This window comes from Ekhidna sp. ABH4_415 (assembly GCF_056161305.1).
Map to the genome: position 1 here is coordinate 1 of NZ_JBSWYW010000002.1, position 54,523 is coordinate 54,523.

Annotated in this window: 64 protein-coding genes and 2 pseudogenes (1 of these 66 cut by a window edge); 29 read left to right on the forward strand and 37 right to left on the reverse strand. The window is 41.1% G+C overall.

The window, feature by feature from the left end; genetic code table 11:
• Window positions 1-159: pseudogene (eno, locus tag ACXAH9_RS02875) on the forward strand (phosphopyruvate hydratase); the annotation flags it as partial.
• A gap of 55 nt (window positions 160-214) precedes the next feature.
• Here eno and ACXAH9_RS02880 read toward each other — a convergent pair.
• The 4 genes from ACXAH9_RS02880 to ACXAH9_RS02895 form a co-directional block, all read right to left on the reverse strand.
• Window positions 215-1,531 (reverse strand): NAD(P)/FAD-dependent oxidoreductase, encoded by a 1,317-nt coding sequence (locus ACXAH9_RS02880; protein WP_474893358.1) that lies wholly within the window; start codon window positions 1,529-1,531, stop codon window positions 215-217.
• 102 nt (window positions 1,532-1,633) lie between these two features.
• The gene (locus tag ACXAH9_RS02885; RefSeq protein ID WP_474893359.1) at window positions 1,634-2,230 is read right to left on the reverse strand and encodes a hypothetical protein; all 597 of its coding nucleotides are present in this window, start codon (window positions 2,228-2,230) and stop codon (window positions 1,634-1,636) included.
• Entirely contained in the window at window positions 2,223-2,714 is a 492-nt protein-coding gene (locus ACXAH9_RS02890) for an RNA polymerase sigma factor (protein ID WP_474893360.1), read from the reverse strand. Before ACXAH9_RS02890 ends, ACXAH9_RS02885 begins: the two co-directional genes overlap by 8 nt.
• Window positions 2,711-3,544, reverse strand: coding sequence for an alpha/beta fold hydrolase (locus tag ACXAH9_RS02895; RefSeq protein WP_474893361.1), 834 nt, complete (start codon window positions 3,542-3,544; stop codon window positions 2,711-2,713). Before ACXAH9_RS02895 ends, ACXAH9_RS02890 begins: the two co-directional genes overlap by 4 nt.
• Before the next feature lie 116 nt (window positions 3,545-3,660).
• Here ACXAH9_RS02895 and ACXAH9_RS02900 point away from each other — a divergent pair, with 116 nt between their 5' ends.
• Both ACXAH9_RS02900 and ACXAH9_RS02905 read left to right on the forward strand, forming a co-directional pair.
• A complete protein-coding gene (locus tag ACXAH9_RS02900) occupies window positions 3,661-4,035 on the forward strand; it encodes a BlaI/MecI/CopY family transcriptional regulator (protein ID WP_474893362.1) in 375 nt (124 codons plus the stop codon).
• Window positions 4,032-5,867 carry a peptidoglycan DD-metalloendopeptidase family protein gene (locus tag ACXAH9_RS02905; protein WP_474893363.1) on the forward strand — a complete coding sequence of 612 codons (1,836 nt, stop codon included), beginning with the start codon at window positions 4,032-4,034 and terminating at the stop codon, window positions 5,865-5,867. The genes ACXAH9_RS02900 and ACXAH9_RS02905 overlap by 4 nt, the downstream gene beginning before the upstream one ends.
• Here ACXAH9_RS02905 and ACXAH9_RS02910 read toward each other — a convergent pair whose 3' ends face one another.
• The 4 genes from ACXAH9_RS02910 to ACXAH9_RS02925 form a co-directional block, all read right to left on the reverse strand.
• Window positions 5,868-6,533, reverse strand: a complete 666-nt coding sequence (locus tag ACXAH9_RS02910; RefSeq protein ID WP_474893364.1) for a LytR/AlgR family response regulator transcription factor — start codon at window positions 6,531-6,533, stop codon at window positions 5,868-5,870.
• Window positions 6,508-7,548, reverse strand: coding sequence for a sensor histidine kinase (locus tag ACXAH9_RS02915; protein WP_474893365.1), 1,041 nt, complete (start codon window positions 7,546-7,548; stop codon window positions 6,508-6,510). The genes ACXAH9_RS02910 and ACXAH9_RS02915 overlap by 26 nt, the downstream gene beginning before the upstream one ends.
• On the reverse strand, window positions 7,545-8,375 hold the full coding sequence (locus ACXAH9_RS02920; protein WP_474893366.1) for a hypothetical protein: 831 nt from the start codon (window positions 8,373-8,375) through the stop codon (window positions 7,545-7,547). Before ACXAH9_RS02920 ends, ACXAH9_RS02915 begins: the two co-directional genes overlap by 4 nt.
• A gap of 144 nt (window positions 8,376-8,519) precedes the next feature.
• On the reverse strand, window positions 8,520-9,620 hold the full coding sequence (locus ACXAH9_RS02925; protein WP_474893367.1) for an MFS transporter: 1,101 nt from the start codon (window positions 9,618-9,620) through the stop codon (window positions 8,520-8,522).
• A 232-nt stretch (window positions 9,621-9,852) separates the two neighbouring features.
• Here ACXAH9_RS02925 and ACXAH9_RS02930 point away from each other — a divergent pair, with 232 nt between their 5' ends.
• Window positions 9,853-11,130, forward strand: a complete 1,278-nt coding sequence (locus ACXAH9_RS02930) for an acetyl-CoA hydrolase/transferase family protein (protein WP_474893368.1) — start codon at window positions 9,853-9,855, stop codon at window positions 11,128-11,130.
• Between the two features lie 8 nt (window positions 11,131-11,138).
• On the opposite strand, the gene ACXAH9_RS02935 is transcribed toward ACXAH9_RS02930, so the two are convergent.
• Window positions 11,139-12,872, reverse strand: a complete 1,734-nt coding sequence (locus tag ACXAH9_RS02935; RefSeq protein ID WP_474893369.1) for an ATP-binding protein — start codon at window positions 12,870-12,872, stop codon at window positions 11,139-11,141.
• A 176-nt stretch (window positions 12,873-13,048) separates the two neighbouring features.
• Between ACXAH9_RS02935 and ACXAH9_RS02940 the strand changes: the two genes are divergently transcribed.
• The gene (locus tag ACXAH9_RS02940) at window positions 13,049-13,636 is read left to right on the forward strand and encodes a hypothetical protein (protein WP_474893370.1); all 588 of its coding nucleotides are present in this window, start codon (window positions 13,049-13,051) and stop codon (window positions 13,634-13,636) included.
• A 1-nt stretch (window position 13,637) separates the two neighbouring features.
• Here the strand turns inward: ACXAH9_RS02940 and ACXAH9_RS02945 are convergent, their stop codons facing one another.
• Both ACXAH9_RS02945 and ACXAH9_RS02950 read right to left on the reverse strand, forming a co-directional pair.
• Complete coding sequence (locus tag ACXAH9_RS02945; protein WP_474893371.1) at window positions 13,638-14,306, reverse strand: DUF2490 domain-containing protein; 669 nt, start codon at window positions 14,304-14,306, stop codon at window positions 13,638-13,640.
• Window positions 14,306-14,881, reverse strand: a complete 576-nt coding sequence (locus tag ACXAH9_RS02950; protein WP_474893372.1) for a hypothetical protein — start codon at window positions 14,879-14,881, stop codon at window positions 14,306-14,308. Before ACXAH9_RS02950 ends, ACXAH9_RS02945 begins: the two co-directional genes overlap by 1 nt.
• A gap of 122 nt (window positions 14,882-15,003) precedes the next feature.
• Here ACXAH9_RS02950 and ACXAH9_RS02955 point away from each other — a divergent pair, with 122 nt between their 5' ends.
• A complete protein-coding gene (locus ACXAH9_RS02955) occupies window positions 15,004-15,279 on the forward strand; it encodes a TerC family protein (RefSeq protein WP_474893373.1) in 276 nt (91 codons plus the stop codon).
• Between the two features lie 27 nt (window positions 15,280-15,306).
• Window positions 15,307-15,690 (forward strand): hypothetical protein, encoded by a 384-nt coding sequence (locus ACXAH9_RS02960; protein WP_474893374.1) that lies wholly within the window; start codon window positions 15,307-15,309, stop codon window positions 15,688-15,690.
• Here the strand turns inward: ACXAH9_RS02960 and ACXAH9_RS02965 are convergent.
• Entirely contained in the window at window positions 15,673-17,964 is a 2,292-nt protein-coding gene (locus ACXAH9_RS02965) for a T9SS type A sorting domain-containing protein (RefSeq protein ID WP_474893375.1), read from the reverse strand. The two genes, ACXAH9_RS02960 and ACXAH9_RS02965, sit on opposite strands and share 18 nt — an antisense overlap.
• 273 nt (window positions 17,965-18,237) lie before the next feature.
• On the opposite strand from ACXAH9_RS02965, the gene ACXAH9_RS02970 reads away from it, so the two are divergent.
• Both ACXAH9_RS02970 and ACXAH9_RS02975 read left to right on the forward strand, forming a co-directional pair.
• Complete coding sequence (locus tag ACXAH9_RS02970) at window positions 18,238-18,387, forward strand: BLUF domain-containing protein (protein WP_474893815.1); 150 nt, start codon at window positions 18,238-18,240, stop codon at window positions 18,385-18,387.
• Window positions 18,388-18,406: 19 nt separating this feature from the next.
• Window positions 18,407-18,583: a BLUF domain-containing protein gene (locus ACXAH9_RS02975; RefSeq protein WP_474893376.1), complete on the forward strand. Its 177-nt coding sequence runs from the start codon at window positions 18,407-18,409 to the stop codon at window positions 18,581-18,583.
• A gap of 73 nt (window positions 18,584-18,656) precedes the next feature.
• Here ACXAH9_RS02975 and ACXAH9_RS02980 read toward each other — a convergent pair whose 3' ends face one another.
• From ACXAH9_RS02980 to ACXAH9_RS02990, 3 genes are read right to left on the reverse strand one after another with little or no spacing between them, the layout of a single operon-like run.
• Window positions 18,657-19,013 (reverse strand): hypothetical protein, encoded by a 357-nt coding sequence (locus ACXAH9_RS02980; RefSeq protein ID WP_474893377.1) that lies wholly within the window; start codon window positions 19,011-19,013, stop codon window positions 18,657-18,659.
• Between the two features lie 33 nt (window positions 19,014-19,046).
• On the reverse strand, window positions 19,047-20,066 hold the full coding sequence (locus ACXAH9_RS02985) for a nucleoid-associated protein (protein ID WP_474893378.1): 1,020 nt from the start codon (window positions 20,064-20,066) through the stop codon (window positions 19,047-19,049).
• Between the two features lie 45 nt (window positions 20,067-20,111).
• Window positions 20,112-20,627 (reverse strand): uridine kinase family protein, encoded by a 516-nt coding sequence (locus tag ACXAH9_RS02990; protein ID WP_474893379.1) that lies wholly within the window; start codon window positions 20,625-20,627, stop codon window positions 20,112-20,114.
• Between the two features lie 104 nt (window positions 20,628-20,731).
• On the opposite strand from ACXAH9_RS02990, the gene ACXAH9_RS02995 reads away from it, so the two are divergent.
• Window positions 20,732-21,811, forward strand: coding sequence for a hypothetical protein (locus ACXAH9_RS02995; protein WP_474893380.1), 1,080 nt, complete (start codon window positions 20,732-20,734; stop codon window positions 21,809-21,811).
• A gap of 62 nt (window positions 21,812-21,873) precedes the next feature.
• Here ACXAH9_RS02995 and ACXAH9_RS03000 read toward each other — a convergent pair whose 3' ends face one another.
• From ACXAH9_RS03000 to ACXAH9_RS03010, 3 genes and pseudogenes are all read right to left on the reverse strand, one after another.
• Window positions 21,874-22,545, reverse strand: coding sequence for a DUF2461 domain-containing protein (locus ACXAH9_RS03000; protein WP_474893381.1), 672 nt, complete (start codon window positions 22,543-22,545; stop codon window positions 21,874-21,876).
• Window positions 22,546-22,769: 224 nt separating this feature from the next.
• A pseudogene (locus ACXAH9_RS03005) lies at window positions 22,770-23,150 on the reverse strand (endonuclease domain-containing protein).
• A gap of 205 nt (window positions 23,151-23,355) precedes the next feature.
• Complete coding sequence (locus ACXAH9_RS03010; protein ID WP_474893382.1) at window positions 23,356-23,820, reverse strand: hypothetical protein; 465 nt, start codon at window positions 23,818-23,820, stop codon at window positions 23,356-23,358.
• Window positions 23,821-24,048: 228 nt separating this feature from the next.
• Here ACXAH9_RS03010 and ACXAH9_RS03015 point away from each other — a divergent pair, with 228 nt between their 5' ends.
• Window positions 24,049-27,408: a methylmalonyl-CoA mutase family protein gene (locus ACXAH9_RS03015; RefSeq protein WP_474893383.1), complete on the forward strand. Its 3,360-nt coding sequence runs from the start codon at window positions 24,049-24,051 to the stop codon at window positions 27,406-27,408.
• Window positions 27,408-27,782, forward strand: a complete 375-nt coding sequence (locus ACXAH9_RS03020; RefSeq protein WP_474893384.1) for a DUF1801 domain-containing protein — start codon at window positions 27,408-27,410, stop codon at window positions 27,780-27,782. Before ACXAH9_RS03015 ends, ACXAH9_RS03020 begins: the two co-directional genes overlap by 1 nt.
• Before the next feature lie 22 nt (window positions 27,783-27,804).
• On the opposite strand, the gene ACXAH9_RS03025 is transcribed toward ACXAH9_RS03020, so the two are convergent.
• Window positions 27,805-28,050, reverse strand: coding sequence for a hypothetical protein (locus tag ACXAH9_RS03025; RefSeq protein WP_474893385.1), 246 nt, complete (start codon window positions 28,048-28,050; stop codon window positions 27,805-27,807).
• 116 nt (window positions 28,051-28,166) lie between these two features.
• Here ACXAH9_RS03025 and ACXAH9_RS03030 point away from each other — a divergent pair, with 116 nt between their 5' ends.
• Together ACXAH9_RS03030 and ACXAH9_RS03035 are read left to right on the forward strand one after the other, a co-directional pair.
• Window positions 28,167-28,958: a hypothetical protein gene (locus tag ACXAH9_RS03030; protein ID WP_474893386.1), complete on the forward strand. Its 792-nt coding sequence runs from the start codon at window positions 28,167-28,169 to the stop codon at window positions 28,956-28,958.
• 135 nt (window positions 28,959-29,093) lie between these two features.
• Window positions 29,094-30,314 carry an NAD(P)/FAD-dependent oxidoreductase gene (locus ACXAH9_RS03035; RefSeq protein WP_474893387.1) on the forward strand — a complete coding sequence of 407 codons (1,221 nt, stop codon included), beginning with the start codon at window positions 29,094-29,096 and terminating at the stop codon, window positions 30,312-30,314.
• Between the two features lie 40 nt (window positions 30,315-30,354).
• Here ACXAH9_RS03035 and ACXAH9_RS03040 read toward each other — a convergent pair whose 3' ends face one another.
• Window positions 30,355-31,119, reverse strand: coding sequence for a class I SAM-dependent methyltransferase (locus ACXAH9_RS03040; RefSeq protein ID WP_474893388.1), 765 nt, complete (start codon window positions 31,117-31,119; stop codon window positions 30,355-30,357).
• Between the two features lie 84 nt (window positions 31,120-31,203).
• On the opposite strand from ACXAH9_RS03040, the gene ACXAH9_RS03045 reads away from it, so the two are divergent.
• From ACXAH9_RS03045 to ACXAH9_RS03055, 3 genes are read left to right on the forward strand one after another with little or no spacing between them, the layout of a single operon-like run.
• Complete coding sequence (locus ACXAH9_RS03045) at window positions 31,204-31,614, forward strand: hypothetical protein (RefSeq protein WP_474893389.1); 411 nt, start codon at window positions 31,204-31,206, stop codon at window positions 31,612-31,614.
• Between the two features lie 20 nt (window positions 31,615-31,634).
• Window positions 31,635-32,393 carry a hypothetical protein gene (locus ACXAH9_RS03050; protein WP_474893390.1) on the forward strand — a complete coding sequence of 253 codons (759 nt, stop codon included), beginning with the start codon at window positions 31,635-31,637 and terminating at the stop codon, window positions 32,391-32,393.
• A gap of 2 nt (window positions 32,394-32,395) precedes the next feature.
• Window positions 32,396-32,980 carry an acyl-CoA thioesterase gene (locus ACXAH9_RS03055; protein WP_474893391.1) on the forward strand — a complete coding sequence of 195 codons (585 nt, stop codon included), beginning with the start codon at window positions 32,396-32,398 and terminating at the stop codon, window positions 32,978-32,980.
• Here the strand turns inward: ACXAH9_RS03055 and ACXAH9_RS03060 are convergent.
• The 4 genes from ACXAH9_RS03060 to ACXAH9_RS03075 all read right to left on the reverse strand — a co-directional run bounded on the left by ACXAH9_RS03060 (window position 32,955) and on the right by ACXAH9_RS03075 (window position 35,611).
• Window positions 32,955-33,362, reverse strand: coding sequence for a DUF3052 domain-containing protein (locus tag ACXAH9_RS03060; protein ID WP_474893392.1), 408 nt, complete (start codon window positions 33,360-33,362; stop codon window positions 32,955-32,957). The genes ACXAH9_RS03055 and ACXAH9_RS03060 overlap by 26 nt on opposite strands.
• A complete protein-coding gene (locus tag ACXAH9_RS03065) occupies window positions 33,363-34,547 on the reverse strand; it encodes a J domain-containing protein (RefSeq protein WP_474893393.1) in 1,185 nt (394 codons plus the stop codon).
• A 46-nt stretch (window positions 34,548-34,593) separates the two neighbouring features.
• Window positions 34,594-34,959 (reverse strand): fluoride efflux transporter FluC, encoded by a 366-nt coding sequence (locus ACXAH9_RS03070; RefSeq protein ID WP_474893394.1) that lies wholly within the window; start codon window positions 34,957-34,959, stop codon window positions 34,594-34,596.
• 73 nt (window positions 34,960-35,032) lie between these two features.
• Entirely contained in the window at window positions 35,033-35,611 is a 579-nt protein-coding gene (locus ACXAH9_RS03075) for an acyl carrier protein phosphodiesterase (RefSeq protein ID WP_474893395.1), read from the reverse strand.
• Window positions 35,612-35,759: 148 nt separating this feature from the next.
• Between ACXAH9_RS03075 and ACXAH9_RS03080 the strand changes: the two genes are divergently transcribed.
• The 4 genes from ACXAH9_RS03080 to ACXAH9_RS03095 all read left to right on the forward strand — a co-directional run bounded on the left by ACXAH9_RS03080 (window position 35,760) and on the right by ACXAH9_RS03095 (window position 38,656).
• Window positions 35,760-36,134 (forward strand): tellurite resistance TerB family protein, encoded by a 375-nt coding sequence (locus tag ACXAH9_RS03080; protein WP_474893396.1) that lies wholly within the window; start codon window positions 35,760-35,762, stop codon window positions 36,132-36,134.
• Window positions 36,131-36,553 (forward strand): YybH family protein, encoded by a 423-nt coding sequence (locus tag ACXAH9_RS03085; RefSeq protein ID WP_474893397.1) that lies wholly within the window; start codon window positions 36,131-36,133, stop codon window positions 36,551-36,553. The genes ACXAH9_RS03080 and ACXAH9_RS03085 overlap by 4 nt, the downstream gene beginning before the upstream one ends.
• A gap of 86 nt (window positions 36,554-36,639) precedes the next feature.
• A complete protein-coding gene (locus tag ACXAH9_RS03090; RefSeq protein ID WP_474893398.1) occupies window positions 36,640-37,089 on the forward strand; it encodes a CBS domain-containing protein in 450 nt (149 codons plus the stop codon).
• A gap of 49 nt (window positions 37,090-37,138) precedes the next feature.
• On the forward strand, window positions 37,139-38,656 hold the full coding sequence (locus tag ACXAH9_RS03095; protein ID WP_474893399.1) for a serine hydrolase: 1,518 nt from the start codon (window positions 37,139-37,141) through the stop codon (window positions 38,654-38,656).
• A 60-nt stretch (window positions 38,657-38,716) separates the two neighbouring features.
• Here the strand turns inward: ACXAH9_RS03095 and ACXAH9_RS03100 are convergent, their stop codons facing one another.
• Genes ACXAH9_RS03100 through ACXAH9_RS03110 form a run of 3 tightly spaced genes read right to left on the reverse strand, consistent with a single transcriptional unit; the run spans window position 38,717 to window position 39,903 of the window.
• The gene (locus ACXAH9_RS03100; protein ID WP_474893400.1) at window positions 38,717-39,292 is read right to left on the reverse strand and encodes a YdeI/OmpD-associated family protein; all 576 of its coding nucleotides are present in this window, start codon (window positions 39,290-39,292) and stop codon (window positions 38,717-38,719) included.
• Between the two features lies 1 nt (window position 39,293).
• On the reverse strand, window positions 39,294-39,710 hold the full coding sequence (locus ACXAH9_RS03105; RefSeq protein ID WP_474893401.1) for a hypothetical protein: 417 nt from the start codon (window positions 39,708-39,710) through the stop codon (window positions 39,294-39,296).
• Between the two features lie 19 nt (window positions 39,711-39,729).
• Window positions 39,730-39,903 (reverse strand): glycine zipper domain-containing protein, encoded by a 174-nt coding sequence (locus ACXAH9_RS03110; RefSeq protein ID WP_474893402.1) that lies wholly within the window; start codon window positions 39,901-39,903, stop codon window positions 39,730-39,732.
• 176 nt (window positions 39,904-40,079) lie between these two features.
• Here ACXAH9_RS03110 and ACXAH9_RS03115 point away from each other — a divergent pair, with 176 nt between their 5' ends.
• Window positions 40,080-40,427, forward strand: a complete 348-nt coding sequence (locus ACXAH9_RS03115; RefSeq protein WP_474893403.1) for a PadR family transcriptional regulator — start codon at window positions 40,080-40,082, stop codon at window positions 40,425-40,427.
• Window positions 40,424-41,035, forward strand: a complete 612-nt coding sequence (locus tag ACXAH9_RS03120; protein ID WP_474893404.1) for a hypothetical protein — start codon at window positions 40,424-40,426, stop codon at window positions 41,033-41,035. Before ACXAH9_RS03115 ends, ACXAH9_RS03120 begins: the two co-directional genes overlap by 4 nt.
• Window positions 41,036-41,112: 77 nt before the next feature.
• Here the strand turns inward: ACXAH9_RS03120 and ACXAH9_RS03125 are convergent, their stop codons facing one another.
• Window positions 41,113-44,235 (reverse strand): VPS10 domain-containing protein, encoded by a 3,123-nt coding sequence (locus ACXAH9_RS03125; protein ID WP_474893405.1) that lies wholly within the window; start codon window positions 44,233-44,235, stop codon window positions 41,113-41,115.
• A gap of 109 nt (window positions 44,236-44,344) precedes the next feature.
• Here ACXAH9_RS03125 and ACXAH9_RS03130 point away from each other — a divergent pair, with 109 nt between their 5' ends.
• Entirely contained in the window at window positions 44,345-44,758 is a 414-nt protein-coding gene (locus ACXAH9_RS03130; protein ID WP_474893406.1) for a secondary thiamine-phosphate synthase enzyme YjbQ, read from the forward strand.
• A gap of 181 nt (window positions 44,759-44,939) precedes the next feature.
• Window positions 44,940-45,350, forward strand: coding sequence for a CBS domain-containing protein (locus ACXAH9_RS03135; protein WP_474893407.1), 411 nt, complete (start codon window positions 44,940-44,942; stop codon window positions 45,348-45,350).
• A gap of 33 nt (window positions 45,351-45,383) precedes the next feature.
• On the opposite strand, the gene ACXAH9_RS03140 is transcribed toward ACXAH9_RS03135, so the two are convergent.
• Window positions 45,384-46,088, reverse strand: coding sequence for a class I SAM-dependent methyltransferase (locus tag ACXAH9_RS03140; RefSeq protein ID WP_474893408.1), 705 nt, complete (start codon window positions 46,086-46,088; stop codon window positions 45,384-45,386).
• A 148-nt stretch (window positions 46,089-46,236) separates the two neighbouring features.
• On the opposite strand from ACXAH9_RS03140, the gene ACXAH9_RS03145 reads away from it, so the two are divergent.
• The gene (locus ACXAH9_RS03145; protein ID WP_474893409.1) at window positions 46,237-46,503 is read left to right on the forward strand and encodes a hypothetical protein; all 267 of its coding nucleotides are present in this window, start codon (window positions 46,237-46,239) and stop codon (window positions 46,501-46,503) included.
• A 110-nt stretch (window positions 46,504-46,613) separates the two neighbouring features.
• Here the strand turns inward: ACXAH9_RS03145 and ACXAH9_RS03150 are convergent, their stop codons facing one another.
• Window positions 46,614-46,775, reverse strand: a complete 162-nt coding sequence (locus tag ACXAH9_RS03150) for a DUF2256 domain-containing protein (RefSeq protein ID WP_474893410.1) — start codon at window positions 46,773-46,775, stop codon at window positions 46,614-46,616.
• Complete coding sequence (locus ACXAH9_RS03155; protein WP_474893411.1) at window positions 46,738-47,373, reverse strand: flavin reductase family protein; 636 nt, start codon at window positions 47,371-47,373, stop codon at window positions 46,738-46,740. The genes ACXAH9_RS03150 and ACXAH9_RS03155 overlap by 38 nt, the downstream gene beginning before the upstream one ends.
• Between ACXAH9_RS03155 and ACXAH9_RS03160 the strand changes: the two genes are divergently transcribed.
• Window positions 47,374-47,526: a hypothetical protein gene (locus tag ACXAH9_RS03160; protein ID WP_474893412.1), complete on the forward strand. Its 153-nt coding sequence runs from the start codon at window positions 47,374-47,376 to the stop codon at window positions 47,524-47,526.
• A 169-nt stretch (window positions 47,527-47,695) separates the two neighbouring features.
• Here ACXAH9_RS03160 and ACXAH9_RS03165 read toward each other — a convergent pair whose 3' ends face one another.
• From ACXAH9_RS03165 to ACXAH9_RS03185, 5 genes are all read right to left on the reverse strand, one after another.
• Window positions 47,696-49,159 (reverse strand): cryptochrome/deoxyribodipyrimidine photo-lyase family protein, encoded by a 1,464-nt coding sequence (locus ACXAH9_RS03165; protein WP_474893413.1) that lies wholly within the window; start codon window positions 49,157-49,159, stop codon window positions 47,696-47,698.
• On the reverse strand, window positions 49,132-50,241 hold the full coding sequence (locus tag ACXAH9_RS03170; protein ID WP_474893414.1) for an FAD-binding domain-containing protein: 1,110 nt from the start codon (window positions 50,239-50,241) through the stop codon (window positions 49,132-49,134). Before ACXAH9_RS03170 ends, ACXAH9_RS03165 begins: the two co-directional genes overlap by 28 nt.
• Window positions 50,241-50,519, reverse strand: a complete 279-nt coding sequence (locus ACXAH9_RS03175; protein WP_474893415.1) for a TIGR03643 family protein — start codon at window positions 50,517-50,519, stop codon at window positions 50,241-50,243. Before ACXAH9_RS03175 ends, ACXAH9_RS03170 begins: the two co-directional genes overlap by 1 nt.
• 201 nt (window positions 50,520-50,720) lie before the next feature.
• Window positions 50,721-51,203 (reverse strand): flavin reductase, encoded by a 483-nt coding sequence (locus tag ACXAH9_RS03180; protein WP_474893416.1) that lies wholly within the window; start codon window positions 51,201-51,203, stop codon window positions 50,721-50,723.
• The gene (locus ACXAH9_RS03185; RefSeq protein WP_474893417.1) at window positions 51,203-51,361 is read right to left on the reverse strand and encodes a Lacal_2735 family protein; all 159 of its coding nucleotides are present in this window, start codon (window positions 51,359-51,361) and stop codon (window positions 51,203-51,205) included. Before ACXAH9_RS03185 ends, ACXAH9_RS03180 begins: the two co-directional genes overlap by 1 nt.
• Window positions 51,362-51,473: 112 nt before the next feature.
• Between ACXAH9_RS03185 and ACXAH9_RS03190 the strand changes: the two genes are divergently transcribed.
• Window positions 51,474-51,983 carry a hypothetical protein gene (locus ACXAH9_RS03190; protein ID WP_474893418.1) on the forward strand — a complete coding sequence of 170 codons (510 nt, stop codon included), beginning with the start codon at window positions 51,474-51,476 and terminating at the stop codon, window positions 51,981-51,983.
• Between the two features lie 30 nt (window positions 51,984-52,013).
• On the opposite strand, the gene ACXAH9_RS03195 is transcribed toward ACXAH9_RS03190, so the two are convergent.
• Window positions 52,014-52,862 carry a TolB family protein gene (locus ACXAH9_RS03195; protein WP_474893419.1) on the reverse strand — a complete coding sequence of 283 codons (849 nt, stop codon included), beginning with the start codon at window positions 52,860-52,862 and terminating at the stop codon, window positions 52,014-52,016.
• A 93-nt stretch (window positions 52,863-52,955) separates the two neighbouring features.
• Between ACXAH9_RS03195 and ACXAH9_RS03200 the strand changes: the two genes are divergently transcribed.
• On the forward strand, window positions 52,956-54,523 hold the 5' portion of the coding sequence (locus tag ACXAH9_RS03200; protein ID WP_474893420.1) for an amidase. Its footprint extends 49 nt past the window's final position; 1,568 of the gene's 1,617 nt are visible here — the first part of the coding sequence; the start codon lies at window positions 52,956-52,958; its stop codon lies off the right edge, out of view.

Sequence of the window (54,523 nt, forward strand, 5' to 3'; positions counted from 1 at the left end):
ACTGAGGATGCTACCATTGCAGATATTGCTGTTGCAACCAACAGTGGTCAGATTAAGACAGGATCAATGAGTCGATCAGACAGGATGGCGAAATACAACCAGCTCCTTCGTATTGAAGAAGAACTTGGGGATGTAGCGATTTATCCGAGTAAGAAATAAGATCAAGTAATCAGCATATTGAAGCCTCCATTTGGAGGCTTTTTTGTTTTAAGAGCTATTTATACAATTCAGCTAAATCATTTTTAAGCCGCTCATTGCCGAGTGCTTTTTGAGCGATTTGATGCATGTGATCATTGGGCTTCTCTTGGTCAAGCAAAAGGTTTGCAGCCATGTGTCCATAAGTCATGGTACCTTTTGCTCCTACTCCTGACATACCTCCTATGAGAACTGCATTCTTATCAAGTGTCCCATTTTCAAGTGGTAAGTTGGTGACAAGTGGTACTTCTGATTTTGTAAGCGAATAGACGCACGAGTAACCATCGAAATATTCGAGATCTTCTTTTCTAATATCTATTCCATTCATGTTGAAATAGTCAATCGTTTGGTCGATGCTCCATGCTATTTCTGAATCAGTAACTGGTTGAGTCCACACTTCATCGAGTTTTGCTATTGGCGTTCGTTTAAAGTGACCGCCAACTTTGATTATTGGGATAGTGTCCGAATCATACTTTTCAATCATCGAGTAGAACAATTCTGGGTGAAGTTTAATAGCAGGATATGCCTCAAGCAATTTTTGTTTATGCGTCTCGCTCCACTGATTATAAACTTCCGGTTTGATTTTCAGAAAGGCGAGGAATAAGCGTTTTGGGGTAATTAGCTTTTCAATAGCCGGTGAGATATTTTGTAGTAGTTTTCCATTGTATGGACCGGCCGCTGCTACAATCCTTGATGCAATGATTGTGGTGCTGCCCTGACTCCTTTTATCGATGACAGTCACCTCATAACCCTGATCAGTACGATTAATGTTTGTTGCCTGATGATTGTATCGTATGACTCCACCCGAACGAATGATCCCCATATGCAACTTTTCAATAAGAACACGAGGGTTCATCGTACCCGAGTATTGGCGATATTCACGGATAACCTTAAGTGAATCAGGAACAGAAAGTCCGAATTTCTTCCTGATGGTCTGAGTATTTGTGGCCAGAATCACACTATCTCCTGATGACTTGGCTATCGTATCTGGCTGGTCTAAGTTAAAAACGGAAATCTCGTCACTGCTTTCCGGATAGAAAATATAGGTTACCGGAGCAGTAGTATAAATATCCTCCATGGAATGTTCATGTTGACCTTTTGAATTCAGGAAATCAATCAGTTTTTCCGTTTCCTCTATGCCTTTCTTTTGTAGGTAGGCATAAATGTCATCTTCAGGCCCCAGACTCCTGGAGATGCGAGCTTCACCAAAGCTGGACCCTGATGTATAGATAGAGTCTTGTCTTTCGAGTAATATCACTGACTCTCCTTGCTGAGCTAAATGCCACGCTGTGGCACTTCCCATTAATCCGCCTCCAATAACAATAGTTGAATGCATTTCTTGATTAGTCTGACAGGAAACAAAAAAGAAAACTATATATAAACAATTGATCCATCGTGTCATAATGTAAAATACGGGATTTAGAAGGTCTTTGTGTGATTAGGAAGTGGCTAATTCACTCTTTAGCTGTACGATTTCAGCCAACTCCTCCATCTCTTTTTTGATGCCCTTGCGAATCTGAGTAATTAGAATAATTGCCCCTATGATATACCCTACATCCATGATAATCATCCAATGCAGTTCAATGTATTTACTGAATTCAGGGGTAAGCATGTAGAACCCCAGTGTATAAAGCCCGACAATCGAGACCGTGACAGGTCCGTGGATTTTCTTCCGAAACAAAAAGAAATTCAATGAGTTATCGACACTTCTACTAGCATGTTCAGTCAAATCAATCTGCCTTGATCTGATTGAACTTATCCATTCTATAACTATTCGAAGTGCCAGCCCTCCAATCATAAGTACTACTCCAATTTTACTGATCAATTGCTGAAAAGGGGTGACGTAGTAGAAGAAAGTGGTTATCATAATGAGTGCAAGTGTAAGAACCAGCATGTTGCCATAGTGAGCATAAAGCACATTTTTCTTATTCTTCTTTGCCTTTTCAATAACATCTCGAATTTCAATGTCAGCACTTTTTATTGAAGATTTAGCATCCTTCCATTGGTTTTGGAGTTTTTTCAGTTCTTCATCCATTACTCATTAGTTTTTTTAGTCTCTTTTTGATCCGGTGAATCTTAACCCTAAGATTGGTTTCTGAAATACCAATAACCTCAGCAATCTCATCATATTCCAGTTCTTCCAGAACCATCGTTATAATCAATCGGTCCACGTTGCTGAGCTGATTAATAGCTTTGTATAGTTCGTTATTTGTTTCTTCTACATCCGACTCCTCTGCTTCAATATTGGATTCTATTTCAGTAATAGATCTATATGCATGTTTTTTGTTTTTGCGATGATACTGAAGGCAGGTATTCACTGTGATTCGATATATCCATGTTTTATATGAAGACCTGCCTTCAAATCTATCGATCGCGTTCCATGTGTTGATAAACACCTCTTGAGTAAGATCATTTGCTAAATCATAGTCTCCACTGGCATATCCGAGACATAGCTGCCTTACCATTGATTGGTATTTATTAAATAGTTCTTGAAAGGTCGTTTGGACTGTTTCCTTCATTTAGCTAGAAAGCTATTTACTTTTTCGTAAAACCAATCTTCCTGGTCAAACATGATAAAGTGCCTGCTGTTCTCTGCAATCAGTATTTGCTTGTTTGGTACTTGTTCAAACTGGCTCTCCACTGTTTCTTGCACCGTCTTTGCATCAGGAAATGAGGCTGCAATGACTAGCGTTTCTGCTTTAATCGCTGATATAGATTCCCTGATATCCAATTTCAATAAATCTGTATATCCGTAAACATATGTTTTTCTATCTGCGTCTAAAATCCACTGTGTCAGTGTTTCAACCTTGTCTTCCTTGAACGTCATGTATTTGGCCATCATGCTTGCGTTTTGTTTAAATGCTTCATCTGTCATTGACAGCATTTGATTGTTGTAAGGACTTTCATACTGCAATTGATCTGCAGCTACCCCTGGCATCATTACTTCCCGCATACATGGCAAGCCATCCACTACAATTAGTCGTTTGATGCGATCGGGTAACTCTGCAGCAATATCTGCACCCAAAGTTCCGCCCATACTGTGGCCAATTATATTAAGATCAGTCAAATCTTCGTTGATGATGTAATCGATCAACTCATCCTTTATCGTGCTGTACCAAGGCATTTCAATGGGCTCTATTCCATTAAATCCTGCGTATGATATCATATGGTTTTCGAAGGTACCGTCCAGGTTTTGAATGGTTTCTTGCCATACAGACGCGGGATTGGTAAAGCCAGGTAAGAACAGAATTGGCTGGCCACTTCCCGATTTTTCTACTTTAATGGCAGGCCCAGCAAAAGCTGTAAAACAAACGAGGACAAGTGATAATGTAGTTATTAGATTTTTCATTTTTATATTTTTTAACCTTTGATGCAGCGTCCATTGAATTGTTACACCTCAATAAAAAAATATTAATAACTATAAAAATAGTTGTATAATTATAATTATAGTTATAGTATTGTGTTATGAAGGAATTGACCAAAGCAGAAGAACAACTCATGCAGATCCTCTGGGGGCTTGAAAAAGCATACCTCAAGGACATTGTAGAGCAATATCCAGAACCTGCTCCAGCGTATACCACAATATCAACCGTAGTAAACGTGTTGGTAAAGAAAGGATTTATAGGATTTAATACGCATGGCAAGTCTCGTGAGTATTATGCGTTAATCTCTAAAGAAAAGTATACACGACAGTCAATGAATGGATTAATGAACAGCTTTTTTGACAACTCAGCGAAAAAGTTTGCTTCCTTCTTTACCAGTCAGGAAGAACTTTCTGTAGAGGAGCTCAAAGCCATAAGAAAATTGATTGATGAACAAATATCTCAACGGAAGTCATGAATGAACTTGTGATCTATATTGGAAAAGTACTTGTCATTCAGGCTATTTTCTATGGTTTTTATCGTTTCGTTCTACGAAAGTCCATCCGACATGGAATGAACCGATTCTTTTTGTTGGCTGCTTTGGTCGTAAGTTTCGTCATTCCTTTTATTCATATACCCGATCGAATACCTGTCCAACCACTGGAAGAATCTCCGGTCATTGTATGGGTTCAGGAATCGGCAATGGAGTTTGAAATGATGCCATTAAAGAAAGAAAGTGAAGAAACTGCTTTCTCAATTTGGCATTTTCTTCCGTGGTTGTATGTGCTGGTCGCAGGCTTACTGATCGTACGATCTACGGTGTATCTATTATTTATTCGAAAACTCAAAAAACATTCAGAATATGTAAAAAAACGATGGTTTAAACTTTTTAAGACGTCACAAACTCGTCCGTTTAGTTTCTTTTCAAATGTGTTTATTCCCAAAGACGTCTTTGGTTCTGATGCCTTTGATCAGATCCTGGCGCATGAGTGTGTGCATGTAAAGCAGCGTCATTCTATTGACCGGCTGCTGATGGATTTTCTTGTTTCGCTGTTTTGGTTCAATCCCTTCATCTATTTGTATCGAAACGCACTCATTGAAATCCATGAATTTCAGGCAGATGAAGCGGTAATTGATCAGTTCAATGATCCGATTGGTTACCAGGAGGTATTGTATGCTCAGCTTCAGCACGCCACCTATTCAGTTTTGGTGAGTCATTTCAATTTTTCAATGATTAAAAAACGAATTGTCATGATGAACAAACAAAAAAATAAATATGCAGGGCTGCTATATGCAATGACCCTGCCCGTATTAGTATCGGTAATTTTTGCTTTCTCTACTAAAGAAGCCATTGAACCGATTGAGCACGTAGGAACGGAATTAGCTGAGATTATTGGTGCACCAATTCAGCTTGTTAATGATGAGCCATCCATAAGCCCCGTCAAGTATTCTGAATTGGCACGTCTTTCTTCAGAGTTTGGGTATCGGATGCACCCTGTTTACAATGTGAGAAAGTGGCATGCAGGAGTTGATTTTGCTTGCAAAACAGGAACTGAAATAGTTGCTACAGCCGATGGTGTTGTCGAATTGCTGGAGCATAAACCTGATAGTTATGGAAAACACTTAATTATCAAACATGGAGATGTTTATCAAACAAAATATGCTCAGCTTTCAGAGTTTAAAGTCAAAGAAGGAGACCGGGTTAAAAAAGGTGATGTCATCGCCTTGTCAGGTAGTTCAGGATCTTCTACTGCTCCACATTTGCACTATGAGGTGAATAAAGAGGGAAAGACAGTAGATCCTATGGACTACATCACAAACTATCAATTCAAGCGACTGAAGAAGTTTGAAAACAAGGAAAATGTAAAGCAGCAGAAACAAACCAAAGTTGGTTCGCTAGATCAGGCTGCTGATAAGATTTCTAAGTATAAAAGAGAAGGTTACTTCACCCTGCATGTAGCGAATCCTAATTCAGAGCAGCTCACTGAAGTTGCTGAAATGAAAAAGAAGTATGGGGATAAAGTAAAGACGGAGGAGATTGACGGAGGAGATTTAATTGTCCATATATCTAATGAACTCAATTTTTCTGAGATCATGGAAAATCGAGACCAGCAAGTGGCTGGACAAGAGTTGCGTGCCATTCGTTTTGACTTGATTCAAGGATCTCAAAAACGAGAAGAGATAGTCAAACAATTCAAATTAGCACAGGAGCAGCATGGAGAGGAATTGGTACAGATCAGCCAGGAACCGGATTACATCGAGATTGTTACGACGATGGAAATCATTCGAGCGATTAAATCAAGCAAATAATCAGCTAAGTATTTTTTTTACATTTTCCCGGTAGGATTGACCTATCGGGATTTTTGTTTCTGCAATTTTTATTTGATTGCCTTCAACATATTCTAATCGAGGTATCGAGATAATGTAGCTTTTATGGATCCTGACAAACGATGAAGGTAGTATTTCTTCTAGCTTGCGAAGTGTGTCATTTATGATAAGTGTCTTTCCTCCTGATATATAAACCTTCACATAATCCCCAATCGATTCAAAATATAGAATTGAATTGTAATTGATTTTATGTGTTCGCTTATCTGCTTTTAGCATGATAAAATCATTTAATATAGATTCATTTCCGCCAATAGCCTTATTCATCGCTTTTACAAATCGCTCGAATGAAAAAGGTTTGAGGAGGTAATCAACTGCCTCTAATTCAAAACCTTCAACTGCATGCTCTGCATATGCCGTTGTAAAAATGACTTTCGGTTTGCTGGTTAGTGTCTTGTAAAAATTAATGCCAGATAGCTTCGGCATGTTAATGTCCAGAAAAATCAGATCAATGGATTCCTTATTTAGCCATTCGATCGCTTCCATTGCATCAACACAGCTATGGACCAATTCCAGCTGAGGAAAATCTGCTATGTATCCTTCTAAAGCCTCTCTTGCAAGAGGCTCATCGTCTATTATCAGGCACTTCATTCCAATTTATTTTGATGGCTGCCAGAAATATTTCAGGTGTTTCATTGGTCATAAATTGTGCATTGCCGCCATAAATCAATCCCAATCTTTTTTCCACATTTTTTAATCCAATACCTCCGTATTTATTGTTTTCCATATCGTCAATCTGTCCTTTGTTGTTTTTGATTTTAAAAACTAATTCTGAATGGCTGTTCATCAAATCAATTCGAACAAAACCTTCCTTGTCATTCCCTTTAAGTCCATGTTTGAAGCTGTTTTCAATCAGAGGAAAAAACAATAGAGGTGCAATTAAAGGATCCCCTTGAATTTGGTCGTAGTTGAATTCAATAGTGGTATTATCTCCGATGCGTGTGCGTTGCAACTCGATGTAGTTATTAATTGATTCAATTTCTTTAGATAGAGGTACTCTTTCATCTGACACTTCATATATCATATATCGCATGAGATCAGAGAGTTTTAAAATCAGATCTGGTGCTTTGTCACTCTTTTTTAATGCCAGTGAATACACACTATTCAGACTATTGAACAGGAAGTGTGGGTTGATTTGCATTTTTAATGAATTCAACTCCAACGACAATTTCTCCTTTTCAATTTGCTGTAGTTGATACCAGGATTTCGATAGCTTGAGCAATGTCGTTAGAATAAGATAAATACTAAATATGATAAAGAGGACATCCATGTCTGTGAAAGACACCATATAAAAATCCACAGGTAATAGGGGTATTACGAAATCAAAAATGGCATTGTGAGTGATATAACCTGTTAATAAATAACCGATCAATTGTATTACATAACGCAGGTATCGTTCCTTGTTCAGGTATTTAGGAATTGACCATCTTAGATTCAAATACACGATAATGATCAGAGGTATGTGAAAAAAGGCTGAATAGATGAAGTCGATGGTTTTTAGCTCATTGGAAATACTGAAGAAACTGCCAATAGCATAAAATGACAGCACCCAAAATAATAGGTGCTGTAGCCAGTTTTTGTAGACGAGCGCCTTTAACTTTTTCATTTGATTGACACTCTTTGGTAAGTTTCCACTGCATCAAAGACTGATTCATCATCTGAATAAGTATCTATAAATTTTTGCAACTCTTTGGGCTTGGCAGTTATTAGTACGGTACCGTCAACATTTTCATGTCGTAATCTTATTCGGTTGCTTTCAAAAAGTTTATTTAGCTTCTCCATATCAAAATGGATCATTTCAAATTCATTCTTGGTGATCTTTACTTTGAAAAAGGTGTGTACCGGAAAGAAATTATCAGAGATGTTTTCCGAATTATATTTCCTCTCAGGATACAGATCCATAAATAAATCTCCCCCTATATCTACCAGGTGAGCGGCGTAAGCTTCTTTTTTACCTTCTTTATCAACAACGGTCAATTTGTAGCTTTTATCCTCGTAAACAGACACAATACCACTGAACTCAACATCTTTTGTGTTTTTCAAGTCTTTGGAGGGTAAATCACTCACATTTTTATCTGTGTTATCTTCTTCATCAGATGCCTTGGCCATGCGCTCCAACATAATTATTCGAATGCTATCCTTATTGTAGATTTTTTTTCCATCCTTCATGATGTAGATGGGCTCATCAGAACTCATTGTAAAACCTTCTTTGATTTCGACTGAGTGCTTATAGTCATTTTCTTCAGTCGTATTTTCTTTGTCCTTATTTGTAGACTCAAAGAGCAACTGAATACCATCTTTCATACTCCATTTTCCCAACAGCTCTTCCTTAAATACTAAGGTGTCTTCGGTGTATATCGGGAATAGAGAATACACACATGAGTTCAATAATACAGCTAGTAATCCAAGTAAAGCAATTGATCTCTTTTTCATAATAGTTTGTGTTTGAATGATGAACCAAAAGTGATCGATTGCCAAAGTAGCTAAAAAAAATATCTGTGAACAATGGATTTTTCGGGGTGAACCATAAAAAAAGCCCTTCGTTTAGAAGGGCTTGATTCAGTGGGTTAAATCGTATTAACGATAAAGGTATTCAAACAAGGCAGTTATAACTTCAGATGCACCAATGTAAATACCAACTCCATAGGTTACATGCCTTACTGATAAGTTCCGAATGGCAAATGGCAGTCCACTGATATTTAGGGTAGTGAATCCTCCGGCAATGATCAAAGCGGTAATAATAGTTAGGTATAGATTTTCCGTCAGGAACATTCCAATTGCACCAATAAATAGGACAATAAAGCTGGTGATAATTACTTTTCTGAGGTTGGCTTTCGCAATCTGTTTACTAATCAAAAAACCAGTGATCGCACATAATCCTAGAATGGCGAAAGAAATGTAATCTCCGTATTCTCCGATTTTAGGAAATAAATTGGCGAAATGACCAGGAAAAAATTCTACCAGAAATGCCTTCCCAATTCCCAGGAATAGACCAACCATCAATATCGCAACATATGAGATAAGACTTTGATTTTTCACTCGATCATTCTGCATCAACTCCGTCTTCCGTTGGAGTACCTCATCTCTAGACACTCGATGAAAGATAAAGCCAGATCCACCTATCAGCACTCCTCCTACAACGAATGTAAGTGTATCACCAAAGAATGTAACCAATGAAACGATTACAGGTTCCAAAGCATATAAAAGCTCCGTCACAAGAAACAGTACACCCATTACTATGGGAAGTTGCTTGGCAGGAGCAAACGCTTCAATCATTGAATTGGCCGGACTAATAAAAAGGTTCATACAAATCAACCACATGACTATCATAAAGGGTAATATGGCCTGAACATCCATCAGGTGGTGAGTACTGATTAGAGATGCGACAACCATAAAAACCATGGCAGTTGCCCCAATGCCAACCGTAAAGATGATCATGTACTTTCCATTCTTTTTCATTATTAAATCCGCCAGCCACCCCGCGATTGGAGGAATAATGACCAATATGACGGCTTTAGCAATGATGAGAAAATCTACCAGGTGAGTAATGCCAATTTTTTCCATAAGAACGGGTTGGTACTCATGGTACGCGATCCAGCTAATCACTACAGCCGCATTAAGTGCAGCAAGGCTATATACTTCTCTCCATTTTAGTGTGGATGTTTTTTCTGATAACATATTTTTTCATTTGGTTAATAGATGTACCTACTTACGAATAGAATGTTCGGAATGGATTTCAGACTATCATATTTGATAATAAGTTAGATTAATTATGGTCTCAATCAAAAATCATCATTTCACCTGACCGATTTGTTGGCGAAAAGATGATTCAAATTAGGATTTCAACTGACATATGTTCTACTTATAAATAGAATGTCGGTTAAACTTCGCGATCACAATCAAGATGCAGATGATGATTAATTACGAGGCAAAAACAGCAGAACAGGCAGTATCAATTATTGAATCAGGAGAGTCGGTATTTATCCATACGGCTGGTGCCGCCCCACAAGTCCTGGTAAATGCGTTAACTGATAGAGGTGATGAACTTAAAAATGTAACGATTTATCAAATGCATACTGAAGGTGAGGCACCTTATTGTGATGCAAAGTATAGAGATGCTTTCAAAGTAAAAGCCCTTTTTGTAGGGCCAAATGTTAGACCGGCGATCAATGATGGCAGAGCTGAGTTTATCCCAAGCTTTCTTAGTGAGGTACCACTAATGTTTAGGAATAAAGTACTACCTGTGGATGTAGCGTTGATCCAGGTTTCAGCCCCGGACAAGCATGGATATTGTTCTCTTGGCATTTCAGTGGATGCGTCAAAAGCCGCAGTGGGTGTGGCTAAAAAAGTGATTGCTCAAGTGAATCCAAAAATGCCGCGAACACACGGAGATGGTCTCCTGCACATCAGTGAGTTTGACACTTTCATCGAGTGTGAAGAGGATCTACCGGAGCTAAAGCCACATAAGTTGAATAAAACAGAAATACGTATTGGGCAACATGTTTCTGAAATCATCGAGGATGGAGCCACACTGCAGATGGGGATTGGAGCAATTCCAGACGCTGTGCTTTCATGCTTGGGAAACCATAAAGACTTAGGTGTTCATACAGAGATGTTCTCAGACGGGGTACTACCTTTGATTGAGAGGGGTGTTATCAACAATAAGATGAAGACCAGACATTCAGGTGTTTCTGTATCCGGTTTTATTTTAGGGTCTCGTAAGTTGTATGATTTTGTGGATGATAATCCTGCTGTAAGAATGCTGGATATTCAGTATGTAAACGATACGGCTGTCATTAGGAAGTTGCCAAAGATGACCAGCATCAACAGCGCTATCGAGATTGATATAACCGGCCAGGTGTGTGCAGACTCCATTGGCACAAGGATATACAGTGGGGTAGGAGGCCAGATGGATTTCATTCGTGGTGCTTCGCTTTCGCCTGGAGGAAAACCAATTATCGCATTACCATCTACTACTTCGAGGAACGAATCGAAAATTGTGCCTGTCCTAAGAAGTGGAGCCGGTGTGGTAACTACCCGGGCACACGTTCACTATGTATCTACTGAATATGGTATAGCGGATTTGTATGGTAAAAGTCTGAGGGAGCGAGCTAAGATGATGATTGACATTGCACACCCAGATCATAGAGAAGCTTTGGAGAAAGCAGCTTACGAAAGGTTTAGATAGTGAATATATTATTGAGAGGCATATTTCATTAGTACCTGCTTCAATGTTTCCGTTTTGATGGGTTTCAGCAAATAGTCACTCATACCGACTTTTTTTCCATCATCCACGCTACTTTTCATGGCATTTGCAGTAAGCGCGATGATGATGGGCTTATTTTCTTTTTCCTTGTAGAATTCAGTAATTTGTCTAGAGGCCTCAAACCCAGAAATATCAGGCATTTGTAAGTCCATAAATATAATGTCATAAAACTTTTCCGTCGCTTTCTTTACCCCCTCATTACCATTAAATGCCAGATCCACATCTTTAATGTTCATCTTGCTTAGCATCTTGGTGGCTACCATCCTGTTAATTTCTATATCTTCTACAATGAGTATTCGAAGATTATCCAGACCGGGGACAGTTATTCTATCAAAGCTTCCCATCTCCTCCTCAGAGGCAATTCCAAGCGGAAGGGCAAAATAGAAATGAGAGCCTTCATTTAGCTCAGACTCAAACGCAATATTACCACCCATCAGTGAGACCAGTTTTTCTACGATGGCTAGGCCCAGTCCGGATCCTTCATAACCTTCATGCTCAGCAGCTTTGTAAAAGGTCTCGAAAAGATGGTCCTGTTTATCAGATGGAATTCCTGCACCCGTATCTTTAATACTAAACTCAACCGAACAAACATCTCCGGTCTTTCCAAGCACCTTTACACTCAGAGTGATGCTTCCTTTCCAGGTAAATTTGGTAGCATTATTCATTAGATTGACCAATACCTGTCTAATCCGAGACACGTCTCCAGTCAAATATTTGGGCAATTCTTTATCAAGTTCAAGTATTATTTCCAGATTAGGATTAGATGCTGCTTTTTTTTCAAACACCTTCCAAATAGCAGTCAGCTCATTAACGATAGAAAATGAACTCATGGATAGCTCCAACTTCCCAGCTTCAATGGTTGTGATATCCAGAACATTGCTTATTAATCCATGTAGAATGTTACTGCTGTAGTTTAAACTTTCAATAAGCTCTTCTTGCTCTTTGTCTACATTGGTCTTAGCAAGTAATTCTGTCATCCCCACAATTCCGTTGAGAGGTGTCCTCATTTCATGAGAAATAGTAGCCAAGAAGGTGGTCTTTGCCAGGTCTGTCGATTCGGCCTTTTGCTTCTCTTTCTCCAGTTCAACATTTTTTTGTCTTAGAAGCCTGCGATCATCGATGTATGTTCGTTTGAAAATATACAGGCAAACACCCATGATTGCCAGAGAAGTTAAGGTAGCAATGGCTATGTCTTGCATTAGAAGTTCATCGCTTTGGTATGGTGCGGCCACAGCAGGATTATTCACTTCATAGATAATAAGACCCAGCACCATTCCAAAGGTGACAATGATAAAGATCAGGTAATCACGAAGTGGCAGTACCAACAATCCGGACAGATAAACCAAGCTAAGGAAAGCGGGGATAGCCGTAGTGATTCCACCAGCAGGAAACCAGGAAATCCCAATCAGGAACAACGCGAGATAATAATAAACAACAGAGAGTGTTCTGAATGCAATCCCCTTTTTCTGTAAAAAGTAGATCAAGGAGTAGATGACAATCCCGCTGGTATAAACAGTTTGAACAAAATACTCATAGCCCACGGTAAAACCATAGATGGTCCAAAAGGTAAATACCGCGATGGTCAGAATCAGAATGATCTCAAATAGGCGTTGCTCGATTTTAATGGAACGATCCCTGGTGGGAAGAATATGTTTGATCTGCAAATTCAAAAGCGGGTTCTCACAATTTAGTGAAGTTAACGAATAAGGTTAAAAATATATACTCCGCATTTCCACTGAGTAACCTATGAGGGTATTCAGTTAAAAGATTTTAACCAATAATCGCGATACAATCAAAATCAGTGCTAATCTACTTTTGAATTCAATCAAATATGCACGTTATGACTAGATCAGCACGATTTCTAATCAATCTTTTTTTTCTCAGTTTAATAACACAGGCATATGCCCAAAGTTATGTGACAATTGATATAGAAGAAGAGTATGATTTTTTAACTACTCAATGGCTGAAAGTCTCAGAGGATCTTTCGTATTATGGCGGGCTTTCTGCTTTTTGTACTAATGAAGAATACCGTGCATACACGCTGGAAATACTCGACTTGCTCCATCATTATGATTCAATTGTATTGGATATGCTGAAAAACCCAACTGCTGAGCTGGATATCTCATCCAAGGAGTATATGAGGACAATGAAGGATATCGCCAAATTCGAGGAGGACTATGACGTAAAAGGATTTATCTCTTTTCTGCGGGAAAATTGCATTGCCAGGAATGACCTTGAGAGAGATAAGGAAGACTTAAAGAAGGAGGTGGGAATGTATTCGTATGACGGACAAATAATGATCCTGGAAACAGATCTTCAAAAGTTCATGAAGAAAATAGATAAGCGGATCATTGCGATCAACGATCACATCCATAAGATTCATCCAAATCAGAGGAAATCTCTACCTGTTGTGAGTAGTGGAGAATAGTTTATAAATTAAATATCAACGAGGTGTGTACGAAAGGAATGTAGTCCACGCTCTCAGTAAGTCCCTCCAGGCGTTGCGTAAAATCAATTTGAAATTTGTAAAGGTCGGACGCTAAATAACCTAACCCCAACGAAATACGATCATCCATGCCGCTTTTTGAATCGATGAATTCTATTAATACTTCATTAGATGCGAGAAAATAAAATTCTCTTATATCAATTTTGAGTCCACTAAGCGGCATGTCCATCGAAATCCTATACCTGTAGCGATGCTGAAAGTCATCCTCGAAAAACCGCTGCTCTATTCTTAATCTGCTGAGGATTCGAATGCGGTTATTAGTATGGACGAATGCCAGCTGCTGAGTCAGCCTTTGCTCCTTGGTGTTTCCCATATCAGATGGATTCAGGACGCGATATTTATAACCCAAAGAGCCAGTAAATCGTGAATTTACCGTTCTGGTTACAAATTGGTTGACTTCCCAAAAAGCAAAATGATTTGAGTGGCCTTCAGCTTGTTTCAATCGTGTGGTACGATGACCAATTGATGAATTGAATTTCCATTTCTTAAAATCATAATTGAATGCAGCATTACTATCCCAGGCACCTTGACGCGATTGTCCAAATGCATGAAAGGTTGAAATTGAGAAGAGTAATAAAATAAGCCTATTCATCAGTAAAGAACAAAATCTGAAGATCGTTTGATTATCTCTCTCTGTGAAATAAATCGTCCGTCTGATGAGAAGAGCATCTCAAAGGCTTTCCATTCAGATTCCTTCTTAAGGCTAACCTCCAATTCATACCTAATAATGTCCCCGGTTGCATTATTTAAAGCTTGATTTATTACTTCATCGTTAGCCCATTCATCGGAAGAAAACTGTTTTTGAATTTTATCTATTTTGGCCTTTTCATGATTGGAGAGGTGGTCTTTGATATTGCCCAATACGGTATCAGTAAGTTGATCTTCCTTAATGATCACTTCCACATCCTCCAGTCTTAGCGAGTCATCGAATTCAATACTGTAAAATAATTTTCTGAAAAGAAATTTAATTTCATAGCTTATTTTCTTGCCGTTCTCCTCTCTGAAGTAGCTGATTTTTTTTGCCTCATCCTTGAAATTGCTGACCATTTGTTTCAGCTCAGCCGGCACTTCATTGTTCTTCAGCTTGATTTCTTTTTCCATTTTCTTTTCCTGAGCAGGTAGTGTCAGGAGCATGAATAGACAAAAAAGGTAGATCATTAGTCTCATATCATAAAGTTAAACGCTAATCACGGATGTTTTAATTCAATTGTGAGTTTCCTTTTGGTTTTGTTTCTTGCGGGAAAATTTATCCATATAGCAGAAAATATTTTAGCTCTCCTCATACTTAATTGCAGGCAGTTCTTGGATTTGATAACCTGCTCTACATTTCACTGGATTCTAAACGAGCACCAAAAGAAAGTCAGAAGATGGTACGGGCAATAGGGATTGGTATTGCCATAGCCCTCCGTATTATCCTTCTCTATGTTTTAGTCAACGTGATCCAGTATTTTCAGGATCCATTTTTTTTTAGTTTCAGCATGAAAATAGAGCGGCAACAGTCAATGTGCATAGATTTGATTGTACTTTTTGGGGGAGTATTTATTCTCGGAAATACCATTAAATGAAAAAGCTCCTGACTACTATTCTACTTTTTGCTTCTTTGTTGGTTTTTTACTCAAGATCAAAAAATCAGTACCATTGATTTTGTTGAGATACTGAATGATAACAAAGAGCAGGCAATCTTTTATTATGAAAACAATTGGTTACAGCTTCGGACAATGGTGGTTGATAGTGGGTATATTCACTCATATGAAATCATGGAAACAGAGATCACCGATGAGGCACCATTCCATCTTATACTCAAAACCACCTATGCTAATAAAGAAGCTTGTGATCTGGCAGAAGAACGATTTCAGAAAATGATCAAAGAGCGAGGTGCGCTTCAGCTACTCAATGATAAAAAACCAGCCGAAATTCGAAGAGTGCAGTTTAGTAGGAAGGTCAGTCATATGAACAGATTACTTCTTATTAATTAATTGTGACCAGGACTTTTCTGCATTTCCGATTTTGAGCAAATAAACCCCTGATTGTAATTGTTCAAGTTCTAATATGCTAAAACCATCACTACGCATGATTGGAACATCATATTTATTGCCAGAGAGGTCATAAAGTTCAATTAATTGTGGAGAAGATCCATCAGTCATTCTTATTGTCAGATTATTAGTTGTCGGATTAGGGAATGAACGAACCGTTTGGATATTAGATGTTTGATAATCAACTCGGATTGTTTCAAGAGCTTCTGATTTACCATCAAAATCGAATTGCGAAAGTCGGTAGAAATTCGATCCGAATACCGGAGAAGAATCAACCATCAGGTAGTCCGTTACTTTATTGGTATTGCCTGATCCACTCACGCGAACTAATTCATGGAAAGATTCACCATCTGAACTTCGCTCTACTAAGAAGTAATCATTATTTGTTTCTGAGGCCGTACGCCAGTTAAGCTCAATATGGTTGCTCTTTGATTTCCCGCTAAAATCAATAAGAGAAACGGGCAGCAATGCACCTGCCTGAACGGCCTCAAGGTACATATCGAAGCTGATGTCCGAGCTGGTTGCGTTGGCCTGATGTATTTCTACTGCCAAAACATTGGTCCCTACTACCAGATCGGCCGGGTCTACTTCAAAAACAAAATAGGTATCTTCATCTGCCCCACCTTCTGCTCCTGAGGCATAATCCAGATATCCAATTGCTCCGGCAGGCATGTTATCTCGCAATACTTCATTTCCGTTCAGATAAACAATAGCTCCATCATCGCGCCTCAGGCCTATTTTTAGCGCGTAAACAGATGCATCTGTATTTGTGAACGACTTTCTGAAATAAGTTGTAGGGTACTTGTTATTGGGGTCTGCACCATAACTGACCGTTGTGGTCTCATCCCCATCACCATAACCCAACTCAGCGTCTCCGGTCGCCCACCCGGAATCATCAAATGACGTTCCAGTCCAGGCTGTTCCCTGATCTGAACCATCGTCAAGGTAGGACCATGTCTCACCTTTGCTCACCAGCTCATTAGAGAAACTGCCTAGTATCTCCATATCGAAGCTAATGTCGCTACTGGTAAGATTTGCTTGATGAATTTCTACAGCTATGTAGTTGGTGCCATTGGTCACATCAAATACTGATAGTGTAAACTCCTTGAATTGATTTTCATTGGTAACAACTCCACTTGCAAAAGTGCTTGAGGTGATGGTGCCAGTTGGCATATTGTCCCTGATTACTTCATTTCCATTGATATAGACCACTACCCCATCGTCGTAATTGATATTGGCCAATAGTTTTGTGTAGTCAGCTCTATCTTCGACATAAAAGGTTGTTCGAAAATAGGTAGTTGTATACTTATTGTTGGCGTCAGCGCCATAGCTAACGGTGGTGATCTCATCACCATCGCCATAGCCTAATTCGGCATTGCCGGTTGCCCAGGAAGAGTCATCGAAACCGCTGGCTTGCCAGGCTGTGTTCTGATCTGAACCATCGTCAAGGTAACGCCATATGGCTCCAGTATTCAGTAGCTGCTGTTCGGTTCCTATGGTATTGTTACCCGTTCCTGACGTTGGTGTTCCATTTTCATCCACAGTCATCGAACTGCATATTTGATCAGAAGTGGCACCATTTAGATACTGTATTTGGTCTCCAAGATTAAGGGTGTTGTCACCGCAAAGCAATGCATCTGTATGATCCATATACAGGTCGTCTGTGGAAGTAGAGGTATTGAAGATCAGTGTTTCACTAAAACCTGAAAGAATCAGATCATCACCAAAAGAAGTGATTGCGCTTGATGTGATTTCTAACCTACCAAGAATGATCAAATCCGAAGTGGCATCAAGTGTGCCATCAATATAAGTGACGCCTCCCAGCATGGCTCTGGAGGTTGTGAAGGTACCTCCACTGCGGACATAAATATTTCCCGTATGATAGAAGTTTGGTGTGCCTGACCCAGTAAATCCACCAACATTTGCCTGAGCAAGATCATTCGCTGAAGTGGCTGCCCCACCATTATCGGTCGTGTTATTAACGATAATGTTATGCCCGCTTAAGATTACCACATTATCGGTTCTACCTGGTATCGCTGCTGCAGCTCCGGAACCATCAGAGTTTAAAGTCCATGAATCAGCTTCATCCCAATTCCTGGGCGCTGTAGCTCCATTTCTACTGTAATAAGTTGTCTGGCTAAATGCATCCAAGCACCAAACACATGCAATTGATATAACTAATGCCTTTAATAGGCGTCTTTCTGAAGTAGCGTTCATAGGCGATGACTTAGATCCAGGTGAGATCCTAAGCTGACCTTCAAAGATAACAAAAATTGATTTATAACAAGTTTTTTTATGACTTTAACAATTCCCTTCTCCACTTGCCAAGAAAGCTCAAGTAAATACTTATGGGTAGCGAATCTGGGTTTAAAACAAGTTTAATAGAAAAAAAACGAAGCTGATGACAGACTTTTGGTTATTCTGGAATCGGTCATTGAGGCGTACAATACCAAATTATACAATGAATCATCTGACAAAGATTTATTTTGTTTGGTTTACACGAGTGCCAGACGTTCTTCCTGCACAGATGACGACATTGAGCAAATCTTAGAGGCTTCTCGAAGAAATAATTCCAAACTTAGGGTGACATGGATACTGACTATACACATAGGATCGATTTTTACAGGTACTGGAAGGTAATGAGAATGTTGAATCTGAATTGTATAGTAAAATCAAGAAAGACGACAGGCGTGGTGGCTTCATCATGCGTTTTTGTGAACCAGTCAATGAACGGTATTTCACCGGGTGGGATATGGCTGGAGAAAAGGTGGATGAGAAAAGCATTCAATTTCAAACATCCATAAGCAAGAAAAATTGGATTTGTATAAGTCAATGATGGATGGTGACCTTAGATCCTACAAGGATGAAGGAATGCGTGTGCTGAAAACGTTATTAATGATTTCTTGAGTCTAGTCCTCAACTAAATAGTCAAGTGCCAGCTCTTTCGTATCAAAAGGTTTGAGCCTGCCTTTCACTACGGAATTGTAGCCCATCAATAGCACCTTTTTAATACCGGTTATTCCAATGATGGCACTTTTTAGTGTTTTATCACCTACTTGCTTTCCATATTTTTTAGACTCATTCATCCATTCGGAGTTTCCGGCGGCCTCTGTCATGTCAATCAACGTACGCAACTTATCGGTTGATTCATTGTAAAGCGCAATGGCTTCATGAAGGGTAGCTATCATTTCTTCCTTCTTCTTGAGTCCACGATAGTCGATGAGCAAGATTTTTTTACCTTGATGTTCAATGAATGATGCAGGCATAGGGGTAGTGTTGTTTGCATCTAAATTTAATTACTAGGACTCATTCTCATAATATATTTTGTAATACTTACGACCATCGCTATCCTGCCCTCGTTCAATTAACTCTCTGTTTCCATGAATGTAAACATGGAAGTTTTTATCAAGTTTTAATACACTTTTGAAAATACGGGCTTGCTTCTTCACAGAATTAGCAGCAATCTTAAAATTATCTGATAGGTCCAATTCCATTTCGTCCTGGTATTGCTTATCAAAAAATCTAAATGAATTGATTGCTTCATCTTCTTGTCCAAAAACAGAGAGTTCAAATTCACCTTTATCGAATGTTTCGGCTTCTTTGAAATATTTGATTGATTTATTCAGCAGGTCTATTTGATCTGTCTTGGACACTTCAAACTCCTCCGGCATTTGGTCAGTGATATAACTTTTGGTCATCTGGAGGAAATGATTGGTGTCATTCACATGATCTTTTTTGAAATCAAGATTGATGAAATCATTTTTCCAGTAGACCGCCTCGCTGCTTTTGTTATCATAGGCTAGAATGGTGAATGGTTCGTCTGTAAATAAGATAAGACAAGCTTTATCCAGCTTTTTCTCTCCAATGCCCTCTTTAAAAAGTAAGGTGGGCTCTTTAACCCAATCCGGTGTTTCAATGAACGCATCCTTCTTCTCCACCTTGTAAATTCCCAACGCATCAATAGGCTCACCACCAAACATAATGTCATTAAATCTTACAATGAATAGATCCCCCTCTTTGATATTAGGATGGCGTGAGCTACTTCTTAAATGGCTGACTATCCCTTCTGATGTATCGTTCAGTTGATTATCAGCCTGGACCTTTCGTGAAAGCTGAAACAATACATTCAGTTCCAAATCCACATCATGCTTAAACTGATAGGTATTGATGGTTTCAGCGAATGGCTTCAGGAAAATATTTTTTAGTGTTTCTTCTTCGGATGGTGAAAATTCAGACTGAAGAAGAGACTGTTCATCTGCCTCTTCTTTGATTTTCTTAAAGAATAATTCCTGAATGGAAGCGCCCTTGTATTCGATCATGATGATGTAATTTGAAAGAGCGAAGTTAATGTGACAAGAAGCACGCTATGATGGGGTTGCTCGAATTTTTTGAAGGATGGGTATTAAATCATACTCGTCGATTGGGGTTTCTCCAGAAAGCATAATATCAGCTTCCTGATATTGGCCGTTCTTAAGATGGGCTTCCCATACATACTCCATGTACCAATCGGGATCTTTCCCCCAACGGGTTTCCTGTTTCCTTCTATTCAGGTAGGTTGCCTTGGATATCTCCATAACCACGGTCAAGTCGTAGTGTTTATTAAGCTCCTTATTAGCAAACGCAAGAATTCCTTCTACTATGATCACATCATGGTTAGATTCATTTTGATTGAGGACCCTTAATACTCGCTCATAATCGATGGATTCCGGCAACTCCCAATTTGGGTGTCCGTTGATGATAGGTATATCCTTTTCAGGCAAAACATAGTTGTCCATGTCTAGTGCAAATACTTTCAAGCTTGCCAGCTCGTCTTGCAACTCTCTGGCTACAGTTGACTTACCTGATCTGCTAACGCCTCCTATACCTATGATGTATGCCATAATTCAAGGTTGAAAGTTAGATTAATCTTTGATGATTGTAGACGAATGAATTGGGGGTTAAGCCGGATATAATCACCTTGCATATAAAACAAAAACCAGTTAAAATGAGAGTTCTAAAATTATCAATTGCATTATTATCTATGGGCTTTTTCATTGCATGTAGCAGTGATGAAGAGCCAAACGTTGATATTCCGGTTCCTGAGAAATTTTCAGTGGACATTCCTGGCTCTATTAGTAGCAATACAGGTTCATTAAGCGGTCGTACATCAGGAGATGGTGATGGGGTGATTGAAGGAGATGAGATTTATGAGAGTCTTAGATACTTCATCCACATTGGAGAACAGTCAGCTGAGGTTGTAGAATTCACTCTACAGGTAGGAGCTGCACTTAGCGCCAACAATGTTCGCTCTTTAGTCTTCGATGGAGATGATGACGGTCGAGAAAAACGAATTGATTTGACTGAAGGCGTTACCCGAGGAGGTGTGAACTATGAATACGAAATGACCATGGTAGATACGGAAAATGAAGATTTAGCGCTACAGGTGCTATGGAATACAAATCCAGTTTCCGGTGTGGCTATTTTGAATCCTTACCACCTTGACAGAACAGATCTAGAAGCTAATGAAAGTGCATTCCTACGAATTGATTATACAGAGGATCATGCAGATTATGAAGCAGCGATGACGGTATCTATTTCAGGAATTGCAGCTGTAGAAAACGGAGATATTGACAACCTCAAATTGTTTGTTGGTAAGAATGGCAACATCGTGGAGGTAATGGGTAATTCAAACCATCCAAATATAAATATCCTGGATCCCGACTATGCCGGAGGAAGAAATTACGCCTTTGTTGGCCGTGGTGATGAATCTACTGATTTAGGTGTAGTAAAGTTGGCTTTGCCACCATCTGATGTGGATACGGACGATGTGCTGGTAGACTACTCAGTCTATGCGGTATTGGAGGCAGAAATTAATGCAGTAGCTGAGGGATATTTTTCACAAGAAGAAATTGAAGCAATCCTTGCAGAAGCTGGATCACCTGCATATTTCAATGCTCAAGGCTTTATTACATCAGGAACAGATAACAAGCCAGCAAGCTTCAGTGCGGAATTTATTGATCTGACAGGAATGAATCCATTTGTACCAAATGACATTAAAAACCTTTCTATTGGGTTTATTCAATAATATTCGGTTTAGGTTATAGTAATTTGAAATCCCGGCTGAGAGGTCGGGATTTTTTTGTTCAACTAAACCAACTGAATGCCATTCAGGTCAGTTGTGATCAATTCCGTCATGCAGTCTAAAAACGGCCGCATTTTTCTAAAGGTCTCAGAAACGGTTTTGTGAAAATTAGGATCAAGAACCTGTTCTTGGGAAAAATCATGTCGGATGAAATACTGCTTATATCGAAGGAGGTCAATTTCCGGATGATCTTTTTCAAAACCTTTGGGTGCTGTTTTTAGCTGTTCGCCTCGCAATTCTCCAAAAGTGTTCTTAAATGCTTTCGGTTCGATGATCGATCTTAAGGGCTCTGCATCCAATGCGATCTGATTTCTGAAATGCAGCAGGTCTTTGGCATTCGGGCCAAAGAAGCCGCCAGCGACATAGCATTCTTTCAGACCAATCTTGTAATAATATCCACCTCTTCGTACTGCTCCTACACGCTTCATTCGTCCTGCCCAATGTGTTTTATAAGGAGTCTTATCCTTCGAAAAGCGCACATCCCGATAAATGCGGTAGAGACTCTTCTTTCCTGAGGTTGTTTCAATTACATCATGCGTATTCATTTCTGTGAGCAATCGATCCGCAAATGTGATCATCTCCTCATGAGCTTCCTCATATGCCGTTTTATTGGCCTGAAACCATTCGCGGTTATTGTTTTGTGATAGTTCGGAGAGGAAAGAGAGGGCGGTTTGCATGGGGTAAAGCTATTGTGAATTGCTCATTTAAATTAATGGGGATGCTTCGTTCCTCAGCATGACAGCATGGAAATACTTAGTACTCATTACCAGCATGTCATCCTGAACGCAGTGAAGGATCTCTAAATGTGAAGCATATGCTGATGTTTGAGCTAAAAAGAAGAGATTACCTCTAATTGCTTTTAAAATCAAAATTTGAAGTATTCCCCCTTTCTTAAAGGAGGCTAGGGGGATTTATTCTTCTCCCGCTCCTCCACAAACTGATAAATCTCACCAAGAACAAAAGCCATGTTTTGCTTTACATCCAAATCGTCAAATCGGAGGAAAGATAAACTCATAGCTTCAAGTACCTCTTGCCTGGCCTGATCTTGCATCCGTGCTTCATCATGGTAATGACTGCTTCCATCCACTTCGATTACCAGATTCAGCTTCTTACAATAGAAATCCACAATGTACTAATCAAGCGGTTTCTGCCGATTGAATTTATAACCTTTGATTGAGCCAGCTCTTAGCTCCTGCCAGAGTAGCACTTCTCCAAGCGTGCTGTTGTTTCGAAGGTCGCGAGAGAACTGCTTCAGATTTTTGTTGTACGGCAGGTAGTACATGCGATAAAAATAGAAACGTTACGTTGAATATCTTGTCTGTGCTACGTCGAATCCCTCGACTTGATTTGAAAAATCAAGCCACCCCCTTTTTAAAAGGGGGATTACCCCTTACTTTATTCGAATCAAAATTTAATGTATTCCCCCTTTACTCAAAGGGGGATAGGGGGATTAGTACGCACACAAAAAAGCACAAGTTGATTCTAAACTAATTTGGATTAATTGCTGCCTCTCTATTGTAATGCCAAATGGCCATATTCAAATGCTTTTGACTTTTAATGGAAAAAAAAGAGCCTACACTGAGCAAGGAAATGCCTGTATATCCAATGCCCATAGACGCATCTTCATCAGTTATTGACCATGATAGAGCCACAGCTACTATACCAATTCCGCTTAGAATACTGCTGGTTCTCTTATGCTTCTTATAGTGATTGATTTCGATCTTAGATTCTTCGTATGAAATGAGTGATTCTATAAATTCCTTGTAGCTAACCTTTTTATTGTCTCTGTAATATTTTAGTCCTTTTCTGTAAAAGGCATTATTGTTATAGTTCATTTTAAAGTCGATAGCGTTAACATCATTGTCTACTGCCGTATCCGAATTAGTTTGGGCATGAAGATGAGGAACAAATAAGATGAGAGTAAAAGAAAATGGAATTAAGAATTTGTTCATCGCCAGCACTTGAAATGTAATAACCAAACATAGCACTAATTATTTTTTGGATAATTTTTGGATTACAAAATAGAGTCGATTTGTTTGGTTGTGTTATTCTAGAGCAATAGAAATATAATTTATTATCATTTTAAGCGAATGAACCTTTTGGCCTAAGGGTGCTGAGCCAAATCCCTCCAATTCACCTCCATTTTCAGTAAATTTGTTGTCCCAAAATTTTGAAGCGACATGACCCAGACAGCAGAGATATATAAACCCAAAAATCACATTCGGATCGTCACGGCGGCCTCCCTTTTTGACGGGCACGATGCAGCGATCAACATCATGCGAAGGATCATCCAGTCCACAGGATGTGAGGTGATCCATTTGGGCCACAACCGCTCCGTTCAGGAAATCGTGGATTGCGCCATTCAGGAAGATGCACAAGCAATTGCTATCACATCCTATCAGGGCGGTCATGTGGAGTATTTCAAATACATGTATGACCTGCTGAAAGAACGTGGTGCGGATATTAAGATATTTGGTGGAGGAGGAGGGACTATCCTTCCGGAAGAAATTGAAGAACTTCATAAGCACGGGATTACCCGCATCTACTCGCCTGATGATGGACGAGCCATGGGGCTTCAGGGCATGATCAATGACCTGGTGAAGCAAAGCGATTTTGCAGTTGGTGAAAACCTGAATGGTCAGGTCAAAAAAATCAGCACAAAAGATCATGCGGCTATTGCGCGAGTTATCTCTGCAGCAGAAAACTACCCGGATCAATACCGGGAAGAAATGGAAGCCTTGCGCAAACAGGCAGCCAATACGCCGGTGCTTGGTATTACCGGTACCGGAGGAGCAGGTAAGTCCTCATTAGTAGATGAGTTGGTGCGTCGCTTTCTGGTGGACTTCAAAGACAAAAACATTGCGGTAATCTCGGTAGATCCATCGAAGCGTAAAACGGGTGGTGCGCTCCTTGGTGACCGAATTCGCATGAACGCGATCTTCAATGATCGAGTGTATATGCGATCACTGGCAACCCGTCAATCCAACCTTGCACTCTCCAAATATGTGCAGGATGCCATTGATGTAGTGAAAGCTGCAGGATTTGATCTGATCATTCTGGAAACTTCCGGTATTGGTCAGTCTGATACAGAGATCACTGACCACTCTGATGCGTCCCTATACGTGATGACACCTGAGTATGGTGCAGCTACCCAGCTGGAGAAAATCGACATGCTGGACTTTGCCGATATGATTGCGCTCAACAAGTTCGATAAGCGTGGCGCTTTGGATGCATTGAGAGATGTGAAGAAACAATATCAGCGCAACCATCAGCTTTGGGATGCTAAGGAAGAGGATCTTCCGGTGTTTGGAACCATCGCCTCTCAGTTCAATGATCCGGGTATGAATCAGCTGTATTTGTCATTGATGAACCTGATTGCGGAGAAAACCGGGGCTGAGTTGAAATCCTCATTTGTAAGCACAGAGGAGATGAGCGAGAAGGTGTTTATCATTCCTCCGAAAAGAACACGATACCTTTCTGAGATTACAGAAACTATTCGGAATTACAACGAAAAGGCACTTCAGCAGAAGGAGGTTGCGCAGAAGCTTTACAGTCTGGAAAAGTCAGGTGAGATACTAAAAGACCAGAAAGATGCGCTAGCGGCAATTGATAAAGCCAAAGAAGAATTGAAGCTCGATCTTGATCCGCACAATCTCAAGATCATCGAGGAATGGGATGCGAAGAAGGCCAACTATGAGGGGGAAGAATATACATACGAGGTTCGCGGCAAGGAAATCAAGGTAGAAACAACGACCGAAACCCTTTCTCATACGAAGGTCCCTAAAGTATCATTGCCAAAATATGAAGGATGGGGGGATATTTTACACTGGAGCCTGCAGGAAAATGTTCCCGGGGAGTTTCCGTTCACCGCCGGGGTGTTTCCATTCAAACGAAAAGGAGAAGATCCAACACGGATGTTTGCCGGAGAGGGTGGGCCTGAGCGTACGAACAAGCGATTCCACTATGTATCGCATGGACTTCCTGCAGCAAGACTCTCAACAGCATTTGATTCCGTTACTCTCTATGGAGAAGATCCGGATTATCGTCCGGACATCTACGGAAAGATCGGTAACTCCGGGGTGAGTATCTGCTGCCTGGATGATGCCAAGAAATTGTACTCAGGGTTTGATCTATGCGATCCTACCACTTCGGTTTCCATGACCATTAATGGTCCGGCTGCTACTATCTGTGCGTTCTTTATGAATGCTGCGATCGATCAGCAGTGTGAGAAGTATATAAAAGAAAATGGGCTGGAGAAGGAAGTTGAGGCCAAGATCGAAAAAATATACAAAGAGAAGGGCGTAGAGCGACCAACCTACAAAGGAGATTTACCGGAAGGACACAATGGACTTGGCTTGATGTTGCTTGGTGTGACAGGCGATCAGGTACTTCCTGCGGAAGTATACCAGGAGATGAAGCAGAAAGCACTTTCATCTGTAAGGGGAACTGTACAAGCTGACATCTTGAAAGAAGATCAGGCACAGAATACCTGCATTTTCTCCACCGAGTTCTCGTTGAGATTAATGGGGGATGTGCAGCAATACTTCATTGACAATAATGTCAGAAACTTTTACTCAGTTTCTATTTCAGGGTATCACATTGCAGAAGCTGGAGCCAACCCAATCACCCAACTGGCATTTACGTTGGCGAATGGATTCACGTTCGTTGAGTATTACCTGTCCAGAGGCATGGATATCAATGCCTTTGCACCGAATCTTTCATTCTTCTTCTCCAATGGAGTAGATGCAGAGTATGCGGTGATTGGCCGTGTTGCAAGAAGAATTTGGTCTAAAGCGATGAAGCTGAAGTACGGAGCAAATGAGAGAGCTCAGAAATTGAAGTATCATATCCAAACCTCCGGTCGTTCCCTTCACGCTCAGGAAATCGATTTCAATGATATTCGTACCACCTTGCAGGCACTTTATGCGATTTACGATAACTGTAACTCACTGCATACCAATGCATACGATGAGGCGATCACTACACCAACTGAGGGTTCCGTACGTCGCGCCATGGCGATCCAGTTAATCATCAACAAGGAGCTTGGACTGGCAAAGAATGAAAACCCGATGCAAGGCTCATTCATTACGGAAGAATTGACGGATTTGGTAGAGGAGGCTGTGATGATGGAATTTGATCGCATCACAGAAAGAGGAGGCGTACTTGGCGCTATGGAGAGTATGTATCAACGTGGAAAGATTCAGGAAGAGTCGTTGTATTATGAGACGAAGAAACATACAGGTGAGCTACCAATTATTGGAGTGAATACGTTCTTGTCTTCCAAAGGCTCCCCGACTGTCATTCCTGATGAGGTGATACGAGCTACAAAGGATGAGAAAGAACAGCAGATTACGAATCTCAATGCATTGCACAAGCGCAATGAAGATAAAGCTGAGGAGATGTTATCCAAGCTACAGGAGACTGCACTACATAATGAAAATACCTTCGCAACCTTAGTGGAGGCCACTAAATATTGTTCACTGGGGCAGATCACCCATGCCATGTTTGAGGTTGGAGGACAGTATAGACGCAATATGTAATGTTGTACGAAGCTTCAACACCGGAAGAATACCTGAAACTGTTAGAATCTGACTGGAGGAAAGAGAAATTGATGGAGATAAGATCAATGCTCTTTGAGCTACTCCCTTTTTCAGAAGGCATTAAATATAAGATGCTCAGCTATGCGGATGATAAGGGTGTGATTTTTCAATTGAATGCTCAGAAAAATTATGTAGCCTTATATGTCGGAGATGCAAGCAAGGTAGATCCATCAGGTGAACTATTAGAGGGTATCAATCATGGTAAAGGGTGCCTTAGGTTTAAAAAATCAACAAACATTGCTGAAACTCGAATTGATGAGTTCATTAAGAAAGCGTTGGAAATGTGGCAAAGAGGTGAAGATATTGATTGTTAACCATTGAAGTGTTTAAGCACCCTTAAAGCCCTGAGTGTATTCCATCTCCCAGGCTTCCCCGCTTTTTCCATTTCGAAATGAACTTTTCCCGGATATCCTGCATATTGATTCCAGGTACCTTATTTATTCCTTTTGGATTAATTATTTCTGTATGCTGAGGGAATGATTTGGTGAGATCATCAAAAGCGGCAGTTAATAACTCCAAATCTGAAGGTTGTTGAGTTAGTGCCAGAGATAAAGCTAGAAGAAGTGAAAAAGCGACTTTCATGACTAATTGGAAGTTAGTCAATCATACAGAGATCAAATGCAGGTTTCTGAAATAATTTATAAGAAGAAGACAAAGATGAAAAAGGATGTGATGCTGAGCATTTATACTTTTGTGAAATGAGAATTTTAAAGCTCGTCTTCCTCCTTTTAATGATGACCCTAAGTCATCTGGCACATGCCCAAATCCTCAAAGTTGACAAAGAATTTCTTGCTACAGATTCTTCCAATTACTTCACAGGAGTCATTGATGCCACTTTTGCAGTCAATAACAGAAGCTCAACGGCCGAGCAGCAAAATATTTATGTGGGTGTAAACAATAACATTGATTTGGTTTATATCGCTGAGCGATCTGCAACAGTTCTCATTAGTGGTTTGAATTACTTTAAAATTGGAGATGGCCCGCTTATCTACAATGGTTCGGCTCACATACGTCAGGTTTTAAGACGTTCTGCTCCTTTGACTCCAGAATTTTTTGTTCAGGGACAATTTGATGAGTCACGAAATATGGAGTTGAGGATTTTATATGGTGGAGGTTTACGCTGGAATATCCTTCAAAAAAGCAATTCAGTTTTTGCCGGTGTAGGTATTTTCAGGGAAAATGAACGATGGAATGGTCCCGATCAAGAGATTAATAAAGAGCTTTGGAAGCTCAATTCCTACCTGAGCGCAGATGTAAAACTCACGGAATCCATAAACATTAATGCAATCGTCTATTTTCAGTCTGGGCATGACGCTGCTATTGATGCTTTCCGGAATCGACTAAGCGGTCAGCTGGAGTTCAAAAACGCGCTTACAGAAAAGTTCAAATTGAAAATGACCTCAAATTTTCTTTTGGATGACAAGCCTATCATTCTGCTGAATGAGTTTATTTATGAGGTTTATTTCGGAGTAGAGTATAGCTTCAATTAGAATTGTCTCATCCCTGACAAACTCATTCCAAACTGGCTCTCGGTAGTGAAACGTCATTGCCTTCGATGATGAATGTCATATTGCTAAAGGCACCTCAATTCTAGCTTTGGTTTAGAAAATCTAAATACCAAAGTCATGAAAAACATCGTAGTACTCGGAAGCAATTTTGCAGGATTCACCTCCGCAATACAGCTTGCCAAAAAATTGAAAAGAAAAAGAGAAGAGTACAAGGTAGTGGTGATTTCTCCTACCCATGACTTTCTCTATGTTCCATCCCTCATATGGGTTCCCTTCGGAAGACGTGAAGTAAAAGACATTAAGTTTGACTTGCGCGATATCTTTCAGAAAAACAATATTGAATTCATTCAAAAAGCAGCGAATCGGGTCGATCCTGATATGAATAAAGTGTATCTGAATGATGACCAGGAGATTGCCTATGATTATCTGGTTATTGCCACGGGAGTCTCTATGAATTTTGATGTAGTAGATGGTCTTAGACCTGATGACAATAAAATTCACAACATTGTTATTCCTAAGTTGGCCATGAAAACACGGGAAGCTTTTGAAAAGCTGGTGGAAGATCCAGGTCCGGTGATTGTTGGAGCCACGCAGGGCGCCAGCTGTATGGGTGCTGCTTACGAGTACTTGTTCAATATGGACAAAGAACTAAGACGCCATAAAGTCAGAAATAAAGTAAAGTTGTATTGGATCACTCCGGAACCATACCTTGGTAACTTTGGGATCGATGGAATGCCGGGAGGTGAAGGCATGCTCAAAATGTTCATGAAGCTTTACAACATTGAGTATATCATAGATGCCAGTATTGATCGCATCGATGAGGATGAGATTCACCTTAAGGACGGAACAGTCTTGCCTTACAAAATGGCCATGCTTATGCCGCCTTTCGAAGGGGCACAGGTAATGAAGGACAGTCCTAAGCTTGTAGATGAGAAAGGTTTTGTGGAAACGAATGCTTCTTATCAGCATGTGAAGTATGATAATGTATTTGCGGCTGGTTTGGCTGTGAAAGTAGCTCCAAACTTTAAGATTGAAAAAACGCCATTTGGTGTACCAAAGACAGGTTATCCAAGTGATGTCACCGGTAAGATTGTGGCGAAAAATATCGTGAGGTTAATAAATGGAAAAGAAAAGCTGATTGAGAAAGAGTGGGGTAAAATCCCTGCCATTTGTATCATGGATGCCGGACATAAAGAAGTTTATCTATTAGCCAATCATTTATTTAAGCCGCGTCAGTTCGCTATTCTGCTTCCAAACATCTTTAATGATTTTGGTAAAGTATTACTAGAGAAGTATTTCATGTGGAAGAACAGACACGGATATGCCTGGCTTCCATAAGTGAAGATGTTTGTGTGATTTGAGGTGATTTTTTAAGGTGCTATTTAACCACCTTATAGATCACCTCTTTCTCTGGGAGAGCAAATCTGGTTTTTTCCTCTGTACTAAGTTCATCAATCAGACGCTCTTCTACCACTTGAAAACCGGATTCAGCCAGTCGAGCACCGTAATCTTCTCCATACATTCGCACATGATCATCCTGACCAAAGGCTTTTTCTCGTTCCTTCGGATCAATGATTGTTTTATCCTCATAGGTCGTCTTTGGCAGAGGGTAGAAGAAAGGGACTTGCAAAATAGCCCATCCACCAGGCTTCAGTACCCTTCGCATCTCACTTAGCGCCTTTCTGTCATCATCTACATGCTCAAGCACGTGATTGCAAAAAATGATGTCAATCGAATTGTCCTCGAAAGGGATTTCATGGATGTCCATTTTCACCTTCGCTAAAGGGGATTCTATGTCTCCAGTTATGTATTCCAAATTTTCTAATGCATCAAAACGACTCATGAAGCATAGTTCAGGCGCCACATGAAGCATTTTTGCTTCCTTCGTGAAAAAGTCTGTTTTTCGTTTAAGGTAAAGCCAGATCAGTCTGTGACGCTCCAGCGCCAGACATTTAGGACAAAGGGCATTACTGCGGGATTTTCGTCCATAGGGGAGGAATTTGCGGAATCGTGACTCACACACAGGGCATTCCACTTTATTGCCACGGTAGAAAACCGCAATCACTCTCAGTGCCACATGACTAAAGAGCTGCAGGTATTTTCTTGGTATTTTTCTAAGGAAAAAAGAGATTAAAAACTTCACGTTCCGCCAATTTTGCCCCGCAAGTTATTTATTCACCTCACTACCAGCAATCATTGCTGAAAATTTCTCTATTTTGGTTTTCGTATGCTACGATCGCTAACTTTCATATTAACCCTTCTGCTCAGTTTGAGTTGCCTGGCTCAAAAGGTAAAACCTGTGGAAGAGGAGCTCCCATCGGAAAATTTGGAGATGCGAAAAGACTCTAACAAGCGATCCAATAGACCAAAAAGGAAAAATTTGAGTCTGATCTATGTACCTAACGCAGATAATATTCTGTATGGCAACCCATGCGTAACCGAAGCGACACATAAAATGGGGTTTGAGTACATCGTGGAGCCCACGAATCTACCCGGTAGCAAAACATGGAAGGGTAAATTTTTGAATAACCTCTGGGTAAAGACTAAATTAGTAGTAACACGATCACCATTTTGGAAGCTCATCCTGAATAAGAAAATTAAAAATTGTCGCAAGATGAGCGGAGATTTGGTGGGCTAATTGGCACCTAAAATCACGTAATGACAAACCTAACCCGACATGCAAACAAGGCAACAGTTGTCGTCTTTGCACTTTTATTCTCCTGCGCGAACATTACTGAAGAGATTTACCTCAATGCCGACGGAAGTGGACAGTATCTGGTTTATACCGATGCTGTAAGCACCACTCGCACCATGATGATGGGCATGATGAGCAGCATCTATCCGGATGCTTCAGAGGATAGTTTGATGCAAGTTGTGGATGCCCAGCTTTGGGAACAGTTTCCCGCAGAGGTGGATAGCATCATTGATTTCTCATCCAGGGTGCCGGACAGCATCAAGAATGATCCGGCGAAGAAAAAGTACCTGGATAACATGGAAATGTTCATGAAAGGCAGTCGGGCAGAGGGCTACCTCAACTCTGGGATGCGATACAATTTTAACAGTGTAGAGGAGCTACAGGGATTCAACGACTTTATGAGTGAAAATCAAAATGCTACGAGTGGGCAAATGCAGATGGATCTTCCACAGATGGAGGTAAGCTATTCATATGATGGAAGCACTTTTTCACGAACAGCCGATATGAGTGAGAGCTTTGAGATGAGCGACTCCACTATGATGGTGCTGGGTTCTTTGTTGCAAGAATCAAAATCCCGTTTCATCCTTCATCTACCCAGAAAAGCTAAGGATGTTTCTACCGATCAATTGGTCGGAAAAGCCGGGAAGGATGTGACGTATGAATTTGACCTGATTAAGGTTTTGACAGGTGAGCAATCGACGGATATAAAAGTAACTTTTTAGCTATGGATCCACGCACCGTACAGTTTTCTCGAACGAAGCTCACAGAGCTGATGATACCTTCTTTTGCCAATTTTGGAGGGAAAGTTCATGGAGGCCTTATTCTGTCACTGATGGATAAGGTGGCTTATGCTGTGGCCAGCAAGCATGCAGGGACATATTGTGTGACTGTCACTGTCGATGGTGTTGAGTTTTTGCAGCCAGTAGAGGTGGGAGAACTACTCACACTAGATGCAGCAGTTCATTACGTAGGAAATTCTTCGCTGGTAGTAGGTATCAAAGTCACCTCAGAAAATGTAAAGACCAATGAAGTAAAGCACACGAATAATAGCTACTTCACGATGGTGGCAAAAGGAGAGGACGGAAAACCTACTAATGTACCAGAACTTGTTTTGGAAGACATCACAGAAATGCGGCGATTTGTGGATGCAATGAAACGTATGAAAGTGAAAAAAGAGGCCATCGCCAAAATGCAGAAAGAACATGATGAGTTCATCATGGTTGATGATATGGAAATGCTAAAGGATCAGCGTTGCAAAATTGAATTTAAAGTGGATGATGACTTCAACGATCTTTTTTCCGATACATAAATTTCAGGCCCGACCAGTTTTCATCTACGGCACAGACTTTTACATCTACAAGTCCGCCGTTTAAACCGAACTCCCTGACGATGTTGCCGTTGAGGTCAGTTTCCATTTTAGATGATCCTTTCGGCCAGGAAACCCAGAGGGTTCCATCTTTTTTAAGGGACTCTTTCCAGTTGATCCAGCCGTTTTTCAATTCATGCAGTTCTGTAATAAAAACATGTTCAAAATCGTATGGAGGAGAGCTGAGATCATTATCCCACGTGGTTTCCTTAGGTGTGGCTTCAAGCAACTCAAAGTAATTTTCAGGGGAGTTACATAAGAAGCAATGATAACCTTCTTTTATATTCAGTTTTTTCCAGAGCGGATTTTTAGAATAGCCAGCCATTTATCTACAGTATGAGGGTAGTACTCCTTGCCAGTTTCTATCCTTTGCACCACTAAACTCAACACAAGCCTGGTTTTGGCTTCCCATCGCTTCATAGGCCTGCGCACTGGTGACGTATGAAACAGCACTGTCGGGCCAGACATATTTATTCCAGTCTGCGGCCTTTATGGCCATTTCATAATCTTCTAGTCTGTAATACATATCCGCAAGGTTGCTGTAAAGATAGAAGTGAGATTTTGGCAGGTATTTTTCATTTATCACAAGTGCATAGCCATCTCCGTAAAAGCGCTTGTATCGCTTTATAGCCAAGCGATGTGCTGTGAGCAATCGATCCAATGCCTCATTCAGGTCATTCCGTTCATCGCGCTCGATTTCAGCAATTTTTACCAAAGATCCAATAAGCTCGTAATCACTAATGAGGAATCCTTCAAGTATTTCGATAGCCATTTCTGGTTGGTTGTTTTGCCGATAAGATTCCGCCAGCTTTTGTTTGAGCACATAAAATGGGAGGTCAGGAGCAAACTCCTGCACTAACTCATAAAGGGTGATTGCCTTTACGTAGTTTTTAGCTCTAAAGGCCTTATCTCCTTTTTCTATGATTTGATCCAGCATGGAACTTTTGAAGATTTTCATGTCTCGTTCTTCCGTCCGGAAAAATTTCAGGGAAGTCATAATCTCAAAAGCCTTTTTGTATTCACCCGCTTCAAAGAGTTGTTTAGCTTCAATGTAAGTAGATCGTCTTTCTGCCAGTCTTTTTTCCAGCAGGTGGTCATCATAGCTTCGTTTGATCCATACACCTGTCATCACCAAAAGGGCTATCAAAAAAGTAATACCAAATGCATAAGCTGTAGCAATAGCATTTTGCCTATAGTCTATCCGTCCACTGGCATATCTCCGGCGAGCTTGATTTTTCCAGGTGTTGGCACTGGGAGGCCGATAAGTGTATGGCCTTTCCTGGCTTTGTGAAAACTGCTGATATTTTAGTTTGAGGTCGAATCGTGCTTTTTCATACTCGTCTGAAAGGATCTGATGGGCGACATTAATCTCTTTAAACTTTTCCTCCATTTCAGGTCTTCCGGGATGTTTATCCGGATGGAATTTTACTGCGAGTCGCTTAAATGCCGATTTGATTTCAGCTGGAGTAGCATCCTCAGAAAGGCCGAGTACGTGATAGTAATTGGTCATCTGAAATGGTTAAATAGCCTATATAACGAAGATAATGAAAGAAAGATTATGCTTTATTCATTAGATAGAATCCAGCAAGGCAAATAACCAACCCGCCAACCATACTAACAGAGGCATAGAGAATAAACTGAACGATCAACCCATCTCGAATCAATTTAAGTCCATCCAGGGCGAATGTGGAGAAAGTTGTAAAGCCACCACAAAGGCCAGCGATCAAAAACAGGCCGGTTTGGTTGCTTAGTTTGATCAATCCACCACTCAGCAGCCCAATCAAAAGACAGCCAACAAGGTTTACAACCAAAGTCCCTGAATAGGGTTTGTCTGCATAATACTTAGCTGTGGACAGGTACACAGCGTATCGTGCAGCACTTCCAATAAAACCTCCCAGACCAACGATTAGAATATCTTTCATGTATAATGGTTAATTGTCACATGGAATTCAAAGGAATCTTTCAGTCGTTCGATTCACTTTAATCATGCTCATCTTATTCTTCAAAGTTGCTTACATGTGTTTGCAATTCTGGAAAAAACTGATTGAATTCGGCCTCAAAGTCAGAATAATTTTCTTTTAGAGCATCAGACGCATGCTCCATCTTACTTTCAAACTTTGTGCGTTTACTCATGCCGGTAAGTGCTCGATCAATGCCTTCAATAAACTGATAGTTATATAACCAGTTGTCCTGAGACATGTAACTAAGCATTCGAACTACGCCTTTTGGTATCATTTCCAGATACTTATTCATCCGCTGGTAGAAGTTTAAGGTGTATTCCATTAAGGGCACATTAGAAAATTCCGACCAGTCCCTTGCAAGAAAATGATCATAAAAGACATCCACGATAACCGGTGCATAATGTCTGAATTTTTCTCTCAATCGGATTTTGCTTTGAAGAACAATATCATGGGTATCTGTGTAATAATCTATGCTACGGTGCAGTCTGATCCCTTTTTGCACCTGCTCAGGATATTTGTTTAGTTGGGCCCCTTTCACAAAATCTCCGATAAAGTTTCCAACCAAAACCTCTTCATTATCACCACTTAAATATAAATGAGCAAGAAAATTCATCTGATACCCAAGATATACAGGAAATATTATAGTTTGAGATTAACGTGGGTGGCTTTACTTTTGTGATGCACTCATAAAACGATAGCGAACACAAAAGAAAAAGATCATCGCAAATAATTTTCCAAATATTGTCCGTTCACACTTAAACATGCTGGTGCAGCTGGCTCGGATAGATGGTGTGGTTGTACAGGAAGAGATCGACCTGATTAAAGAGATTGGAAAAGCAAATGGTCTTTCGAATGAAGAAATCAGTGAGTCGTTTGAAGACCCATCTGTCATCGAGGGGTTGGAAACATTAAACGATGATCAGCGCTATGATTATCTGTACAATGTGGTTCAGCTCATGAAAATAGACGGCCGCATTTACAAAGAAGAGATAAAGTATTGTGCGAAGATCGCAAGTCGACTGGGCTATGATGAGGATGTACTCAGAGAGCTGATGTTGAAAATTTATAGCGATCCGCATATTACCACGGATAAAGAATCGTTAAAAGCAAAGATTCAAACGTATCTGCGGAAATGAGAGTTCTTGCTTTTCTTTCACTAATCATACTTTCATTTTTTACCTATTCTCAGAATCCAGACGAAGTTGCAATCAGGGAGGTACTGGCGCAGCAGGAGGAGTGTTGGAATTCAGGCGATATTGAATGTTTTATGGAAGGATACTGGAAATCAGATCAGCTGGTTTTTATTGGAAGTAAAGGGGTGACCTATGGTTGGCAGCAAACGTTGGATAATTACAAAAAGTCCTATCCAGACAAAGCTACAATGGGCCAGCTAACCTTTGACCTGATTATTGTAGAGCCTTTGAGTGAAGACTTTTGGACAGTGATAGGAAAATGGAGTCTGAAACGTAAAAATGATAATCCTAATGGTCATTTCTCCCTTATTTTCAGACGGTTAGGAAGCGAATGGGTGATTGTTTCGGATCATTCCAGCTAATTTTTCAGCATACTAAATTTTGCTTTTTAGAGTTTTTTGAGTAGATTCTATGCTACTTAATCATTTAAATTCAGCTAAATATGGTAATGAGCTACAGAGGAGCGGAAGCTCCAAAAATACAAGAATCACAAGCACTTAAAGTAGAAGACTACATGGCAAGGAAGCTAATCACTTTTAAGCCCGAGCAACCTATGCACGAAGTAGTGGAAACTTTGATGAAGCATAAGATTTCAGGTGGACCTGTAGTGGATGATCATGGACAGCTAGTGGGTGTAATTTCTGAAGGTGACTGTCTGAAAGAAGTGGTGAAAGGGAAGTATGACAACATGCCAATATTCACTGGATTGGTGGCTGAGCATATGGCCAAAAATGTGGTTACAGTAAATCCCGGACTGAATATTTTTGAGGCAGCTAAGATGTTTCTGGAAAAAAGGCTCAGACGTTTTCCAGTCGTTCACGAGGGAAAACTCATCGGCCAGATCAGTCAGAAAGATATCATGAAGGCGGTACTTAACACCAAAAGCTCAACCTGGTAGTAGCTAAGCGCTTTCTTTTGTATTTTCGTTCTTCATCAAACACAGAAGAATGAAAAAGCTATTAACCCTCTCCCTATTATTTTTATTTATTTCAGGCCAGGCACAGGTTGATGTCAAGGCCATTGATAGTTACATCGAGCAAGCCAGAAAGGATTGGAATGTTCCAGGCATGGCTGTGGCGATCGTAAAGGATGGGGAAGTAGTGTTGAGCAAGGGATATGGTGTCAAAGAGATTGGTGGAAAAGATAAAGTAGACGATAACACCCTTTTTGCAATCGCTTCCAATTCCAAAGCATTTGTGGCCTCCTGCATTGCACGATTGGTAGAGGAGGGAAAGCTTTCGTGGAAGGATAAAGTGCGAGATTATCTCCCTTATTTCAAGCTTTATGGCGATGAATACATTTCCTCTATGGTTACAATTGAGGACTTACTTTGCCATCGAGTGGGGCTGGGAACATTTAGTGGTGATGTGATCTGGTATAAATCTGATAAAACCCCTGAAGAGATCATAAAAAATGCGGCCTATGTACCGGAAGCTTTTGAGTTCCGAGACGGATATGGATATACAAACCTAATGTTTATCACTGCAGGGGAGGTCATTCGAAAAGTGACTGGAGAACCTTGGGAAGCATACGTGAAAAAGCATTTTATGAATCCATTAGGTATGGATAATACGGTCATAAGTGTGAATGACTTGCCTGAGAACACGGCCACCCCACATAAACCCACTTTAGAAAATGGCACTGTCCCAATCAAGTGGGCCAGCTGGGATGCACCCAGCGCGGCAGGAGGGATTATTTCTTCATCTACAGACATGGCAAAATGGATGATGATGAACCTCAACGGTGGAGAATGGGATGGTAAGCAGTATATTGAAAAAGAGCAGCAAAACCTACTTTGGACACCACACAATAATTTCAAACTGAGTGAACGTTCCAAAGAGTCTATACCGGGAAGACACTTCACAGGTTATGGGCTTGGATGGAGTGTAATGGATTACCACGGCACCATGGCTGTAAGTCATGGTGGCGGCTATGATGGTATGTATTCCCGTGTCATGATGATACCGGATTTGAAATTGGGAATCGTTGTGCTTACTAATACCATGGAAGGTATCTCCACTCCATTGACCTACTACATAGCTAATCAGTACCTGAAGAAAGATATGCGTGACTGGTCGGCAGAATATTTGGAGCGAGCGAGATCAAGAAATAGTCACAAAGGGGATGTGGAAGAGCGAAAAGCCGCTCGTATTGAAGACACTCAGCCATCAGTAGGTCGTGCTGATATGATAGGAACTTATTTCGATCCTATGTATGGTAATATTAACATTTCAGAGGAGGATGGAAAAATAAGGATAGCCTTCGAGAAAGCTCCTAAACTTGGAGCTACACTGGAGCACTGGCACTATGATACTTATGAGATTAAATGGGACGAAGAGCACGCCTGGTTTGATTTTGGGACGGTTTCGATTGAGTTAGACAATAACCTGAATGTGGAAGGAATCGAATTTGATGTTCCGAACGGAGATATCTTTTTTCATGAGTTGCATCCAAAGAAGAAATAAGAAAGAAAAATTCTTTTAGGGTTTTGAATCCTAACAGGGGTAAAACAGAGTTCATACAATCTACTTACTCCATTTTAATGGTGGAATTTTTTCCGCATTCTCGGAACATTCGATTAAAGTATCAAAACGCCTTTCCCTTGTATCTTCTCGTTTAGCACTCATCACCCAGTGAATGGATTGCTTTTGATAGAAAGGCGCGAGATTTTTTGTAAAAAATTTCCATGCTTCTTTATTTGCCTTGAACCTTTTTATAAAGTCTGGACTCAGTTCCACCTTGTCATCCTCAAAGGAAGCTTTACCTGAGTTTTTAGGATCTCTTTTAGCGTAAGTAGCTAATCCTGCTTTAGTTACTAAATTGGACTTCTTTAATTCTTCAATTCGCCTGATATTGACATGGCTCCAGTGGCTATTTGGCTTTCTGGGAGTAAAGCGGATTTGATATGCCTCATTATCGATTCTCTTTCTGATTCCATCAATCCACCCAAAGCACAACGCCTGATCTACTGATTCTGGCCAGGTAATGCTTGGTTTCTTTGTGGCCTTTTTAAAATACCCTACCCAGAGTTCGGATTTTGTTTTGTGATTTTCTTCTAACCACTTCCTAAAATCATCTGGAGTCTGGAAGAAGGTTGGCATTTTAGAAGGGAAGCAGGTCAGGTGCTACATACTCTCGCTTTGCGCGCTTATCAGGAAATACATTGAAACCGTAATGCTGGCCAAGAATGTCCTTGAAGTTGGTCAGCAAACGAGGAAACTCCTGAATAAAATCTTTGAAATTATCAGACTTAGCTTTCTCCATGAAATGGTTCATGGCTTTCACGGATGCAATCGTCACAGTCTTGTTGAATTTGTCATAAACTCCCAAAGATTCAGCAAAGCCTTTGATCTGATCACACATGTTTCGCTCAGCTTGGTCCCGACCGTATTTCTGAATATGGATGTATGCCAACCGCAGGTGTGCTTCATGAGAGAATAGCCCTGGTTTTAATCGAAAAGACTGGAAGGCCTTCTCATATTCTTCGTCCGAGTAATGCCAGTGATCTTTAATTCTCATAAAGCAAAAATAAGATAGTTCATTTTGGCTCTTCGTTCGTATTCTCTTTTTTATAGAGTGAAAAGCCTATTGCCACACCGATGCTGATACCCACACTTAACCACAACCCAATATTGTCTGTTATTGCTCCCACTGTAGTGCCAAAGCTTATACCTAGCCCGATGGCCAATCCGAACTTGTTGTAATTGTTCATTTTAAATTATTATGATTTTTTCAAATTAGGATGATAGTGTGTTTCGACCTAAAGAATCATGCTAAGTGGTAGCTGTATATGCTTAATAGCATGTTATTGTTGCGTATTTTCAGATAATACATCAAATATTGAGGTATTTACTTGCAATATATCAATATTTAATGTATCGTTGCAATATGTATTCTAAAGAACTCTTAAAAGGAACGCTGGAAGTGATCGTACTTCAAGTGCTATCAGAGAAAGGAAAGATGTACGGATATGAGCTTTCACAGATGGTAAAAGAAAAGACCGATGGTAAGATTCACTTAAAGGATGGGTCTTTATATCCTGCTCTTCATAAAATGACGAAAGATGGAATACTCACCTTCGAGGAAGTAAGCATCGGGAAGCGCGTGCGGAAGTATTACAAGCTCACTGCTAAAGGAGAGGAGCAAAAAGAGACATTGCTTGATGAGATGAGGGACTTTATCAAAACAATAGAGAAGGTGATTTTTAGTGATTTAAAAACATCCCCGGCGATATGATTGCTGAAGAACATGAAGATCGGATTATTGAAGAGGTGAACCAAAGTGCTATCAAGAATCAGGCATTGAAGGATGATTTGATTGATCATTTCTGTTGCCTGGTGGAAATTGAAATGGCTATGGGACATTCATTTGAAGAGGCGTTGGAAAAAGCTTATCAACAAACAGCTCCAAACGGACTGGATGAAATACAAAAGGAGACTATTTTTTTATTCAATTACTCAAAAATCATGTTTATGAAACGACTAATGTATGTTGTCGGCTATCTGTTCACAGTGACTTGGATAGCCGGAATTTTAATGAAGGTGCTTCATTTGAAAGGTGCCGCGGTATTGATGGGTGCTGGTGCAATAGGGGTATCCTGCATTTTCATTCCTTTATTTCTGATCAATCGATACAAGCATTTAGCGAGAGAAGTACTATCCGAGCGAATGAAGTGGGTGTTTGGTGGCATATCCATTGCACTGTTAATTGCCTCCATCACAATGAAGATGCTTCACTTAATGGGGTCAGGGCTGATGATTTTCATTAGTTTCTTACTTTTTGGATTTGGATTTTTACCCTTCCTGTTTTTTAGGATGTATAGGAAATCAGTGGATGAACTCTGAGGTCAAGGACTAAAACTCAAAATGAAAAGGCTACCCATTATGTGGATAGCCTTTTTTATATGCTAATAATTTCTCGGCTATTTCAACTTTATTGCTCCAATCCCTGCCTCCCAAAGCGCTTTATTGAAAGCTTGAATATCTTCATTCAACCATTGGTTAGCCTGGGTTTCATACGTTTCCCAAATGGCATCCAATTCTTTCTTCCTGGAGACAGACGATGCATTCACACGAGGAACCTGAGATTCTGTAGCGTTGATAAGGTATAAATAGTCTGCTGTGAACTTATTCTCAAAGTTCTCCACGTCATCATATGCTTTCGATTTACGTTGAACCATGTCTTCATCCCATTTATTGAGCTTTTTGATAAGTTCATTACACTGTTTTTTAAGTGCATCACTTGGTAGCTCAGGCTTCATCTCTTTCAACTGATCATTCACTCGTTTTACCTGATTGATGGTATTGTGCATGTCGGTCAATTTGGTCTCCATCTCTGTCATGATTTTGTCATACGAATCGAAATCTGGTTTAGAAACATCCATTGTCGGGTTATCCAGGATTTTAGCTTCAGTAGATATTTCCTCTCCATTGACATTTAAAGTCAGCGTATAGATACCCGGAGATACTCTGTGTCCACGATAGCTACCTTCGATGTATACATCGGTCACTCCCGGCATGATCGGATAACGCATATCCCATACAAATCGATTGAGGCCAGCTTCTTTGCTCAGCGTTGGAGCAGGTGGAGGGCCACCATCATATCGCTTATATGATTTATCTGATTCTGAGGAAATCTCCCTAATTGTATTTCCTGATTCGTCTTTAATGGTTAATGAAACTGCTGCAGAGTCAGCAAGCTCAGGGAGTTCATAATATATGACTACTCCATTTGCAGGGTTGATCCCTTCAAATGGATCAGTTCCATCGAAATTCGAAGTATTGCTGCTGTTCAAAGGGCTATACCAAAAGCCATAATACGCATCTTCAGGTTTGTAAAGCTTTGTAGATGAGCCACTAGACTTTTGCTGTAGAACATTCAAATCATCCAGAACCCAGATAGATCGTCCGGATGTTGCCACTGATAAGTCTCCTTTGTGCACCATTAAATCCAATATGGGAGTCACCGGTAAGTTGAGTTGGAGAGGTTCCCAAGAGCTTCCTCCATTCCATGAAATATAGATGCCCTTTTCTGTCCCAGCATAAAGCAGATCTTTTCTTCCGGGATCTTCTCTAACCACCCTTGTAAATGCACCGTAAGGAATGCCACTATTTATTTGTTTCCAGTTTTTGCCATTATCTGTCGATTTGTAAATCGCTGGCGTGTAATCGTTGAATTTATATTTAGTAGTAGCAATGTACAATTTTGATGGATCATGAGGTGAAATTTCTATTGCGTTGACCAAGGTCTCACCCAAGTTTTTTGGTGTGACATTCTCCCAGCTTTCACCGCCATTACTGGTGCGATACACCTGTCCATCATCACTTCCTGACCAGATCACTCCTTTCTCATGTGGTGATTCCAGTAAGTAACTGATTGTTCCGTAATTTTCAGCACCCACTGCCTCGTTAGTCAGCGGACCTCCACCTTTGTCTTGTTTCTCATCTATGTTACGAGTGAGGTCCGGAGATACTTCATCCCAGGTTTGACCCAAATCTCGTGTTCTCAAAACCAACTGTGCTCCATGATAAAATGTGCCCGGCTCATGCTGTGACCAAATAATCGGGGAGTTCCAATTGTAGAGGTACTTCATGTCACGAGCAGCTTTACCGAGGAACTGAATTGGTGCTGCAATCGATGGCATCATGGCTCCTGTTTCCTGATTCAAAGTAGTCATGCTACCCAGGTAACTTCCTCCCATAACGTATTTCGGGTTATCCGGATCAAAAGCCAGGAATGCACTTTCTCCGCCAGCTGAACTCTCCCAGTCTTTGCGATTGATACTTCCTGAATATTGAGACAGTGTTGCAATCTTAATCGATGTGTTGTCCTGCTGACCTCCGTAAAGGTTATATGGCCAGAGATTATCTGCGTTGAGACGATAAATCTGGGCAGTAGGCATATTGGCCTGGGTGGACCATGTTTCGCCCCTATTGAAGCTGATTGCAGCCCCCCCATCATTGGAGATGACCATGTTTTTTGAGTTTTTTGGATTAATCCAAAGGTCATGATAGTCACCATGTGTACCACTCAATCGTTCCCAGCTCCGACCACCATCGATGGATCGTAGTGCAGGGGCACTCAGCACATAAACCGTGTTTTCATCCTGCGGATCAGCAAACACTTCAGTGTAATACCACGCACGTTGAGTGAGCCGATTGTCTCCACTTACCAATGACCAGTTTTCGCCACCATTATTCGAAACGAATAAGCCACCTTCATCTTTTTGAGAATCTCCTTCGATGATGGCGTATACTTTTTGGGAATTAGCTCTGCTTACGGATATGCCGATTTTACCCATTACGTCAGGAAGTCCCTTTTCTATTTTTTTCCAGGTTTCTCCACCATCCATGCTTTTGTAAACACCGCTTCCCGGACCCCCGCTCTTAACCTTCCACGGCGTACGCTGATGCTCCCACATGCCGGCATACAGTATGTCCGGGTGGTTCATATCCATAGATAATTCACTGCATCCGGTTTGATTATTTACAAACAATATTTTTTTCCACGTCTTACCGCCATCCGCTGATTTGTAGACTCCCCGTTCATCATTGGGCGCGTGGAGTGCACCCTGTGCGGCAACATACACAATGTCTGGATTGGTTGGGTGAATAACAATTCTTGCAATGTGCTGGGTTGCTTCGAGTCCCATCTTCGTCCAGGTTTCTCCCTCATCTGTAGATTTATATACCCCGTCACCATATGAAGTCATCACGCCTCTGGGAGCATGTTCACCCATTCCGGCATAAAGGATATACGGGTGTGATTCTGATACCGCAATGGCACCCATTGATCCGGTTTCGAAATACCCGTCAGATATGTTTGTCCATCGCTGACCTGCATCTGTTGTTTTCCAGAGGCCTCCACCGGTGGTACTCATGTAGTAGGTGAGTGGGTCACCGACAACACCACTGGATGATACGGATCTTCCTCCTCTAAACGGTCCAATGAGTCGGTATTTAAGTGGTGCGAAATAATCATTTGCTGACTGCCCAAATAGAATCGATGAGCACAGCATTATTAAGACAAATAAATTTCGTTTCATACTTGAAAGGTTAAGTTTTCAGAATATGTAAGCTAGCCAATGTCCATTCTAATAAGAAAAGTAATTGTATGAATGGATGATGAAAGTGATGGCTTATTAGCTTTAGGGTATGGTTAAGCAATTTGAAATTACTTTAAAGCCTTATTCTAGAGGCTTTCATTTGATTACCGACGAAATTATGGATCAGATTGATCTGGATGGAATAGAAGCAGGGCTAATTAATGTTTTCATCAAACACACCTCAGCTAGTCTCACCATCAATGAAAATGCGGATCCGACAGTACGGTCTGATTTTGAAAGTCATTTCAATACCTCTGTGCCAGAAAATGCACCATATTACCAACATACTTACGAAGGGTCAGATGATATGCCAGCACACCTGAAGTCCAGCACATTGGGATCTTCAGTTACCATTCCAATTACCAATGATCGACTCAATCTTGGGACCTGGCAGGGGATATACCTAGGTGAGCACCGCGACTATGGTGGAAGCAGGAGGCTGGTGGTGACCGTTTATTCTTAGGTTGAACTAAAAAGAAAATGCGTTTCTTGAACCCACCCCAACCCCTCCCAGGAGGGGATTATTTGCTTTTTGTTTTGTAACCGAATTGCATATTAGTTGACATAAATCATATGTATCAATGATTATTTCGATTTATGTCAGAGGAACGTCTTAGCACCTTTGTCATTTAAATATCAAAGACATGAAAGCACTTCCCATTTCTGAAATAATGACCAAACAGGTCCACAAGATCGATATAGATGATCCGGTCATTAATGCAAGGAACCTGATGGATAAATACGAGATTCATCATTTGCCAGTAACTGAAGACGGTAAACTGGTAGGCATGATTAGCTCTAATGATCTTAATCGGGTGCAGTATCTGTGCGATTTCATTGGTGAGCGACTGGAGGAAAGCGCGGTTTTTAAATCTCTTTCAATCGAAGAGTTAATGACAGCTAATGTGAAGTCATTGACCGTTAATGCTACCACCGTTGAGGCAGCTTATGTGTTTAGCGTTTCTTCTTTTCAGTCTCTTCCCATCATGGATGATGGTGAGCTGGTAGGGATCGTTACGACCAAGGACCTGTTTGCCTTCTTTTTGGGGGATTGATGTCTGTTCAACGATTGAGCAAGGAATGATCGTTTACTTTTTGCAAATAAAACCAACCTGACCGGGTCGAAAAGTATTCCCTTCATAAGAGTCAATCTGTTCAAAACGAAAGCCTATCACAGTTAATATCTCCTCAACGTCGCTCACTTTAAACAGCTTTTGTTGATGCAACTCTTTGCTTTTTCTGTAGCCTTCCTCATCTTTTAAAAAAAGGGTAATGGATCGTGCTAAGATATCACCTGATAAATCAAACGATAGAAACATGGTCCAGCGATCGTTTTCAATGATGCGAGCGTTTGTGCTTGATGGAGGCAATTCTGTCGTTAGTATATCAAAAATCAGATAGCTCTGTGGTCTGAGTGCTTGGTAAATTCGTGCGAACAACGAACGTAAATCCCCATTACCGACAAATAGGTAATTGAAGCATTCTCCAGTAGAACATACAACATCACATGTAGGAATTTCAAATTCAAACAATGATTGAATAACGAACTTGGCATTTGGAGCATTCTGTTTGGCGATCCGGATCATTTCAGGAGCGTAATCCACTCCGATCAGTTCCAGAGAGGTGTCTGATAGCTCCTTTTCTAAAACGCCACTTCCACATCCGAGATCTACCAATGTGCCAGGCCTTTTCATTAACCTTGCGATGGTTTTGGCAGCACTTTTAGCTAGGTCTGAATAACCCTGATCGTGCACGTAAGCCAAATCCCGGTCGTAGTAAACTGTATGATTCATGGATACAACAAATTAACTTGTGCGGATTTAAAATGCAACACCCAACAAGGCTTGGCAGAAGTGCTTCATGTCGACGATATGGAGAAATCCTTCCACAGGAACGGAAAGTACAAATGGAAATTTACTACCAATGGTGAATTCATGAGAGGTGAAAAAGCGTCAACATCCGGCCAGTATTCCGTTTTGGCCCCTGCTCTTCTCCAATATCTCCATCTACTGTTTGGGTAGCGATGATTTCAGCGAGGAGGTCAAGCAGGCTGCCGCCCACGATCTGGCAGATGCACTAACAGAAGGCTGGGAAGGATTACCGATCGGGGAGATCTATGAGCTGGAAGATTTAGCCAAGGCACACCTACACATCGAAAACCGTCAGCAGGTAAGAGCACTGGTGAAGGTTAGTGAGTCGATGGAGTAACATCATTATAACAGGAATATTTCCGTTATCTACCTTTCAAATAACGTAAAGTGGGCATTTATATCCAAATAGGAGAGATAACGCGAATCATGTATTCGAATAGCCGATTCTCATTTATTCCTCCTGCACCGCTCGCTGCAGTACTTCACCTCATCCCAAACCTTTTCCCATTTTTTGCGCCAGGTAAAGGGTTTGCCACAAGTTGCGCAGATCTTGGTTGGTAGGTGGGGTTTCTTATGAGCCAAAATCTGGAATTTCGTTAGGACGCGCATATGGAAAAGTGGCCACCGGTGCTAAAGAGTAGTAGGTGTTTAGTCCAGAAATACCAGCGGTATTATAAATAGACAGGTCAATATATCCCTTCTCGTTCACCGCTTCATCTGGGATAATCAATTCCTCTATTTGCCCTATGATCATGATGGTTCCATTGATTTTTATTGGTAGCTCTTCTTGAAAGCTTAAACCAATTTTCAGTGAGCTCTCTTCAACAAATGGGGCTTGAAAATCATTGAGGTACTCTTCAGTTAGTCCACAGCGTTTAAACTCAGATACCTTACGATCTATCTTTGCAGAAGTAAAGTGGGCTTTATCGGCTATGGTGGTCGGGACATGATTGATGGTGTAAAATCCAGTTTCCTTCAGGTTTTCATACGTATGTCTTGGTACCTCTCCGGTTGGGCGAGTAATAAAACCCAGTAAGGCAGGGTTGCTTCCCAGGTGAAAGACACTGCTAAAGATGGCCACATTGGTCTGCCCGTCTTTGGCTTTCGTGCCTATCAGGTTGGCGGGCTTGATCCCTGAAACGGAGTTGATGATGTTGAGGCGCTTTTTGCGCTCCATGCTTTCAATGTCTGATTTCGTCAAGTGCATGTGAGTAAGACTAAAATGGAGGAGGAATGTTTCGAAATTGAACTGGCCATCCTCCCCCTAACCCCCTACAGAGGGGGACAGGCTCAGCATGACAAAGAGCGAAGCAGTCTCATTATTGAGATCGCTTCTCCGCCAATCGGCGGATCGCGATGACGTAAAGAAGTCCCCCTTTGAAGGGGGTGTGTAGGAAGGAGTTCAGGAGGGGGATGTAAGTGTAACAGTAAACAACCCCCTGACCGCCTTTATTAAGGGGGAACGGTGCAGTTTATTGAATTGCATGCATTTTTATCCTCGGCCTAACTCCCTCCAGAGGGGGAGAGGATCATGGATTCTTTCTCCCAGCCCTCGTATGCTTCGCTAAAATGCGTTTGCTGTCGTCTTTCACTGCCTGGTTCTTGCGATGACCCCAGATCTTGGTGCGGGCGTGCTTGCCACTTTTCTGTAAATCAACGATCGGTGCTGGATAATCTTTGCCAATCTGCACCCCACAAAACGCCTGTTCCATGTCGGTCATCAGCCATGGCTCGTGAATGTGCTCGGTAGGTACGTTGGCCAGCTCCGGCACCCACTTTTTGATAAATGTACCCTCGGGATCATGGTCATACCCTTGCTTCACGGGATTGTAAATACGAACAGTATTGATGCCAGTGGTACCCGCCTGCATCTGAAACTGCGGGTAGTGGATGCCCGGCTCATAATCAAGGAACTGCTGCGCCAGGTGGTACACCCCATCACGCCAGTCCTGATCGAGATGGTGGCAAAGAAACGAAACCATCATGGCTCGCATACGAAAGTTGATCCATCCGGTCTCCGTGACACAACGCATACACGCATCTACCATCGGGAAGCCGGTCTTTCCTTCCTTCCAAGCTTCCAGTTTTTTCGGATCGCTCTGATGAGGTAGTAATTCATACCCACGGTTTATGCAAGTGTGCTCATATTCGCATTCCTGCTCAAACTTCTGAATGAAGTGGCAGTGCCATTTCAGGCGTGTCAGGAACGCACCGAATGGACGTTTGTTCGAAGCAAAATGCTCATGGTTCTTCACATGCTGGTAGGCTTGCTTGATGCTCAGATTGCCCCAAGCCAGGTAGGGAGATATCCGTCCACCTGAATTTCTGCTTTCAGCAGGTTTGGAAATGTGTTTGTTGTAATTGAATCCGCGTTCGTTGGCAAACGATCTCAGGTATCGCCAGGCATTGTGCTCTCCTGCAGGCTGGAAATTATCAGGATATTTTTCAAGCTGCTTTTGGTAATCCTCCGGTAAATAAAATGGATGCTCAAGTGGATTCAGCTCAGAAGACGAATAGGTATTTTCAATCAGGGGTTGCGACATATTAATGAACCAGTTCTTGTCCCAGCCATTTCGGTTGGTAATCCCTCGAACGATCCCGTCACGTTGATATTCTTTCCAGAGAATACCTTCTTCATTAAAGAACCTGGACACAGCTTTATCTCGCTTCCAGGTACGCTCTATACCTGTTTCCTGATGTGAAAAGATAGTTTGGATGTTGTATATGCCGATCAGATACTTAAAAACAGTCTCTGCCTCTCCATAAAAGATTTCTACCCTCCGGTTATATGCCTGAAGTTTTCTGTTGAGTGCCCGTATCGAATGATAAACAAATTGCTGATGCCTCAATGCTGCATCAGGGTGCGCTAGCATGGAGGGTTCGAAAATGTAAATAATTACATACGGCAACCCATCCTTTTCTGCGGCCTTAAAAGCTGCATGATCCTGAGAGCGAAGGTCTCGTTTCAGCCAAACAAGGTTGGTTGGTTCCATTCTTTCATTTCCTTTTTACATTTTTTCCAGAAAGCGAAAAATGATCGATAGTAACCAGTGACATTGAACATCCAGTCTCTAGACTCTTCCAGTCCACTGTAATGGTTGAGTGGATGCTCTTTGAAGGTTACATCATTGATAAAATACTCTTCCAATAGTTCATCGTACTCTCCCACGAAGACCTGAATGCCTTCAATGTTTTTCGCTAAGCCCATCATGAAATCAATAGAGTTTTGAGAGACGGGATATTTCTCAAATACGCTAGGCTCTAAAAGCAATACGCGATTGGCATCCTTATACTGATGCCAGGTCGGATCGAGGTTGTAGAAATTGTAAATGAGAGTCGGCTTCTTAATATCAATGGAGAGGTCGTCTGATTCAGGAAGTGGCGTTTTCAGCTCAGGAGTGAATGTTTCTTTCAGCACTTCCGGGATATCCATGTCTTCAAACTGTTCGTACTCCACATTCAGGAAAGTGCCTTTTTGTCTCGTGTAGCAGTATTTATTGATGTTCCCCTGATTGGCATAGTATTCCTTTCCTGCATTGGCTCCAGACACCCATTGCCAGCTGAGGGCGTTGCTGGCCCAGTCACCATCTAGGAGGTGGTAGTACATCCATCGTGCTGGCACCCACCAATGACTTTTCCCAACATTGCAAGCAATACTTGCGATGTACATACGAACGTGATTATGTAAATATCCAGTCTCGTAGTACTCATTGATGGCATCATCGATTGCCTTGATTCCAGTTTGAGCATTGATCAACGCTTCGGGCATCTCGTGGTTTTGCACGTTGGGTTGCTCCCTTCTTAAATCGGAGTTAATCTCATCGCCTTTGGCCACCCACACCTGTTGCCAGTAGTCCCGCCATGCCAGTTCTTGAATGAACTTTTCAATCTTTTTAGAATCAAAGCCTCTATCCATTACAGATTGCAATACCTGTCTGGTGGAAATCACCCCTCGTGAAATGTATGGGGAAAGCTTTGTTACAGCCCCATCGATGAAGTTGCGGGTCTTACCATAATCGATCGGATCAATGGCCTCCATCTGATCTAAAATGTCCTGATAATCGGTGCTAAACATTATCGCTTGCTGATTTTGTTCAAACTGATTTGTTTTTGTCTGGAAGATTTAAATCGAGTCATATCATTCGGCTGCTTCTTCATGTGCTTTTGACTGGGACCGGAGTTCACTCGCTTGCGCCACAGGTTGAAGCTGCTTCGTTTGAGCTCCGTGCGCATGAGTTTGATCACCTCTTTTTCAGGTAACCCGAATTGGAATTCGATTGCTTCAAATGGCGTTCGATCCTCCCATGCCATCTCGATGATTCTGTTTTTGTCTCGTTCGGTTAATTCTTTCATTTTTTAAAATAGATGCTGACTGTTCCACGACGGAATAAATTCAGCATGACTTAGTATAAAAATGACTATCGAAAGTGTCTCAAAAGTGTCATTCTGAACGGATGTGAAGAATCTTTGAGCTTTTAAATCCCTGGATATCAAATGTTCGAGATTCTTCGTTCCTCAGAATGACAGACCTTCTAAAACTTTTGAGACACCATCTTAAAGAATAATCCCAGCCTCAATCAAATCCTGAAACATTAAGATGTCGTCTTCCGAAATTGTTTTGGATTTTACCACTTCAAACCAAAAAAGCTCATGATCTCCACCGACATTTTTTCTTCCTCTCTGTTCTAATGCTAAGAATCCACATGCGCCATTTAAGACTTGATGTCCGTTCCAAGTGGTTATCAAGCCTTTAGAGACAAGCTTTTCTTGTTTGCTGACTCGTGAACCACTCTTTTTTCCAAGGAGTGGTACTAGTTTAGAATGATCCTGATGAAGTATTTGAAGGATAACATTGGATCCTTGCTCTAGATTTTTATACGTTTTTGTAGAATAATCAATGGCAATTATGAACAGTTTTGGTTTCATACTTACAGCTGTCACATAGGTACAGATATTCATGTTTACCTGATCATCTGCATAGGTTGCCAGGCTGTAGACCGGCATGTTCACAATATTCCAGGGTCGTTTTACACCCATTAAAGTGCTTCGATTTCCTTCAATACTTTGTCTGCCTCGGCGGCTTTTTCGTCGCTGGCCTTTCTGTTTGTTTTTGAAAGGGTGTATGATTCTTTCATTAACTTCTCATATTTTTTCTGAAGCTTCTCTTTCGGTGTTTTTCTGCTAAATAGTCCCATGTTCAATTAACAGGTACCGGGTCAATATGTTCGGAGGAAGAGAGTACATTTGGAAGGCACATTTAGGGGAATTGCATTTTTACGGTTGTTATGAACTAAAATGACTGAAATTATGAAATCGATATTACTACTTACTTGTCTGATGATTGGTTCAATGACAATCGCGCAACAGCCGCCTCAGCCATCAGAGGAGGACTTATCCAAGCTGAACTTTTGGGTAGGGAAATGGGATCTTACCTGGGAAGGAGGAAAGGGAACCAACCTAATTGAGAAAAAGCTGAATGGTCGCGTGATTCAGGAAAACTTTGAAGCCAAAGAAGGCAACTTCAAAGGATATCTCGGTACTAGTATAAGCACGTTTAATCCCAGAGATGGGAAATGGCATCAGGCCTGGGCAGATAGCCAGGGGGGATACATTGATTTGATCGGAATTATGGAGGGAGATACACGAATCTTTCAAATGACTAGTCCAAGAAAACTCCCTGACGGAAGGGAATCTATTTCCAGAATGCGATTTTATAACATAACAGATGATGCCTTTACCTGGGATTGGGAGGCTTCAACAGACGGAGGCGAGACCTGGAACCTAAACTGGAGAATAAACTACCAACGGGCCGAGTGATACCTAGAAAAAGAAGAACGGATGAGTTTTTTATTCTGCAGCTATTGCCAGCTTCTTCCCATCCGGAGATACACATAGTCTGGTGATCGATGTGATGCCATGCTTACCCAAGTCAGCAAACTGCTTCCATGCTGAGTCAGCTGACCACACAAAAAGCTTGGCGCCATCAGCCATCAGAATTTCACCTTTAGGTGTCCAGCAATAATCTTCACCCTCACCAATCGTAGGCGTGACTTCAGCAGCTTCTCTGATTACCGGGTTCATTCGCATAATGGTCCAATTATCATCGGACTTATCAACATAGCTGAAGTCCTTTGAATCAGGAGTTTTATGAAGTGATCGTCCGATGTTTTCTCCAACAACTGTTGCCTTCCCATTTTTTGTGTTCACAATCTGCATTGTCGCTGGCTCTCCTAAAACAAAGGCGACAATACGGTCAGCGTCAATCCAGGCATGATATCCGATTTTCAGATCGGGTACAAGCACCTCACTGTTACCATTGAATTTATAGGCATAAAGCAATTGCAATCCGGTAGTATCTAGCCGTATGCTTGAGATACGACCATCAGGCATGGGTGTTGGAGAATATTCGCTTCCTTGTTTGGTTTCGGATATGATGAGAGTATTTCCGGAATCAAAATAGTAACGAGCAATTTCAGTTTGACGATCAATAGTTCTGGCGTAGAGTATAGATTCTCCGTCAGTCCAAAATGAAGGCTGATTGTCATATCCTTTATTTTTTGAAATATTTTGAGGCTTTTCTATTAGTAAGCCTTCCGCAGATCTGCGAAGATCCATGACATAAATGTCAGTATCAGGTTGTGCATGAGAAAAATAGCAAGTAAGAATAGCTGTGAATGCAATAAGAAAATTTTTCATAATGGGGCTTAATTGTTTAGCTGGTTTGATTCTGAAAATTCAAAGGTTAAATTTAGTGTTTCGACATAACTAACCTTCCTAAATAAAATTAACATGAAACGAAGAAATTTCATCCAGCTTAGTGCCATTACCGGAGCGATACCTTTTCTTGGAATCAAAGCATGCGCACCTACCGAACCTTCAATCGACCCTTCAGAATCTGAAGAACAACCTTTTGAACTACAAGAGTGGACGGTCAATCAATTGCGAGAAGCGATGGAAACCGGGAAATATACCACACGACAAATCTGCGAGCTATATCTGAAGCGAATCAAAGAAAAAGATCAAAGTGAAAATGGCCTAAATAGTGTGATTGAAACCAATCCTGAAGCATTGACGATCGCTGATCAATTAGATAATGAACGAGCTGAAGGAAAGGTTAGGGGTCCACTGCATGGTATTCCGGTGATGATTAAGGATAATATTGATACCGGAGACAAAATGATGACCACCGCAGGATCGATGGCACTGGCGGGTATTTCAGCTCCGGATGATGCATTTATTGTAAAGAAATTGCGGGAAGCAGGGGCTGTGCTTCTTGGAAAAACCAATTTGAGTGAGTGGGCAAATTTCAGATCGTTCCGATCGTCCAGCGGATGGAGTGGAAGAGGACGGCAGACGCGAAATCCCTATGCGTTGGATCGGAATCCATGCGGATCAAGTTCAGGATCGGGATCGGCTGTTTCAGGAAATATGTGTGCATTAACCATAGGCACAGAAACGAATGGGTCAATCGTATGTCCTTCTTCGGCAAATGGCGTGGTTGGAATCAAGCCAACTGTTGGTTTGTGGAGTAGGGATGGTATTATTCCCATTTCTGAAACGCAGGATACCGCCGGACCGATGGGTAGGACTGTTGCAGATGCTGCAAGTCTGCTAGGTGCATGCGTTGGTGTGGATGAATCAGATAAACGAACAAAGGAGAGTGAAGGAAACAGCTATACTGATTACACGCAATTTCTCAATGAAAATGGACTTCAGGGTAAGCGAATTGGAGTGCTAAGTGGAACGCTTGGCTATCATGAGCGAGTGGATGAAATCATGGAGCGAGCTTTTGCAGCTATGGAAGCGCAGGGAGCAACACTGGTTCAGGATATCAAACTCTATGAAAATGATGCCTATGGAAACTCAGGCTTGGAGCTGCTGCTCTATGAATTTAAAGATGGGCTCAATAAGTACCTCGCTTCTCGCCCAGATTCGAAAGTGCAAACTTTGGCAGATGTCATTCAGTTCAATAAAGATAATGCAGATGTGGAGATGCCGTACTTTCCTCAAGGAATTCTGGAACGAGCTGAGATGAAGGGGCCACTAACGGATGAAGAATATAGGGAGCACCTCAAGGTGGTGACTGAAGTTTCCAGAAATGGTATTGATAAAGCTTTGAAAGAAAATAATCTGGATGCCATTATTGGAGTAACCGGAGGACCCGCCTGGCCCATTGATGTGATCAATGGCGATCATTTTGGAACGGGAAGCTCAACACCAGCGGCACGATCTGGGTATCCAAATATCACAGTACCTGCAGGGTATGTGCATGGTTTGCCGGTGGGGATGTCTATTTTTGGAGGAAAGTATCAGGAGCCGAAATTAATCGGTATCGCCTATGCGTTTGAGCAGGCGAC

What these genes read in the sequence shown, in the direction of transcription:
- ACXAH9_RS02880 (WP_474893358.1), bottom strand. Translation starts at nt 1,531, where the DNA reads ATGCATTCAACTATTGTTATTGGAGGCGGATTAATGGGAAGTGCCACA.
- ACXAH9_RS02885 (WP_474893359.1), bottom strand. Translation starts at nt 2,230, where the DNA reads ATGGATGAAGAACTGAAAAAACTCCAAAACCAATGGAAGGATGCTAAA.
- ACXAH9_RS02890 (WP_474893360.1), bottom strand. Translation starts at nt 2,714, where the DNA reads ATGAAGGAAACAGTCCAAACGACCTTTCAAGAACTATTTAATAAATAC.
- ACXAH9_RS02895 (WP_474893361.1), bottom strand. Translation starts at nt 3,544, where the DNA reads ATGAAAAATCTAATAACTACATTATCACTTGTCCTCGTTTGTTTTACA.
- ACXAH9_RS02900 (WP_474893362.1), top strand. Translation starts at nt 3,661, where the DNA reads ATGAAGGAATTGACCAAAGCAGAAGAACAACTCATGCAGATCCTCTGG.
- ACXAH9_RS02905 (WP_474893363.1), top strand. Translation starts at nt 4,032, where the DNA reads ATGAATGAACTTGTGATCTATATTGGAAAAGTACTTGTCATTCAGGCT.
- ACXAH9_RS02910 (WP_474893364.1), bottom strand. Translation starts at nt 6,533, where the DNA reads ATGAAGTGCCTGATAATAGACGATGAGCCTCTTGCAAGAGAGGCTTTA.
- ACXAH9_RS02915 (WP_474893365.1), bottom strand. Translation starts at nt 7,548, where the DNA reads ATGAAAAAGTTAAAGGCGCTCGTCTACAAAAACTGGCTACAGCACCTA.
- ACXAH9_RS02920 (WP_474893366.1), bottom strand. Translation starts at nt 8,375, where the DNA reads ATGAAAAAGAGATCAATTGCTTTACTTGGATTACTAGCTGTATTATTG.
- ACXAH9_RS02925 (WP_474893367.1), bottom strand. Translation starts at nt 9,620, where the DNA reads ATGTTATCAGAAAAAACATCCACACTAAAATGGAGAGAAGTATATAGC.
- ACXAH9_RS02930 (WP_474893368.1), top strand. Translation starts at nt 9,853, where the DNA reads ATGATGATTAATTACGAGGCAAAAACAGCAGAACAGGCAGTATCAATT.
- ACXAH9_RS02940 (WP_474893370.1), top strand. Translation starts at nt 13,049, where the DNA reads ATGACTAGATCAGCACGATTTCTAATCAATCTTTTTTTTCTCAGTTTA.
- ACXAH9_RS02945 (WP_474893371.1), bottom strand. Translation starts at nt 14,306, where the DNA reads ATGAATAGGCTTATTTTATTACTCTTCTCAATTTCAACCTTTCATGCA.
- ACXAH9_RS02950 (WP_474893372.1), bottom strand. Translation starts at nt 14,881, where the DNA reads ATGAGACTAATGATCTACCTTTTTTGTCTATTCATGCTCCTGACACTA.
- ACXAH9_RS02965 (WP_474893375.1), bottom strand. Translation starts at nt 17,964, where the DNA reads ATGAACGCTACTTCAGAAAGACGCCTATTAAAGGCATTAGTTATATCA.
- ACXAH9_RS02980 (WP_474893377.1), bottom strand. Translation starts at nt 19,013, where the DNA reads ATGCCTGCATCATTCATTGAACATCAAGGTAAAAAAATCTTGCTCATC.
- ACXAH9_RS02985 (WP_474893378.1), bottom strand. Translation starts at nt 20,066, where the DNA reads ATGATCGAATACAAGGGCGCTTCCATTCAGGAATTATTCTTTAAGAAA.
- ACXAH9_RS02990 (WP_474893379.1), bottom strand. Translation starts at nt 20,627, where the DNA reads ATGGCATACATCATAGGTATAGGAGGCGTTAGCAGATCAGGTAAGTCA.
- ACXAH9_RS02995 (WP_474893380.1), top strand. Translation starts at nt 20,732, where the DNA reads ATGAGAGTTCTAAAATTATCAATTGCATTATTATCTATGGGCTTTTTC.
- ACXAH9_RS03000 (WP_474893381.1), bottom strand. Translation starts at nt 22,545, where the DNA reads ATGCAAACCGCCCTCTCTTTCCTCTCCGAACTATCACAAAACAATAAC.
- ACXAH9_RS03010 (WP_474893382.1), bottom strand. Translation starts at nt 23,820, where the DNA reads ATGAACAAATTCTTAATTCCATTTTCTTTTACTCTCATCTTATTTGTT.
- ACXAH9_RS03015 (WP_474893383.1), top strand. Translation starts at nt 24,049, where the DNA reads ATGACCCAGACAGCAGAGATATATAAACCCAAAAATCACATTCGGATC.
- ACXAH9_RS03020 (WP_474893384.1), top strand. Translation starts at nt 27,408, where the DNA reads ATGTTGTACGAAGCTTCAACACCGGAAGAATACCTGAAACTGTTAGAA.
- ACXAH9_RS03025 (WP_474893385.1), bottom strand. Translation starts at nt 28,050, where the DNA reads ATGAAAGTCGCTTTTTCACTTCTTCTAGCTTTATCTCTGGCACTAACT.
- ACXAH9_RS03030 (WP_474893386.1), top strand. Translation starts at nt 28,167, where the DNA reads ATGAGAATTTTAAAGCTCGTCTTCCTCCTTTTAATGATGACCCTAAGT.
- ACXAH9_RS03035 (WP_474893387.1), top strand. Translation starts at nt 29,094, where the DNA reads ATGAAAAACATCGTAGTACTCGGAAGCAATTTTGCAGGATTCACCTCC.
- ACXAH9_RS03045 (WP_474893389.1), top strand. Translation starts at nt 31,204, where the DNA reads ATGCTACGATCGCTAACTTTCATATTAACCCTTCTGCTCAGTTTGAGT.
- ACXAH9_RS03050 (WP_474893390.1), top strand. Translation starts at nt 31,635, where the DNA reads ATGACAAACCTAACCCGACATGCAAACAAGGCAACAGTTGTCGTCTTT.
- ACXAH9_RS03055 (WP_474893391.1), top strand. Translation starts at nt 32,396, where the DNA reads ATGGATCCACGCACCGTACAGTTTTCTCGAACGAAGCTCACAGAGCTG.
- ACXAH9_RS03060 (WP_474893392.1), bottom strand. Translation starts at nt 33,362, where the DNA reads ATGGCTGGCTATTCTAAAAATCCGCTCTGGAAAAAACTGAATATAAAA.
- ACXAH9_RS03065 (WP_474893393.1), bottom strand. Translation starts at nt 34,547, where the DNA reads ATGACCAATTACTATCACGTACTCGGCCTTTCTGAGGATGCTACTCCA.
- ACXAH9_RS03070 (WP_474893394.1), bottom strand. Translation starts at nt 34,959, where the DNA reads ATGAAAGATATTCTAATCGTTGGTCTGGGAGGTTTTATTGGAAGTGCT.
- ACXAH9_RS03075 (WP_474893395.1), bottom strand. Translation starts at nt 35,611, where the DNA reads ATGAATTTTCTTGCTCATTTATATTTAAGTGGTGATAATGAAGAGGTT.
- ACXAH9_RS03080 (WP_474893396.1), top strand. Translation starts at nt 35,760, where the DNA reads ATGCTGGTGCAGCTGGCTCGGATAGATGGTGTGGTTGTACAGGAAGAG.
- ACXAH9_RS03085 (WP_474893397.1), top strand. Translation starts at nt 36,131, where the DNA reads ATGAGAGTTCTTGCTTTTCTTTCACTAATCATACTTTCATTTTTTACC.
- ACXAH9_RS03090 (WP_474893398.1), top strand. Translation starts at nt 36,640, where the DNA reads ATGAGCTACAGAGGAGCGGAAGCTCCAAAAATACAAGAATCACAAGCA.
- ACXAH9_RS03095 (WP_474893399.1), top strand. Translation starts at nt 37,139, where the DNA reads ATGAAAAAGCTATTAACCCTCTCCCTATTATTTTTATTTATTTCAGGC.
- ACXAH9_RS03100 (WP_474893400.1), bottom strand. Translation starts at nt 39,292, where the DNA reads ATGCCAACCTTCTTCCAGACTCCAGATGATTTTAGGAAGTGGTTAGAA.
- ACXAH9_RS03105 (WP_474893401.1), bottom strand. Translation starts at nt 39,710, where the DNA reads ATGAGAATTAAAGATCACTGGCATTACTCGGACGAAGAATATGAGAAG.
- ACXAH9_RS03110 (WP_474893402.1), bottom strand. Translation starts at nt 39,903, where the DNA reads ATGAACAATTACAACAAGTTCGGATTGGCCATCGGGCTAGGTATAAGC.
- ACXAH9_RS03115 (WP_474893403.1), top strand. Translation starts at nt 40,080, where the DNA reads ATGTATTCTAAAGAACTCTTAAAAGGAACGCTGGAAGTGATCGTACTT.
- ACXAH9_RS03120 (WP_474893404.1), top strand. Translation starts at nt 40,424, where the DNA reads ATGATTGCTGAAGAACATGAAGATCGGATTATTGAAGAGGTGAACCAA.
- ACXAH9_RS03125 (WP_474893405.1), bottom strand. Translation starts at nt 44,235, where the DNA reads ATGAAACGAAATTTATTTGTCTTAATAATGCTGTGCTCATCGATTCTA.
- ACXAH9_RS03130 (WP_474893406.1), top strand. Translation starts at nt 44,345, where the DNA reads ATGGTTAAGCAATTTGAAATTACTTTAAAGCCTTATTCTAGAGGCTTT.
- ACXAH9_RS03135 (WP_474893407.1), top strand. Translation starts at nt 44,940, where the DNA reads ATGAAAGCACTTCCCATTTCTGAAATAATGACCAAACAGGTCCACAAG.
- ACXAH9_RS03140 (WP_474893408.1), bottom strand. Translation starts at nt 46,088, where the DNA reads ATGAATCATACAGTTTACTACGACCGGGATTTGGCTTACGTGCACGAT.
- ACXAH9_RS03150 (WP_474893410.1), bottom strand. Translation starts at nt 46,775, where the DNA reads ATGCGCGTCCTAACGAAATTCCAGATTTTGGCTCATAAGAAACCCCAC.
- ACXAH9_RS03155 (WP_474893411.1), bottom strand. Translation starts at nt 47,373, where the DNA reads ATGCACTTGACGAAATCAGACATTGAAAGCATGGAGCGCAAAAAGCGC.
- ACXAH9_RS03165 (WP_474893413.1), bottom strand. Translation starts at nt 49,159, where the DNA reads ATGGAACCAACCAACCTTGTTTGGCTGAAACGAGACCTTCGCTCTCAG.
- ACXAH9_RS03170 (WP_474893414.1), bottom strand. Translation starts at nt 50,241, where the DNA reads ATGTTTAGCACCGATTATCAGGACATTTTAGATCAGATGGAGGCCATT.
- ACXAH9_RS03175 (WP_474893415.1), bottom strand. Translation starts at nt 50,519, where the DNA reads ATGAAAGAATTAACCGAACGAGACAAAAACAGAATCATCGAGATGGCA.
- ACXAH9_RS03180 (WP_474893416.1), bottom strand. Translation starts at nt 51,203, where the DNA reads ATGGGTGTAAAACGACCCTGGAATATTGTGAACATGCCGGTCTACAGC.
- ACXAH9_RS03185 (WP_474893417.1), bottom strand. Translation starts at nt 51,361, where the DNA reads ATGGGACTATTTAGCAGAAAAACACCGAAAGAGAAGCTTCAGAAAAAA.
- ACXAH9_RS03190 (WP_474893418.1), top strand. Translation starts at nt 51,474, where the DNA reads ATGAAATCGATATTACTACTTACTTGTCTGATGATTGGTTCAATGACA.
- ACXAH9_RS03195 (WP_474893419.1), bottom strand. Translation starts at nt 52,862, where the DNA reads ATGAAAAATTTTCTTATTGCATTCACAGCTATTCTTACTTGCTATTTT.